55 protein-coding genes, 1 pseudogene and 1 riboswitch (1 of these 57 running past the window's edge) are annotated in these 55,679 nt (G+C 60.7%); of the genes and pseudogenes, 40 read left to right on the top strand and 16 right to left on the bottom strand.

Translation table 11 applies throughout. From position 1 onward, the window contains the following. From QWZ03_RS11285 to QWZ03_RS11295, 3 genes are all read left to right on the top strand, one after another. A partial coding sequence (locus QWZ03_RS11285) for an RHS repeat domain-containing protein (RefSeq protein WP_290332809.1) occupies positions 1 to 1,180 on the top strand: 1,180 nt, incomplete at its 5' end. 21 nt (positions 1,181 to 1,201) lie between these two features. Next, complete coding sequence (locus QWZ03_RS11290) at positions 1,202 to 2,140, top strand: hypothetical protein (RefSeq protein ID WP_290332810.1); 939 nt, start codon at positions 1,202 to 1,204, stop codon at positions 2,138 to 2,140. Between the two features lie 983 nt (positions 2,141 to 3,123). Continuing rightward, the gene (locus QWZ03_RS11295; RefSeq protein WP_290332812.1) at positions 3,124 to 4,377 is read left to right on the top strand and encodes a DEAD/DEAH box helicase; all 1,254 of its coding nucleotides are present in this window, start codon (positions 3,124 to 3,126) and stop codon (positions 4,375 to 4,377) included. Here the strand turns inward: QWZ03_RS11295 and QWZ03_RS11300 are convergent. After that, the gene (locus tag QWZ03_RS11300; protein WP_290332813.1) at positions 4,347 to 4,883 is read right to left on the bottom strand and encodes a DUF1993 domain-containing protein; all 537 of its coding nucleotides are present in this window, start codon (positions 4,881 to 4,883) and stop codon (positions 4,347 to 4,349) included. The genes QWZ03_RS11295 and QWZ03_RS11300 overlap by 31 nt on opposite strands. A 219-nt stretch (positions 4,884 to 5,102) precedes the next feature. Here QWZ03_RS11300 and QWZ03_RS11305 point away from each other — a divergent pair, with 219 nt between their 5' ends. Beyond that, a complete protein-coding gene (locus QWZ03_RS11305; protein WP_284196344.1) occupies positions 5,103 to 5,807 on the top strand; it encodes a glutathione S-transferase N-terminal domain-containing protein in 705 nt (234 codons plus the stop codon). 144 nt (positions 5,808 to 5,951) lie between these two features. Here QWZ03_RS11305 and QWZ03_RS21005 read toward each other — a convergent pair. Beyond that, positions 5,952 to 7,091: pseudogene (locus QWZ03_RS21005) on the bottom strand (PA0069 family radical SAM protein); the annotation flags it as partial. Here QWZ03_RS21005 and QWZ03_RS11315 point away from each other — a divergent pair. The 6 genes from QWZ03_RS11315 (at position 6,985) to QWZ03_RS11340 (ending at position 13,543) form a co-directional block, all read left to right on the top strand. Next, positions 6,985 to 8,133, top strand: a complete 1,149-nt coding sequence (locus tag QWZ03_RS11315) for a glycerate kinase (protein WP_290332814.1) — start codon at positions 6,985 to 6,987, stop codon at positions 8,131 to 8,133. The pseudogene QWZ03_RS21005 and the gene QWZ03_RS11315 sit on opposite strands and share 107 nt — an antisense overlap. Before the next feature lie 203 nt (positions 8,134 to 8,336). Further along, positions 8,337 to 8,819: a (2Fe-2S)-binding protein gene (locus QWZ03_RS11320; protein ID WP_290332815.1), complete on the top strand. Its 483-nt coding sequence runs from the start codon at positions 8,337 to 8,339 to the stop codon at positions 8,817 to 8,819. A 1-nt stretch (position 8,820) separates the two neighbouring features. Beyond that, positions 8,821 to 10,986 (top strand): xanthine dehydrogenase family protein molybdopterin-binding subunit, encoded by a 2,166-nt coding sequence (locus tag QWZ03_RS11325; RefSeq protein WP_290332817.1) that lies wholly within the window; start codon positions 8,821 to 8,823, stop codon positions 10,984 to 10,986. Between the two features lie 235 nt (positions 10,987 to 11,221). Next, a complete protein-coding gene (locus QWZ03_RS11330; RefSeq protein WP_290332818.1) occupies positions 11,222 to 11,902 on the top strand; it encodes a substrate-binding periplasmic protein in 681 nt (226 codons plus the stop codon). Between the two features lie 53 nt (positions 11,903 to 11,955). Continuing rightward, positions 11,956 to 12,957 (top strand): XdhC family protein, encoded by a 1,002-nt coding sequence (locus QWZ03_RS11335; protein WP_290332820.1) that lies wholly within the window; start codon positions 11,956 to 11,958, stop codon positions 12,955 to 12,957. Then, positions 12,947 to 13,543, top strand: a complete 597-nt coding sequence (locus QWZ03_RS11340) for a nucleotidyltransferase family protein (protein ID WP_290332821.1) — start codon at positions 12,947 to 12,949, stop codon at positions 13,541 to 13,543. The genes QWZ03_RS11335 and QWZ03_RS11340 overlap by 11 nt, the downstream gene beginning before the upstream one ends. 79 nt (positions 13,544 to 13,622) lie before the next feature. On the opposite strand, the gene QWZ03_RS11345 is transcribed toward QWZ03_RS11340, so the two are convergent. Together QWZ03_RS11345 and QWZ03_RS11350 are read right to left on the bottom strand one after the other, a co-directional pair. Next, positions 13,623 to 14,222 (bottom strand): 3'-5' exonuclease, encoded by a 600-nt coding sequence (locus QWZ03_RS11345; RefSeq protein WP_290332822.1) that lies wholly within the window; start codon positions 14,220 to 14,222, stop codon positions 13,623 to 13,625. Positions 14,223 to 14,290: 68 nt separating this feature from the next. After that, positions 14,291 to 16,102: a DUF885 domain-containing protein gene (locus QWZ03_RS11350; protein WP_290332823.1), complete on the bottom strand. Its 1,812-nt coding sequence runs from the start codon at positions 16,100 to 16,102 to the stop codon at positions 14,291 to 14,293. Positions 16,103 to 16,406: 304 nt separating this feature from the next. Between QWZ03_RS11350 and QWZ03_RS11355 the strand changes: the two genes are divergently transcribed. Then, a complete protein-coding gene (locus QWZ03_RS11355; protein ID WP_290332824.1) occupies positions 16,407 to 17,090 on the top strand; it encodes a substrate-binding periplasmic protein in 684 nt (227 codons plus the stop codon). Positions 17,091 to 17,148: 58 nt separating this feature from the next. Beyond that, a complete protein-coding gene (locus QWZ03_RS11360; RefSeq protein WP_290332825.1) occupies positions 17,149 to 18,252 on the top strand; it encodes a PLP-dependent cysteine synthase family protein in 1,104 nt (367 codons plus the stop codon). An 83-nt stretch (positions 18,253 to 18,335) separates the two neighbouring features. On the opposite strand, the gene QWZ03_RS11365 is transcribed toward QWZ03_RS11360, so the two are convergent. From QWZ03_RS11365 to QWZ03_RS11375, 3 genes are read right to left on the bottom strand one after another with little or no spacing between them, the layout of a single operon-like run. Continuing rightward, positions 18,336 to 21,488, bottom strand: coding sequence for a glycosyltransferase (locus QWZ03_RS11365; RefSeq protein ID WP_290332826.1), 3,153 nt, complete (start codon positions 21,486 to 21,488; stop codon positions 18,336 to 18,338). Then, positions 21,481 to 22,104, bottom strand: a complete 624-nt coding sequence (locus tag QWZ03_RS11370) for a GNAT family N-acetyltransferase (protein WP_290332827.1) — start codon at positions 22,102 to 22,104, stop codon at positions 21,481 to 21,483. The genes QWZ03_RS11365 and QWZ03_RS11370 overlap by 8 nt, the downstream gene beginning before the upstream one ends. Next, complete coding sequence (locus tag QWZ03_RS11375) at positions 22,105 to 22,710, bottom strand: hypothetical protein (RefSeq protein ID WP_284196330.1); 606 nt, start codon at positions 22,708 to 22,710, stop codon at positions 22,105 to 22,107. A 178-nt stretch (positions 22,711 to 22,888) separates the two neighbouring features. Here QWZ03_RS11375 and QWZ03_RS11380 point away from each other — a divergent pair, with 178 nt between their 5' ends. Together QWZ03_RS11380 and cysM are read left to right on the top strand one after the other, a co-directional pair. Continuing rightward, on the top strand, positions 22,889 to 24,358 hold the full coding sequence (locus QWZ03_RS11380) for an esterase-like activity of phytase family protein (protein ID WP_290332828.1): 1,470 nt from the start codon (positions 22,889 to 22,891) through the stop codon (positions 24,356 to 24,358). 145 nt (positions 24,359 to 24,503) lie between these two features. Further along, positions 24,504 to 25,391 (top strand): cysteine synthase CysM, encoded by an 888-nt coding sequence (gene cysM, locus QWZ03_RS11385; RefSeq protein WP_290332829.1) that lies wholly within the window; start codon positions 24,504 to 24,506, stop codon positions 25,389 to 25,391. 40 nt (positions 25,392 to 25,431) lie between these two features. Here cysM and QWZ03_RS11390 read toward each other — a convergent pair whose 3' ends face one another. The 4 genes from QWZ03_RS11390 to upp form a co-directional block, all read right to left on the bottom strand. Then, the gene (locus QWZ03_RS11390; RefSeq protein ID WP_290332830.1) at positions 25,432 to 25,998 is read right to left on the bottom strand and encodes a TMEM165/GDT1 family protein; all 567 of its coding nucleotides are present in this window, start codon (positions 25,996 to 25,998) and stop codon (positions 25,432 to 25,434) included. A 23-nt stretch (positions 25,999 to 26,021) separates the two neighbouring features. After that, positions 26,022 to 26,193, bottom strand: a riboswitch (yybP-ykoY riboswitch). 50 nt (positions 26,194 to 26,243) lie between these two features. Next, positions 26,244 to 26,663, bottom strand: coding sequence for a hypothetical protein (locus QWZ03_RS11395; RefSeq protein WP_290332831.1), 420 nt, complete (start codon positions 26,661 to 26,663; stop codon positions 26,244 to 26,246). Then, complete coding sequence (locus tag QWZ03_RS11400; RefSeq protein WP_290332832.1) at positions 26,650 to 27,903, bottom strand: uracil-xanthine permease family protein; 1,254 nt, start codon at positions 27,901 to 27,903, stop codon at positions 26,650 to 26,652. The genes QWZ03_RS11395 and QWZ03_RS11400 overlap by 14 nt, the downstream gene beginning before the upstream one ends. A gap of 14 nt (positions 27,904 to 27,917) precedes the next feature. Then, positions 27,918 to 28,550 carry a uracil phosphoribosyltransferase gene (gene upp, locus QWZ03_RS11405; RefSeq protein WP_284196325.1) on the bottom strand — a complete coding sequence of 211 codons (633 nt, stop codon included), beginning with the start codon at positions 28,548 to 28,550 and terminating at the stop codon, positions 27,918 to 27,920. A gap of 167 nt (positions 28,551 to 28,717) precedes the next feature. On the opposite strand from upp, the gene QWZ03_RS11410 reads away from it, so the two are divergent. Continuing rightward, positions 28,718 to 29,272: a hypoxanthine-guanine phosphoribosyltransferase gene (locus QWZ03_RS11410; protein WP_284196324.1), complete on the top strand. Its 555-nt coding sequence runs from the start codon at positions 28,718 to 28,720 to the stop codon at positions 29,270 to 29,272. A 104-nt stretch (positions 29,273 to 29,376) separates the two neighbouring features. On the opposite strand, the gene QWZ03_RS11415 is transcribed toward QWZ03_RS11410, so the two are convergent. Further along, entirely contained in the window at positions 29,377 to 30,165 is a 789-nt protein-coding gene (locus QWZ03_RS11415; RefSeq protein ID WP_290332833.1) for a TFIIB-type zinc ribbon-containing protein, read from the bottom strand. A gap of 123 nt (positions 30,166 to 30,288) precedes the next feature. Between QWZ03_RS11415 and glyA the strand changes: the two genes are divergently transcribed. From glyA to QWZ03_RS11445, 6 genes are all read left to right on the top strand, one after another. Continuing rightward, a complete protein-coding gene (gene glyA, locus QWZ03_RS11420) occupies positions 30,289 to 31,533 on the top strand; it encodes a serine hydroxymethyltransferase (protein WP_284196322.1) in 1,245 nt (414 codons plus the stop codon). 106 nt (positions 31,534 to 31,639) lie between these two features. Continuing rightward, complete coding sequence (locus QWZ03_RS11425; protein ID WP_290332835.1) at positions 31,640 to 33,751, top strand: acetyl-CoA hydrolase/transferase C-terminal domain-containing protein; 2,112 nt, start codon at positions 31,640 to 31,642, stop codon at positions 33,749 to 33,751. A gap of 161 nt (positions 33,752 to 33,912) precedes the next feature. Continuing rightward, on the top strand, positions 33,913 to 35,235 hold the full coding sequence (locus QWZ03_RS11430) for a M16 family metallopeptidase (RefSeq protein ID WP_290332836.1): 1,323 nt from the start codon (positions 33,913 to 33,915) through the stop codon (positions 35,233 to 35,235). Continuing rightward, positions 35,235 to 36,632, top strand: a complete 1,398-nt coding sequence (locus QWZ03_RS11435) for a M16 family metallopeptidase (RefSeq protein WP_290332837.1) — start codon at positions 35,235 to 35,237, stop codon at positions 36,630 to 36,632. Before QWZ03_RS11430 ends, QWZ03_RS11435 begins: the two co-directional genes overlap by 1 nt. 179 nt (positions 36,633 to 36,811) lie before the next feature. Next, entirely contained in the window at positions 36,812 to 37,987 is a 1,176-nt protein-coding gene (locus tag QWZ03_RS11440; protein WP_290332838.1) for a benzoate/H(+) symporter BenE family transporter, read from the top strand. Further along, positions 37,987 to 39,093 carry an aminopeptidase gene (locus QWZ03_RS11445; protein ID WP_290332839.1) on the top strand — a complete coding sequence of 369 codons (1,107 nt, stop codon included), beginning with the start codon at positions 37,987 to 37,989 and terminating at the stop codon, positions 39,091 to 39,093. The genes QWZ03_RS11440 and QWZ03_RS11445 overlap by 1 nt, the downstream gene beginning before the upstream one ends. Before the next feature lie 245 nt (positions 39,094 to 39,338). Here QWZ03_RS11445 and QWZ03_RS11450 read toward each other — a convergent pair whose 3' ends face one another. Further along, on the bottom strand, positions 39,339 to 39,470 hold the full coding sequence (locus QWZ03_RS11450; RefSeq protein WP_290332840.1) for a hypothetical protein: 132 nt from the start codon (positions 39,468 to 39,470) through the stop codon (positions 39,339 to 39,341). After that, positions 39,460 to 39,633 (bottom strand): hypothetical protein, encoded by a 174-nt coding sequence (locus tag QWZ03_RS11455; protein ID WP_290332841.1) that lies wholly within the window; start codon positions 39,631 to 39,633, stop codon positions 39,460 to 39,462. Before QWZ03_RS11455 ends, QWZ03_RS11450 begins: the two co-directional genes overlap by 11 nt. A 182-nt stretch (positions 39,634 to 39,815) precedes the next feature. Here QWZ03_RS11455 and nrdR point away from each other — a divergent pair, with 182 nt between their 5' ends. The 19 genes from nrdR (at position 39,816) to QWZ03_RS11550 (ending at position 52,588) form a co-directional block, all read left to right on the top strand. After that, positions 39,816 to 40,268, top strand: coding sequence for a transcriptional regulator NrdR (gene nrdR, locus QWZ03_RS11460; RefSeq protein ID WP_284196314.1), 453 nt, complete (start codon positions 39,816 to 39,818; stop codon positions 40,266 to 40,268). After that, on the top strand, positions 40,265 to 41,338 hold the full coding sequence (locus tag QWZ03_RS11465) for a DUF2157 domain-containing protein (RefSeq protein WP_290332842.1): 1,074 nt from the start codon (positions 40,265 to 40,267) through the stop codon (positions 41,336 to 41,338). Before nrdR ends, QWZ03_RS11465 begins: the two co-directional genes overlap by 4 nt. Next, on the top strand, positions 41,335 to 42,444 hold the full coding sequence (ribD, locus tag QWZ03_RS11470) for a bifunctional diaminohydroxyphosphoribosylaminopyrimidine deaminase/5-amino-6-(5-phosphoribosylamino)uracil reductase RibD (RefSeq protein ID WP_290332843.1): 1,110 nt from the start codon (positions 41,335 to 41,337) through the stop codon (positions 42,442 to 42,444). The genes QWZ03_RS11465 and ribD overlap by 4 nt, the downstream gene beginning before the upstream one ends. Before the next feature lie 12 nt (positions 42,445 to 42,456). Beyond that, positions 42,457 to 43,077 carry a DJ-1/PfpI family protein gene (locus tag QWZ03_RS11475; protein ID WP_290332844.1) on the top strand — a complete coding sequence of 207 codons (621 nt, stop codon included), beginning with the start codon at positions 42,457 to 42,459 and terminating at the stop codon, positions 43,075 to 43,077. Between the two features lie 56 nt (positions 43,078 to 43,133). After that, complete coding sequence (locus tag QWZ03_RS11480) at positions 43,134 to 44,129, top strand: S66 family peptidase (protein ID WP_290332845.1); 996 nt, start codon at positions 43,134 to 43,136, stop codon at positions 44,127 to 44,129. Continuing rightward, a complete protein-coding gene (locus QWZ03_RS11485; RefSeq protein WP_290332846.1) occupies positions 44,126 to 44,869 on the top strand; it encodes a class I SAM-dependent methyltransferase in 744 nt (247 codons plus the stop codon). The genes QWZ03_RS11480 and QWZ03_RS11485 overlap by 4 nt, the downstream gene beginning before the upstream one ends. A gap of 38 nt (positions 44,870 to 44,907) precedes the next feature. Beyond that, positions 44,908 to 45,546 (top strand): riboflavin synthase, encoded by a 639-nt coding sequence (locus QWZ03_RS11490; protein ID WP_284196308.1) that lies wholly within the window; start codon positions 44,908 to 44,910, stop codon positions 45,544 to 45,546. A 46-nt stretch (positions 45,547 to 45,592) separates the two neighbouring features. After that, positions 45,593 to 46,687: a bifunctional 3,4-dihydroxy-2-butanone-4-phosphate synthase/GTP cyclohydrolase II gene (ribBA, locus tag QWZ03_RS11495; RefSeq protein ID WP_308447555.1), complete on the top strand. Its 1,095-nt coding sequence runs from the start codon at positions 45,593 to 45,595 to the stop codon at positions 46,685 to 46,687. Positions 46,688 to 46,763: 76 nt separating this feature from the next. Continuing rightward, a complete protein-coding gene (locus QWZ03_RS11500; protein WP_284196307.1) occupies positions 46,764 to 46,991 on the top strand; it encodes an AbrB/MazE/SpoVT family DNA-binding domain-containing protein in 228 nt (75 codons plus the stop codon). Further along, a complete protein-coding gene (locus QWZ03_RS11505; RefSeq protein WP_290332847.1) occupies positions 46,991 to 47,374 on the top strand; it encodes a type II toxin-antitoxin system death-on-curing family toxin in 384 nt (127 codons plus the stop codon). The genes QWZ03_RS11500 and QWZ03_RS11505 overlap by 1 nt, the downstream gene beginning before the upstream one ends. A 1-nt stretch (position 47,375) precedes the next feature. Further along, positions 47,376 to 47,861 carry a 6,7-dimethyl-8-ribityllumazine synthase gene (gene ribH / locus QWZ03_RS11510; protein WP_284196305.1) on the top strand — a complete coding sequence of 162 codons (486 nt, stop codon included), beginning with the start codon at positions 47,376 to 47,378 and terminating at the stop codon, positions 47,859 to 47,861. A 140-nt stretch (positions 47,862 to 48,001) separates the two neighbouring features. Continuing rightward, the gene (gene nusB / locus QWZ03_RS11515) at positions 48,002 to 48,487 is read left to right on the top strand and encodes a transcription antitermination factor NusB (RefSeq protein WP_284196304.1); all 486 of its coding nucleotides are present in this window, start codon (positions 48,002 to 48,004) and stop codon (positions 48,485 to 48,487) included. An 18-nt stretch (positions 48,488 to 48,505) separates the two neighbouring features. Then, positions 48,506 to 48,715 carry a DUF7661 family protein gene (locus QWZ03_RS11520; RefSeq protein WP_290332848.1) on the top strand — a complete coding sequence of 70 codons (210 nt, stop codon included), beginning with the start codon at positions 48,506 to 48,508 and terminating at the stop codon, positions 48,713 to 48,715. Positions 48,716 to 48,724: 9 nt separating this feature from the next. Further along, on the top strand, positions 48,725 to 49,684 hold the full coding sequence (gene thiL / locus QWZ03_RS11525) for a thiamine-phosphate kinase (RefSeq protein WP_290332849.1): 960 nt from the start codon (positions 48,725 to 48,727) through the stop codon (positions 49,682 to 49,684). A gap of 3 nt (positions 49,685 to 49,687) precedes the next feature. Next, a complete protein-coding gene (locus tag QWZ03_RS11530) occupies positions 49,688 to 50,179 on the top strand; it encodes a phosphatidylglycerophosphatase A family protein (protein WP_290332850.1) in 492 nt (163 codons plus the stop codon). A 194-nt stretch (positions 50,180 to 50,373) separates the two neighbouring features. Then, positions 50,374 to 51,075, top strand: a complete 702-nt coding sequence (locus tag QWZ03_RS11535; protein ID WP_290332851.1) for a pirin family protein — start codon at positions 50,374 to 50,376, stop codon at positions 51,073 to 51,075. 110 nt (positions 51,076 to 51,185) lie between these two features. Further along, entirely contained in the window at positions 51,186 to 51,569 is a 384-nt protein-coding gene (locus QWZ03_RS11540; protein ID WP_290332852.1) for an OsmC family protein, read from the top strand. 20 nt (positions 51,570 to 51,589) lie between these two features. Then, on the top strand, positions 51,590 to 52,153 hold the full coding sequence (locus QWZ03_RS11545) for an NADPH-dependent FMN reductase (protein ID WP_290332853.1): 564 nt from the start codon (positions 51,590 to 51,592) through the stop codon (positions 52,151 to 52,153). Positions 52,154 to 52,258: 105 nt separating this feature from the next. Continuing rightward, a complete protein-coding gene (locus QWZ03_RS11550) occupies positions 52,259 to 52,588 on the top strand; it encodes a hypothetical protein (RefSeq protein WP_290332854.1) in 330 nt (109 codons plus the stop codon). A 105-nt stretch (positions 52,589 to 52,693) separates the two neighbouring features. Here QWZ03_RS11550 and QWZ03_RS11555 read toward each other — a convergent pair whose 3' ends face one another. Both QWZ03_RS11555 and QWZ03_RS11560 read right to left on the bottom strand, forming a co-directional pair. Further along, a complete protein-coding gene (locus QWZ03_RS11555) occupies positions 52,694 to 54,739 on the bottom strand; it encodes a methyl-accepting chemotaxis protein (protein WP_290332855.1) in 2,046 nt (681 codons plus the stop codon). A gap of 106 nt (positions 54,740 to 54,845) precedes the next feature. After that, positions 54,846 to 55,679: the 3' portion of an MBL fold metallo-hydrolase gene (locus QWZ03_RS11560; protein WP_290332856.1), read on the bottom strand. The gene runs 36 nt beyond the window's last position; the window shows 834 of its 870 coding nt (coding positions 37–870); its start codon lies off the right edge, out of view — the gene reads right to left on this strand; its stop codon occupies positions 54,846 to 54,848.

Genomic DNA, 55,679 nt, shown 5'->3' on the forward strand with positions numbered 1-55,679 from the left:
CCGGCTGGGCAGCCTGGTGGCCATCACGGGCGCCGACGGCAGCCTGAAGGACAAGCTCGCCTACGACGCCTGGGGCAAGCGCCGCAACCTGAACGGCAGCGGCATGCCGGACGAGCTGGGCGACGGCAAGGTCATCGACCGGGGCTTTACCGGCCACGAGATGCTGGACGAGCTGGACTTGGTGCACATGAACGGGCGTATCTACGACCCGCTGGTGGCGCGATTCCTGTCGGCGGACCCGTTGATTCAGGACCCGGAGCATAGCCAGAGCTACAACCGCTATACGTATGTGTGGAACAATCCGACGAATATGACGGATCCGACGGGGTTTGCGGCGGATGATGTAAGACGTGAAAAAGAAGGTGATGATGACGATGATTGGATCAAGGAGGTTCAGAAGAAGGTACGCGCCTACTGTAGGGGCAGTGCAGACTTATTGTGCAATTACCGCACTTCGGTAACGGGATATTTTTACCACGCGGCAGGTGAAACCCATATGATCTCCGCTGCAACTTATGGACATTTGGTTTGGGCTGGCAATGCTCTATTTAATCAAGGAGGGCAGTCCTCTTCCGTTAGCAATGGGATAACTAGTCACATGTTGGCGGAGCAAGAATACATGCATACCACTGGCAGTGGATTGCCATTTTATGCTGTGGTGCCTGTATTTAATTTGCATGCAATTAGTATTGGGATTGCTGCTCACGCTGAATTTTCTAATTTGGTTCGCGGCAGAGGAGGTTTGGGTAATGTTTTTGTTAGATATCCAGATGGAATAAAGTGGGGGTTCATTGATGGTGTAATTGGTCATTATGCGGCAGAGCTGAAGTCAAATGCTTGCTTGGCTGGTGCAGCTTGTCTACTTGCAGCTCAGATGCAGTTGGATAAGTATACGACCGGTACAGGTTTTGCAAAGATGAATGTAATGAGTGAATTTTTTTCTGGAGAGCCATTTTTAATGGCGACTGGTACGACGTTTCTTGGGCAGAGATATGAATTTACGTATAATCCCGGTCCGTCGCTGGGATTGGTGGGGTACTCCGCAAGATTGCTTGATACTGCTGCTCAGCGTGAGGCGAGAAGCATTGCTGGTGAGAAGAGCAGAGAGGCTATCTTACGTGAAGGTGGTGGGGAAAATTATGGGGCTCCACCACCTTCATGGGTTTATGTTTTGCCGTGAAATTGAAAGGGGGCTGTTTGGATGAGTAAATATAAGTTAGGGCAGGAGAAGCACTCATACCTAGCGCAGAAGTTTGCTAGTGAAGGAGGGGGTGCTTTTGAGCTTATTGAATTTTTAAAGGAGCGAGGGATTGCTGCATTTATGCCGCAGCTGGAGAGTTTGTTTGATAGGTGTATATCCGATCAAGAGAAACGTGATCTTGATTTGTACTTGTGTGAGGTTGTAAAAGAACGAATTGGTAGCATGCATTACAATAGACCAACCGGTTGGGGTGGGGGGCCTTGGCCTGGTTATAAGTCAGAAATTTTAGAACGTTTTCGGCGTGGTGAAATATACAAGCCGTTGGACTATGATTTTTATCCTGAGAGATGGGGTGAGGTTGAAGGAGAACACCCCGTATTCTATAGGCGAAGAATAGAGATGATGGAGGATAATGGAAGATTTAAAGAGCGGGAGCGAATGTGGGAGGGGGGGAGAGATAAGAGACTGAAGGAAGAGGCATTTGCTCTTGGTGGAGAAGGGAGGGCATATGACCTTAGTGGTAAATGCGATAGGTTGGAGTTTTACCAGATGATTCTGGCGGCGGAAACTAAGGTGCTGGGTTTTTCATTTGATGAAAAATCGTCGGGGCCAGAATACCCGGTATTTTCTAAGCAGTTGACTGAGAAGTGGAAGATTTCTTGGGTGCTGAATGACTCTAGTTATTTAGCACCATTCCATGAGCAAGGATCTTTGGATGCTTTGCTACAATTAAGGCCGGTGAAATCTCCAAGGCAACGGAGTAGGTTGAAGGATGAGTATACGTCTTTATATTTGAATTATGCAATTCCAACTTTTCACTGCTATTTACCTTTTAGGTCGCTAGAGAACTTTGAGGTTTGTATTAAGGCACACGTGAGGGTGTTTGAGTTTTTTTGGGTGAGGCTGGAAAATATAATATGTGAGTGCCTTGGCGATTGACTGTACCCCGTCGGTTCGTTGCCCTGTCCGCTCGTCCGCAACAGCTAGGGTACGCATATTGCAGTTCGCGCCGACCTCGGCCGTATCGAATACAAAACCGACCCCCTGGGCCAGGTGCCCTGTCCGCTCGTCCGCAACAGCTAGGGTACCCATAGCGAGCGGGCTTTTCACTAATATCCCGTCACTTTTCAGGCCACCAGACCGACAGCTTGTCTGCGCCAGCCGCGCGATAGCTGCCGGATTGCTTAAGTTTTGTGCAATTCGGCAGTGCTGGACGCGTTTGTTCCCGGACAGCCTTCCGTTGCCTGTGCTGCTTCCAACGGCTGCGGTGCACTACCTGCGCAAATAGACGCCTGCCAGCAAGCCATCCCAAGCCTGAAACAGATATGCCCCCTTGGGTATCTGCTGGTAGGGATCCATCCCTTGCCAGGCTTCGAGTGGCGTACGCCCGTTCACGTGACGCGGGGTCAAGTCTTGTATTTTGCGTGACAGTCCATTTGTGCGTAGCCCATTGGGCCGCATGTCGTAGTGCACAAAGCCGGTACCGGTTCACGCCGTATCGGCTTTCTGCTGCCTTCACTGCTTTATGCCCGTTCTATATCTGTTCGTGGCCTGTTTCGGGCTGTTCTGGACGCCAAGCACGGCCTCACTCTGTTCGCCCCCGGCGCAGTGGCAATGGCCTGCCCTCGAGTGTCAATGAACGCAATGGGTGGATAGGCTTTCGTATCGCCCGCACGCGTTGATTTGACGTTCTCGCACGCCAGGCCTGGTAAACCTGCCTGGTGTCGCTGTTGCGTATAGACAGCGCCGCCGGTGCCGTCCTCTTTTTTCAGGTGCCATGGCTGCCGCCTGCACAATCGATCCGAATCGGCCAGATGGGGGCATCAGCTTGCCGGGACTTCTCCCGCTTAGGCCTGCCAAGATTAGGCCTGATTGCTGGCTTGGGCACGTATAATCATTCCCTTTTATAAGTGCGGGATACCATGTCTTTTGCCGATCTGGGCCTGACTGAACCGCTGCTGCGTAAGCTGGCGGCCTGTCAGTATGCTGAGCCCACGCCCATACAGCAGCAGGCGATTCCGGCCATTCTGCAAGGGCGTGATGTGTTGGGGCTGGCGCCGACGGGATCGGGCAAGACGGCGGCTTACTGCTTGCCCTTGCTGCAGCAGCTTTCTGCCTTGCCCGAGAGCAAGGTAAGGCGTTTGCAGGTGTTGGTGCTGGTGCCGACGCGCGAATTGGCCATACAGGTGGATGAAACGCTGGGGCAACTGAGCCAGGGCACTCGGCTGAAGCGGGTGCTTGCCTACGGTGGCGTATCAATCAACCCGCAGATGATGGATTTGCGGGGAGGTGCCGATGTGGTGATCGCCACCCCAGGGCGCCTGCTGGATTTGCTGGGGCAGAATGCGCTGAGCCTGGGTAGCTTGAGCACCCTGGTGCTGGATGAGGCAGACCGTCTGCTGGATATGGATTTTGCCGATGAGCTGGGCCGGTTGCTGGCCTTGATGCCCACGCAGCGGCAGAACCTGTTTTTCTCGGCGACTTTTCCCGCTGCTGTGATGGCGCTGGCCGACCGCTTGCTGCGGAACCCGGTACGCATTGTGCTGACGACGGAACCCGCTGATGCGCCAGCCATCAGCCAACGCGCCATACAGGTGGACGACAACCGCCGCACGGCTTTGCTGCGCCATTTGCTGCAGCAGGCGCAATGGACTCAGGTGCTGGTTTTTGCCGCATCCCAGCATGCTGCCGAGCGGTTGGCCGACAAACTGGGCAGTGCCGGCATTGCCGCTGCTGCGCTGCACGGGCAGCTTAGCCAGGGCAGGCGAGGGCAGGTGCTGCAGGATTTCAAGGCAGGCCTGCTGCAGGTGCTGGTAGCGACCGATATTGCTGCGCGCGGCATTGATATCGTCCAGTTGCCGGTGGTGGTGAACTACGATCTGCCGCGTTCGGCGGTGGATTACGCCCACCGCATAGGCCGTACGGGGCGCGCGGGGGCGGATGGCCTGGCGGTGAGCTTTATCAGCGCTGATACCGAGGCACATTTCCGCCTGATAGAAAAACGCCAAGGGCTGCGGGTTGGGCGCGAAGTGGTGGCGGGGTACGAGCCAATACAACAGGCCTGGGCGGTGGTGGATGCCAGCGGCAATGGTGGTATCAAGGGCAAGCGCAAGAGCAAAAAAGACAAGCTGCGCGAGGCTGCAGCCTATGCCACAAAAGAAAAACCGGGGGCATAGGCATGGTGACCGTCGAAATCCTGCTTGCTGAGCGGCACACCCTGGTGGCGCAGGATGGCGTAAACCATGCTGAGGTGGAAGAAGAAATTGGGCAGGGTGTAGTGCAGCAGATAGTCGTGCCGGTTGAACTGGCGCTCGGCCTGGCCTGCCTGGGTGGTGATGGGCAGTTCGGGGGCAAGCGCTATCTGTTCGCGGGTCAGGCAGTGCAGTAAGCCCTGCGTCTGGCTCAGGCAAGCCTGCAGCCCTGCAAAGCTGCTGCCGGTATCTTGCAGGTTGGGAATGGCCAGGCCCGCCAAGGGGTAACAGGCGCGCAGGCTGAAGCCAGCGGTGATGCCAACCTGCTGCGCCAGATTGAACATATCGGGAGCCAGATGCGCGTTCAGCAGCTTCTCGGCTGCATACCCATCATTTTGGGCATGCATGGCGGCTTTCGCCAGCATGTGTGCCAGTTGTTGCAGATAGTGGCTGAACACGGGCACCGAAGCGTCGTAGAGGTTGGTTTGCATGATGACCGAGTCGCTTGTGGGGCGGCAAATCTAGCTGATTCCGGCGGATTTGGGGCGCTGGCATCACGAACAAGCTCCCGTGTAGCGGTTGGACAAGCGAGCGGTGCTGCGGGGTGATGCTTGAAAGCGGAGGCGGTCGCCCTGATGTAGAGCACTGCTGCTGCATCTACTTCCACTCATCAACCGGTGTGCAGGCTGGGCCTGCCCCGAAGGATAGACATGATTGACCTCTCGGCTTTCCCCATCACCCAGAAGTGGCCCGCAACCCATCCCGACCGGCTGCAGCTGTATTCCTTGCCCACACCTAATGGTGTGAAAGTCTCGATCATGCTGGAAGAGACGGGCTTGCCTTACGAGGCTCACCTGGTCAGCTTCGAGACCAACGATCAGATGTCGCCGGCGTTTTTGTCCTTGAACCCGAATAACAAGATACCGGCGATATTGGATCCCCAAGGCCCTGGCGAACGGCCCCTGGCCCTGTTTGAGTCGGGCGCCATCCTGCTGTACCTGGCGGAGAAGACGGGGAAGTTCCTGTCGGCTGATCCTGCCGAGCGTTACGAGACGATACAGTGGCTGATGTTCCAGATGGGGGGAATAGGCCCGATGTTTGGCCAACTGGGCTTCTTCCACAAATTTGCTGGCAAGGATTATGAAGACAAGCGTCCGCGTGATCGCTATGTGGCGGAATCCAAGCGTCTGTTGGCGGTGTTGAACCAGCGCCTGGCGGACAGGGAATGGATCATGGGTGAGCGCTACACCATCGCCGATATCGCGGTGTTTCCCTGGGTGCGCAACCTGATAGGCTTTTATGGCGCGGGCGAGCTGGTAGGGGTTAGCGAATTCCCCCATGTGTTGCGGGCACTGGATGCTTTTGTGGCACGGCCAGCCGTTGCCACTGGCCTGGGGATACCGGCCAGGAGCTGATGCAGCCGCTCGGTCAGCTGAATAGATCGAGCTGGCCATCGGGCCGGGGTGGGCGGAACAGACTAGTATCCAGCCCACGGTGGGCTGGTCCAGCCCCAGGCGTTGGCGTGCCAGCTTGAAGCGCTGCGACAGCATATCCGCAAACACCCCTACGCCGCGCATACGCTTGCCAAAGCGGGCATCGTTGTAGCGGCCGCCGCGACTTTGCCGCAGCACACTCAATACATGATCTCGCTTCAAGGGGTAGTGCTGGGCCAGCCAGTCATCAAACAGCTGGGCCAATTCCAGCGGCAGGCGCAGCAGGACATAGCCAGCGCGGCTGGCACCTGCTGCCTGGCAGGTCTGTAATATCTGTTCCATCTCATGATCATTCAGTGCCGGAATCATCGGCGCGGCCAGCACTCCTACCGGTATGCCGGCCTGCGCCAGCCTGGCAATGGTCTCAATCCGGCGCAGCGGCTGGCTGGCACGGGGCTCCAGCTTGCGTGCCAGTTCCCTATCCAGGGTGGTAACGCTGATCATGACTTGCACCAGGCCGTCTCCGGCCAGGTCGGCCAGCAGGTCGATATCCCGCTCTATTAGGGCATTCTTGGTCAGCAGCATGGTGGGGTGGCGTGTTTCGGCCAGGACTTCGAGTACCGCCCGGGTCAGTCCCAGCTCCCGTTCTGCAGGTTGATAGCAATCGGTGTTGCTGCCTATGCAGATGCTGCTGGGCTGGTAGCCGGGCTTGGCCAGCTCTGCCCTGAGCAGCGCGGCTGCATTGGGCTTGGCGATAATTCTGGTTTCGAAATCCAACCCCGGCGAATAGCCCCAATAAGCATGGCTGGGGCGGGCATAGCAGTAGATACAACCATGCTCACAACCCTGATAGGGATTGATCGATTGCTGAAAGCGCACATCCGGCGAGCTGTTGCGGCTGATGATGGACTTGGCTTCGTGCAGCGTAATCACCGTACGTGGCTTGCCATCCGCCTCCCGTAGCCAGCCATCGTCCACCGCCTCGCGGGCATGGGCCGCGTAGCGGTTGTCGGGATTGCGGGCTGTGCCACGGCCGTGTAGAGACTGGTCCATGGTCGCCATGATAGCACCGCGGAGAACGTTCGTTCTCCATTGGCCATGCAAAACGATAAACGGCCGGGCACTTTCCTGCCGCTCGTCAGGTCGGCACACTATGTCCATGCAGACCTCATTCATACCGCGCATCGTGATTGCGCCTGATTCCTTCAAGGGAACCTTGTCCGCTGCACAGGCCGCCCATGCCATGGCAACGGGCCTGAGCCGCATATGGCCGGAGGCCGACCTGCATCTGCACCCCATGGCCGATGGCGGCGAGGGCACGCTGGAGGCGGTAGCCGCAGCCATGCCGGCGCAATGGCAGCACGCGGTAATGCCTGATCTGGAGGGCAGGCTCAAACCTGCGCGGTGGTTGCGCCTGCCTGATGGTTCGGCGGTGATCGAATCGGCTGAGCTGGTGGGGATAACGCTGGTGGGCAGCAGCCAGGTTGCAGACCGTAGCACCCTGGGGCTGGGCCAGTTGCTGCTGGCAGTGCTCGACGCGGGCTGTGCACGTGTGTTGCTGGGCCTAGGGGGGACAGGCACCAATGACGGCGGCGTAGGGCTGCTGGCAGCCTTGGGGGCACGTTTTCTGGATGGCCGTGGTTTGCTTCTGCCACCCACATTGGCGAGCCTTGCCGATCTGGCGGTGGTGGATTTGTCGGGCCTGGACAGCAGGCTGGCGCAGACCCGGCTGGTAGCCCTGGCTGATGTTGCCAGCCCCCTATGCGGCGCAACTGGGGCCACTGCGGTGTTTGGCCCGCAGAAAGGTGTGCGCAGCGAAGAGGTGGATCGCTTCGACCGGCGCTTGCAACGCTTGGGCGAGTTGGGCGATGCCGTGCGCGGCCAGGATTTACGCGATCAGCCAGGGAGTGGTGCGGCAGGTGGGCTGGGCTGGGCGCTGCGCCTTTTAGGGGCGACGCTGGAGCCTGGCGCCGAGGCAATAGCCGATCTGCAGAAGCTGGATGCCAGCCTGGCTGGCGCTGATTGGCTGCTGACGGGAGAGGGGCGGTCGGATGCGCAGACGCCCTTGGGCAAGGTGCCGTGGCGGGTGGCGGGTCGCGCGGCTCGCCTTGCGGTGCCGGCCAGCCTGCTGTCGGGCGATATCGACAGCGCTGCGCTACCTGCTTTGCAGCAGCGTTTTGATCACTGCCTGGCTTTGGTGGGCGGTGCGGTAGACCGGGAAACCGCGCAACGCGATGCGGCTAGTTTGCTGACCGATGCTGCTGAAGCCATGGCCAGGCAGCATTGCGAGCGGTTAGCCAAGCGTTGATGCAGGAGCTTCCTGGAACCGCGCGGTCGTTGCATGGCGCCGTTGCAGTTGTTACGCAGGCCTTGTCTTGCTTGGAAATCGAAACGCCTGGAAATGCCACCCGGTGAGATGGATGCCATTGAGTGTTGCACCGTGCTGTTTTCTGGCTGCGTGCTTTCTATACTGCTGAAGTTCTTCCCATCGCCTGCCCGGAGGCTCTACCCATGTTGAAACTCAGTATCAACGGCAAGACCCATGAGGTCGATGCCGATGCAGACACGCCCCTGTTATGGGTGTTGCGAGACGAGCTTGGCTACACCGGTACCAAGTATGGTTGCGGCATGGCCTTGTGCGGTGCCTGCGCGGTACTGCTGAACGGGCAGCCTACCCGATCCTGCAGCTTGCCGGTATCGGCGGTCGGCAAGGGCAAGGTCACCACCATAGAGGGTATCAGCGGTGCGCCAGCGCGTGCAGTACAGGCCGCTTGGCAAAAACTGGATGTGGTGCAGTGCGGCTACTGCCAGTCTGGCCAGATCGTGGCGGCGACTGCTTTGCTGGCGCAAAAGCCCAAGCCGACGAATGCCGATATCGATGCCGCCATGTCGGGCAATGTCTGCCGTTGCGCCACTTATCACCGCATCCGGGCTGCCATCCATGAGGCTTCGGCCATCATGGCTGGCAAGGCTTCAGACAAGCTGGAGGCCTGATATGGACAAGACTGTGGAGATATCGCGCCGTGGCTTGCTCAAGGCGGGTGCACTGGGTGGCATGCTGGTGGTCGGTTTTCAGTGGTCGGGAAAGGCCCGAGCCGCTGCCATGCCGGCCAGCTTGGCGCCGAATGCCTTTGTCCGTATCGCCAGCGACAACAGTGTCACCATCATCGCCAAGCATCTGGAGATGGGGCAGGGCAGCTATACCGGCTTGGCGACCATACTGGCTGAAGAACTGGATGCAGACTGGCGCCAGGTTATGGTGGAAGCAGCGCCGGCCGATGCCAAGCGTTACAACAATCTGATGTGGGGGCCAACCCAAGGCACCGGTGGCAGCAGTGCCATGGCCAATTCCTGGAAGCAATTGCGCCAGGCAGGGGCAACGGCCCGAGCCATGCTGGTAGCCGCAGCGGCCCAACAGTGGCAGGTGCCTGCGGCGGAGATTGCCGTGGCACAAGGCAAGCTAAGCCATGCCAGCGGCAAGCAAGCCAGTTTTGGCGATCTGGCGGCGCTGGCCGCCACCATGGAGGTGCCCAAGGAACCCAAGCTGAAAGACCCCAAGGATTTCAAGCTGATCGGCAAGCAGAAGTTGCCGCGCAAGGACAGCAAGGACAAGATTACTGGGCGCGCCCAGTTTACCCAGGATGTAAACCTGCCAGGCATGCTGACGGCTGTGGTGGCGCACCCGCCGCGCTTCGGCGCCAAGCTGAAGTCCTTTGATGCCACGACGGCCAAGCAGGTCAAGGGCGTGGTGGAGGTGGTCGCCATACCCAGCGGTGTGGCCGTGTTGGCACACGGTTTTTGGGCGGCCAAGAAGGGGCGCGATGCGCTCAAGCTGGAGTGGGATGAGACAGCGGCTGTGCCCCAAGGCACGCCAGAACTGGTGGCCCAGTACCGGGCACTGCTGGATCAGCCAGGTGCCGTGGCCAGCAAGACGGGCGATGTGGTAGGGGCCTTCAAGGGGGCCGCCAAAGTGCTCAAGGCCGACTACTACTTTCCTTATCTCGCCCATGCCGCCATGGAACCGCTCAATTGCGTGATGCGGCAAGACAAAGATGGGGTAGAAGTCTGGAACGGCGAGCAGATGCAGACGGTGGACCAGGCCATGATCGCCAGCGTGTTTGGCATCAAGCCAGAGCAGGTCAGCATCAACATGCTGTACGCGGGGGGCAGTTTTGGTCGCCGGGCCAATCCGGCTTCCGACTATCCTATGGAATGCGCCCATATCGTCAAGGCCACCGCTGGCCGCCACCCGGTCAAGCTGGTATGGACGCGCGAGGACGACATGCGAGGCGGTTACTACCGGCCGCTTTATCTGCACCGGGTGGAAGTGGCACTGGATGCTGGCGGCCAATTGCTGGGCTGGCGCCAGCGGGTGGTAGGCCAGAGCATCATGACGGGCACGCCGTTCGAGGCATTTGGTGTGAAGGACGGAGTGGATGCGACCTCGGTCGAGGGCGCATCGGACCTGCCTTATGCTGTCGCCAATCTGCAGGTAGACCTGCATTCACCGCGACTGGGCGTGCCGGTGCTGTGGTGGCGTTCGGTAGGGCACACCCACACGGGCTATGCCGTCGAAACGATGATAGATGAAGCGGCCAAGGCCGCTGGACGTGACCCGGTGGCGTATCGTTTGGCCTTGCTGGATAAGCATCCCCGCCACGCTGGTGTATTGAAGCTGGTGGCCGAGAAGGCTGGCTGGAATCAGCCGCTCAAAGCGGGCAAGAAGGGCGAAAAACGGGGCAGGGGGGTGGCCGTGGTGGAGTCTTTCGGCACCTTCGTGGCTGAAGTGGCAGAAGTCACTGTACGGCCGGATGGTAGCTACAAGGTAGTCCGGGTAGTTTGCGCCGTCGATTGTGGTATTGCCATCAACCCGGATGTGATTCGGGCGCAGATGGAGGGTGGCATAGGCTTTGGCCTGTCTGCCGCCATGCACAGCGCAATTACGCTCAAGGCCGGTGCGGTAGAGCAATCGAACTTCCATGATTACCCCGTGCTGCGCATAGGCGAAATGCCCAGGATAGAGGTGCATATCCTGCCCAGCGATGCGGCTCCGCGTGGGGTGGGTGAACCCGGCGTGCCGCCGATTGCACCCGCCGTGGCCAATGCCATTGCCGCCGCCACCGGCAAGCGCCTGTACGACCTGCCATTCAAGCTGAGCTGAATGTGAAGGGCAAGCTCCCGGTCGAGGAGCGGGAACACGCTGCCAGACGCATTATCCCTGGGTACTGTGTTTGGCAGCCATCTGGAGTTGGAGGTGTAGTGATGGTTGCCTGTCTGGATGCGCTTGGCGGCGCGTGCGGCTTGCTGTGGCTGGCGAGCGGTGTTGCGGTTGTAGCGCCATGAGGGCGCGCCAGCCTGCCTTTTTAGGGTGGTTGCTGGGCTTGTTGCTATGTCTTGTGCCGCCAGTGCTTGCCCAGGCCGAGGTGCTGACGGTGGTGGGTGAACATGCGCCACCGTATCGCATCATGCAGGATAAGGCGTGCCGCGGCCTGTATTGCGACACCATGCAGGCGATAGCCCGGCGTGCCGGATTCGAGGTGCGTTATGTGCAAGTACCCATGGCACGCGCCTTGATGATGATGGAGCACGGCCAGGCGGATTTGATGCTCGGCCCCAATCGAACGCCGGAGCGTGAGCGCTATATGGTGTTTCTGGAGGCGGCGTTCCCGCCGGCACGCAAGGTGTTCTATCAACGGTTGGACAAGCCTCTGCTACGCGCCTATGCCGACCTGGCTGGCAAGGTTGTCTCGGTCGAGCGCGGCAAGCGGTTTTTCGAACCTTTCGACAGTGATACCGCGCTGGTGAAGGATCTGGTGAGCGATCCGCGTATTGCGCTGCGCAAGGTTGCCATGGGGCGGAGTGACGCGGCCTTGATACCGGAAGAACTGGGCGACTGGCTGCTGCGGGAGGATGCCATAGAATTGGTCAAGGCACCTTGGGCGATAGAAGGACGCCCTTCGCATATCGCTTTCTCGATCGCATCGCCCCGGATCAAGTGGCTACCCGCGATAGAGCAGGCCTTTGCCGAGATGGCGAGAGAAGGGGAATTGCAGGCGATTTATGCCCAGTATCGTTAGGGCGGTGACTGGCCACTCTGGTGGCGAATAAGAACGGATAGCAGGAGTCAGGCTTGGACGCATTGGATCTGGCGGTATTGCAGCGTGCCCGTTGTTGGCATGAGGATGGTCATGCCTTATGGCTGGTCAGCGTGGTGGAAACCTGGGGGTCGGCTCCCCGACCGGTAGGTTCATTGCTGGCGGTGCGCGATGACGGTGCCGTGGCGGGCTCGGTATCAGGTGGCTGTGTCGAGGATGATCTGGTCAGGCGCGTCAGTCAGGGCGAGCGGCCGTCGGCCGCTGGCTTGGTCTGTTATGGCGTGAGCAAGGAGGAGGCCAGCCGCTTTGGCCTGCCCTGTGGCGGCACCTTGCGCCTGCTGGTGGAGCCCCTGTTGGCAAGCACCTGGCTGGAGGATCTGCTGCAACGTGCCAGCCGGCACGAGTTGGTGGCACGCACGGTAGAGCTTGGAACCGGTACCGTTACCTTGGCCGCGACCCAGCGTGGTGCAAGGCCGACATTTGACGGTGAGCGATTTACCAGTATTTTTGGACCGCAATGGCGTCTGCTGCTGATCGGCGCTGGCCAGTTGTCGCGCATCGTGGCCCAGATGGCCCAGCCATTGGGTTTTAGCGTACACGTCTGCGATCCGCGCAGTGAGTACCACGTGGACTGGGATGTGGCCCATGTCCATTTTGAAGTGGGTATGCCTGATGACGTGGTGCTGGCCATGGAGCCTGATGCCCATACCGCCATCGTGGCACTGACGCACGATCCCAAGCTAGATGATATGGCCTTGCTGGAGGCGCTCAAGTCTCCAGCCTTCTATGTGGGGGCGCTGGGCTCACGCCGCAACACACACAAGCGGCGCGAACGCTTGGCACTGTTCGACCTGGCGGATGAGGAGATACAGCGGCTGCACGGCCCGGTGGGGCTCTACCTGGGTAGCCGTACCCCGGCGGAAATCGCCATCTCCATCCTGGCGGAGATTGTGGCAGTCAAGAATGGCATACCTGTAGTGCAGGTACCGCCCGCATGGTCGGAGGAAACGCCGGAGGCGGCCAGGCATGCTCCCTGAAAGGGGCCAGCTTGCCGGTTTGCTACTGGCTGCTGGGCGCAGTAGCCGTTTCGACCCGACGGGCAGGCAGAGCAAGCTGTTGCAGCGCTTGCCTGATGGCAGGCTGGTGGCGGTGGCTGCTGCACAGACCTTGCTGGCAGCGGTACCGCGTGTCGTCGCCCTGGTGCCGGACAATGCGCTCCCGACTACCGTGCAACTGATACAGGCCTTGCAACAAGCGGGATGTCACATCGTGCCCTGTCCAACGGCGCAGTCTGGTATGGGCCACACGCTAGCGGCCGGGGTGGCTGCAACCCAGAACGCCGCCGGCTGGCTGGTGATGTTGGCGGATATGCCGGCAGTGGCGGCCAGTACGGCGCAGGCGGTAGCAGGTGCGCTACAGCAGGGTGCCGCAGTGGCAGCGCCTGTTTATGCAGGCAGGAGGGGGCACCCTGTGGGTTTTGCTGCTGTGTGCCGGGATGATTTGCTATTACTGAGTGGCGATCAAGGCGCAAAAGTCGTTGTTGAACGATTTACCGTCAAGCAAATACCGATAGATGATCCTGGGGTACTTATTGATATTGATCGCCCGAGTGATATTGCGTAGGCGCACTCGCCATGCACGGATTGATTGGCGTTAGGAAATATTTCTTTTCATGACGTCCATCATTACCTTGGGGTGCGGCTTATTTACTTCGGTTGGTTGTGCGTGGACGGTAATTATCTTTGATTTTGAAAGTTTCAGTGCCGTATATATAGGGTAGCAAGCGTGCAATATTGCGCGCATCGTCGATGCCACGGTGATGTTTACCCTCAAACGTAAGGCCGGATAGTCTGATGGCCTCACCAAGTCCCGGCTTTCTCATTAGGTTTTGCTTCTCAGTAATCAATTTTTTCAGGTCGACATGCTGCGCCGAAACAGGGTTGGGGACTTTATTGAATAGACAATCTTGCTCAAGCTGCTTGTAGTCATAATCACCCCAGGAGCAAAAGATGAAATTGGGGTACTGGTACAGCCACTTCTTGAACGCGAGGACGGCGTCGTGAAACAGTGGAGCACTGTCTACCTCGGCTTGCTGTATGGAGGTAAGTGACTTGCAAAAGGGAGTGAGGTTTGGATGCCTGACAGGCCGGATGAAGCTTTGAAATTCGCTGATGATTTCAAGATTATGGGCGCTTGCCATAACGGCACCAATCTCGATGATTTCCATGTGTTCTCGGGAAACTGATCCCTGGTCGCAGCATGTTGCTTCAAAGTCGATGATGAGATAATTGTCTGGTTTCATATCCTTGTTTTTATTGTTAAGTGGCTGTTGTGATTAATATCCCGCCTTGGCTGGCGGGATATTATCACTTATCGTGTCGCTGCGCTTTCCTTGATCCAGTCATTGACCCGACGCTCCAGCAGATCCAGCGGCAAGGGGCCGGCAGCCAGTATCAGGTCGTGGAAGGCTCGCAGGTCGAACTTGGCGCCCAGCCGGGTTTTGGCGGTTTCGCGAAGTTGCAGTATCTTGAGCATGCCCACCTTGTAGGCGCAGGCCTGGCCTGGGTCCACCATATAGCGCTCTATTTCCACCACGGTGTCGCTTTGGGGCATGCCGGTGTGTTGGCTCATGTAATCAATTGCCTGCTCCCGGCTCCAGCGTTTGCCATGGAGGCCGGTATCCACCACCAGCCGCACGGCCCGGAACAGCTCGTCGCGCAGGCGACCCAGCTGATCGTATGGGTCGGTTTGCAGGCCCATCTCCCAGGCCAGTTGCTCGGCATAGAGCGCCCAGCCTTCGCCGTAGGCTGTGTACCAGTTGTAGCGGCGAAAGCTCGGCAGGTCGGATTGCTCGCGTGCCAGGGCACTCTGGAAGTGATGGCCAGGTACGCCCTCATGGTAGGCCAGCGTCCGCATGCTCCAGCGTGTGGTGGCCTTGATGTCATGCAGATTGGCAAAGAACACGCCGGGCCGGCTGCCATCGGTGGCGGGTGGCTCGTAGTAGGCACCGGGTGCAGTTTGCTCGCTGAAGGCCGGTATGCGCTGCACATCGAGCTTGGCAACAGGCAGGTGGCCAAACGCCTGGGGCAGTGCGTCCTGTGCTTCGGCCAGGATGGCTTTGTAGTCGGCCAGTATCTGGGCGCGGCCCGCGTCGGTGTCCGGGTAGAGGAAGCGTGGATCGTCGCCCAGCTTTTTCATGGCAGCGCCGACATCGTCGGCTTTTTCGCCCTGGGCCTGCAGTATGCGTTGCATCTCTCCCTGGATGCGGGCGACTTCGCTCAGCCCTATGCTGTGTACCTGCTCGGGGCTCAGCTCGGTCGTGGTGTGGCCGCGCAGCTTCCAGGCATAGAATGCTGCGCCGTCCGGCAGGGACCAGGCACCCAGGTTCTGGGTGTGCTGCCGGGCCAAGGCCTGGGTGGCGGTAATCAGTTGTCGATACGCGGGATAGACCTGTTTCTGCAGCGCTGTTTTGGCCTGGGCCAGCAGCAGTTGGCGTTCTTCGGCGGAGATGGATTCTATGCCGCTGGTTTTGCGTGCCAGGTTTTCGTAAAGCGGGTTGCGCTCCTCAGGTGTGGCAATAAAGCGTTGCATATTGGCGACGGATTTCACCAGGGCGAAGTGCGGCGCCACAATGCCACGGCGTGCGCGCTCTGTCTGTTTGATACCCAATTGCCCCAGCGTGGTCGGCATTGCCTGCAGCCGGGCAATGTAATGCTCGGCGTCAACGCGGTCGTTGATCTGGTGCGTGCTCAGCAAAAAATTGGGTAGGCTCTGCTGCTCGCCCCATAGCTGGTTGACCGGGAAGTCGTGATAGCGAAAGCGTTCTCCTGCCAGCTCGTACTCCAGCACAGTCTGCATGGTGTCGTAGGAGAGTTGGTCGGCGGGGCTCAGGCTGTTGCGATCATACGCCTGCAAGGTGGCAAGGTTCTGCTTGCTGCGGGCCAGTTGGCGCGCTTCCTGGGCGTCGGAGTTATCGTCCAGCCTGGCGTTGTGCCCACGCAGGCCCCAGGGTTCCAGCAGGCGCAGGTCGGATAGCGCCTGCGGCGAATCCAGTGCCTGCTGCAGCGATACCCGCTCAAAGAAGACCCGTATCGACCACGGCCGGAACCAGATGGCATTGATGACCACTGCGCTGACGAGCAGTGCGGCCAGTATCAGGCTTAGCCAGATTTTGCGTTTCACGACACGATCTCCGAATGGGCATGGGGCAGGTGCGGCGAGCGCCATTGTGCCAGCCTATTATTGTGTCAGGCTATTGCAGCGCTTGCGGTGTTACGTCGGGGCTATGACATCGGCTACCGGTCATCCACCAATCCTGTTTGCTGGAGTATCGATCAGCTAATACGTACAAGGGGGCGCCGCAATGGTGCCTCAATATATGGGTGAGGGTGGCACGACGCAGGCCGGGCACAAGCCCATTCGGCGCATTGATCGCCACCCCGGAGGGCCTTGGTCAGCCAAGGGGGAGGTACGATGGGAGTTCGCCGTGCATCGCATCTTGGCAACGGGCCTGCTGGTGCTGTTCGCAATGTCCTCGTCGGCATCTAACCTGCTGCGCCTGGGCCGTAGCGAGCAGCCTTCGGAATTGACTGACCGTGCCGAGGCCGTGCTGCGAGTGGCTTACCTGCGCCTGGGTATCACCCCCCGGTTTGAACCCTATCCCTTGCGGCGCTCATTGGCACTGGCCGCTAAGGGCGAGCTGGATGGCGATACCATGCGCGTGGCCGAGCTGGCTGATGAGATACCCAGCCTGGTAAGAGTCGCCGTACCCGTGGTCAGCCTCAGCGTGGTGGCTTACGGCCATGGGGGCTGCCCCAACCAGATCAGTTGGGCGCAACTGCTGGCAAAGCGGCTGGTGCATGAGCGCGGTGTGCTGGTGCTGGAGCGCAGGACCCGGCAGGTCGACGTGCTGAACTCTGCAGGCAATGACGATGCTTTGCGCATGGTCAGCGAGGGCTTGGCCGACTACGCAGTAGGCGTGGGTGTGGAACTGGATGCGGCCAGGGAGCGGCATCCGCGTTACCGGCTCTGCCGGGTGTCCATGCCGGTTGAGCAAGTGCCGCTATATCACTACCTGCATGAGCGGCACCGTGGCCTGGCAGCCCGGTTGACGGGTGTACTGGAGGACATGCAGCGCAAGGGCGAGTTGGCGATTTCCCCAGCACCCTGATGGTAAGGCGATACGGCGTGTAAGATAAAGCCATCCTTGCAACCAAGCCTTTTCCGCCATGAGCAATCGCGTTTGGGTGGCCAGCGCCATCCACAAGATCGAGGCCGATTTCAATCGTTCGGCTGATACCCATCTGATCCCGCTGGATTTGCCGGGCTACCCTGGCATACAGGTGTACTTCAAGGACGAATCCAGCCACCCGACCGGCAGCCTCAAGCACAGGTTGGCACGCTCGCTGTTCCTCTACGCCTTGACCAATGGCTGGTTGCACGCCGCTAGCACGGTGATCGAGGCGTCCAGTGGCTCCACGGCGGTATCGGAAGCCTATTTTGCGCGGCTGCTGGGCTTGCCTTTTGTGGCCGTCATGCCGGCCAGTACCTCGCCGGAGAAGATTGCCGCCATCGAATTCTATGGCGGCCGCTGTCATCTGGTGGATGATCCGGGTGCCATCAACGCCGAGTCGGAACGGTTGGCGCGCGAGACCGGTGGTCACTTCATGGATCAGTTCACCTACGCAGAACGGGCAACCGACTGGCGAGCCAATAACAATATCGCCGAATCCATCTTCAAGCAGATGGCCGAGGAGCCGCATCCCATTCCGGACTGGATAGTGTGCAGCCCGGGTACGGGAGGGACCAGCGCCACGCTGGGCCGGTTTGTCCGCTACCGGCGCTATGCGACCCGGATACTTTGTGTCGATCCTGAGACTTCGGTGTTCTTTGACTACTACCAAAGCGCCCTGGCGGGCAAACCCGATAACCAGCTGACCTTGCCGTGTGGCTCCCGCATTGAGGGCATAGGCCGGCCCAGGGTAGAGCCCAGCTTTATCCCGCATTGTGTCGAGGCCATGCTCAAGGTGCCGGATGTACTCAGCCTGGCGGCCATGCGCTATGTCAGCGAACGTTTGGGGCGCAGGGTAGGGGGCTCGACCGGCACCAACTTCGTCGGTGTGCTGTCGCTGGCGCAGCAGATGCAGGCTGAGGGCCGCAGCGGCTCCATCGTGACCATACTGTGCGATAGCGGTGAGCGCTATGCCCACAGCTATTACAACTCGGCCTGGTACACAGAGCGGGGCATGGATATTGATTCAGCTGACACATTGGTGGCCGCTGCCGTGCATGGTGCGGCCTTGCCTGCTTTGGCTGCCGCGGGTATGCGCTGAGCGGCTGCCATGGCTAGTGCCTGGGTTGCCCTGGGTGCAACTGCAAGTACATACACTGGAATGCCTGCAGTGGGTAACAGGCGCTAAACGCTGACATGCAATACCCTGCTGCCTTGCAGATACACCTGGTAGCGGGACCGATAGCGTTCACGCAATTGGGTTCCCCATTTTTCGCGCATCAGGGCCGCTTCGGCTTGCCATACCGGGTCGTCGTTTGCCGTGCTGCCACGGGTGGTGGAGGCGTCGTGGGTGAGGCGGGCGTCCACGGCCTGGACGATGCGCCAGCCGGCCTGCCGTACGGCCAGGCAGAAATCCACATCGTTGTAATTGACGGCAAAGCGGCAATCGAAGCCGCCGGCAGCGAGCAGGGCGTCGCGCCTGACCAGCAGGCAGGCGCCGGTGGCGGCCGATACATTGCGGTTGAGCAGGCACTCGTAGCGCTCGCCCCAGCTGCGTAGCTCGGCGGCAATCCATTGTGGGTCGGTTTCTATCCCGTTGTGCTGCAAGCTGCCATCGGGGAAGAACAGTGTCGCCCCCACCACGCCTACACCGGGCAGGCGCATGAAGCGCGCCATGCGTTGCAGCCATTCGGGGTGCCGTACGGTGACATCGTCGTTCAGGAACAGCAGCAGGGGCGCCTGGCTGCGCTCGGCAACCCGCTGATTGATGGCGGCCCAGTTGAACGGGCTGTCGTCACGCTCCCAACTGATACGGGCATCGCTTGCGGCCAGCGCCGCGACGGCGGTCAGCATGGTCTCGGAACAGCGGTTGGCAACGATGGTGATGTGCAGCTGCGGGTAGTCTGTCGCCTGGAGCAAGCCGGCCATGCAGGCCTGCAAGCCCTCCATATTGCTATGTGTGGGGATGATCACGTGCACCAGCTCGCCGCTGGCTGGCCAATCGGCCAGTATGCCAGGGTAGCTTTCGTCCCAACCGACCTGGGCATCGTCTATGCCCAGCCGTGCCAGGTTTTCCTGCACGGCGGCCAGCGCGGCATCGTGTGCCCAGGGCTTGGCCGCGCGGCTATGGGCAAGCGAGCCTGCTACCGCGCGCCAGTCGTACAAGACCTTGGGCAGGTGGGCTATTTGGTCAGCCGCCAGTGCCGAACTGGCGCGCAGCAACAGGTCGTAATCCTGCGCCCCGTGGCTGGCCTGCCTGTAGCCACCCAGCGCCAGCACCCGCTCACGGCGGTATAGCGTCAGGTGATTAGGATAGTTGATCGAATGCAGCAACTCTGGCGACCAGTCCGGCTTGCGGAAGACCTGCAAGGCGCGGCCAGACTCGTCTATGGTCTGGCTGTCGCTATAGATCAGTTGCAGCTCGGGCTGTGCCTGCAGCAGCAGTGCGACCTCCAGCAGGGCTTCCGGGTATAGCAGGTCATCATGATCAAGCGGCACCAGCCACTCGCCCTGCGCCATCTGTATGCCTTCGTTGCTGGCAGCCACAATGCCGCCCTGCTCACTCCGCCTGCGGCAGCGTACCCTGGGGTTGCCTGCCTGATCGCGTGCAAAATCGTCCAGCACGGCTAGCGTCTCGGCCCGGCTGGAGCCGTCGTCGATCAAGCACAGCTCCCAATCGGCCAGATGCTGGTTCACCACACTGGCCAGCGTTTGGGTCAGGATGGCTGCTGTCGTGTTGTAGACCGGCAGGATGATGGAGAAGCGTGGCCGGCCTTGGGTCAGCACCAGACCGGCCAGACGGGCAGCGCTCTCCGTCGTGCCGGTCGGCAGACCCAGTGCAGTCTGGCTGCGGGTCTGCCAGGACTGTGCCTCGCGGTTTCTCTCAAGTGCGGTGGCGAGCTGCTGCTGCTCATGCCTGGCCTCGGCTAGGGCCGCATCCTTGGCATCGCGCTGCTGTTCCAGGCCATCGACCAGGCTGGCGATGGCTGCCAGTTGCGGCCCGCTCAACTGGCCAGCTATCCGGGCTTGCACCACGGCTTGCCAGGGTTGGTAGCCCTTGGCTTGGTGGTTGCTGCGCTGGTCGCTCTCCAGGCTATCGCCCAGCAGGCGGTATTCGCAGCTGATGCTATCCAGGTGGGTGAAGCGCCTCCCTGCCAGTACCAACCGGCTGAACAGATCCCAATCCTCGTAGGCCCCCAGTTCGCTGTCGAAGCGCTGGGACTTCAGCAGGGCAGAGCGCCAGACCAGGGCGTGGATGGGGATGTAGTTGCCGACGAGAAGCCGCGCGGCATTGAAGGGGCGGTTCAGGGTGGCCACCACATGGCCAGTCTGCAGCGTGTCGCCTTGCAGCACGCAGGGGCGCAACTGGCAGCCGGCATAGGCGGCATCGACATTGCTGTCCTGCTGCAACTCGGCGATCAACTGGGTGTAATGGTCTTGATAGACCACGTCATCTTCGTCGAGTATGGCCAGATAATCCCCTCTGGCCGAGGCGATGCCCAGGTTGAGGTTGTCACTGCGATTACTTACACCGGGAACGATGCGTAGCTCCAGCGTCTGGAAGGCTGCCAGTGCCGGTTCGTCGTCGCCAAACCAGACCAGTACGACCTCCAGCATGGGATAGCGTTGTCGCTGCAGACTGCTGAGCGCATGTTGCAATAGCGCATTGCGGCTGGCGCGGATAATGACCGACAGCAGGGGTGGGTGTTCGAAGAAGCGTTGGGGCGTGCCATCCCAGTCGAATTGCAGGAAAGCTTCGGCATGGGCTGCGCCTGCTGCCAGGCCACGCAGGCTGGCCAGGCTCTCCACATGCCGCAGGTAGTCGTACTGGCACAACTGTGAGGCATGGCAGCGCAGCGCGGCCAGCTTGCTGTCCATGTCTTCAAGCACCAGCAGGCGGTTGATGCTGGGGTTGGCCTGTATGGTTTCGTAAAACCACAGCTCACCTTGCCAGTGGCCTGTCAGCGCGGCCAACAGGCCACGGCTGCAGCGGCGGTGATCCTCGTGCTGCTCCGATGGTGCCGGCAACAGTAGCCGGTGGGGCCGGAAAACCTGTACTGCATCGCGATAGGCTGCTTGTATGGGGCCGGACATCGGTACGGCGCCATCCGGGTAGTGCCAGAAAACAATGTCGTCCACCCCCAGCAAGGCGAGACCGGCACGGCATTCGGCCAGCCTGTCATGGTGCTTGCCTGTGGGGGGCAAACCCGCTTCGCCATCGCTCATTACGACGACCCGTATCTTGCTGCCCTTGCGTACGGCTTCGGCCAGCAAGCCACCGCAGCCCAGTACTTCGTCGTCGGGGTGGGGTGCAAAGACTAGGATGCGATCAGCCATGGCTGGGTGTCTCGTTCAGTGGTGCCAGCCGCAGCAGATGCATATGCAGCCTGCTGGCCGGCCATTCGCTGGCATCGATGGCATAGCGATGCAGATCCAGCCGCTTGCCTTCCGGCGTCGTGATTTCTGCCTGCAGCACGCCCTCTTGCCGTAGCGCCAGTCTATCCAGCAGGGCCAATACCCGGGTGTTCTCGGCTGAGACCAGGAAGATCAGCTTGTACAGGCCCAGGTGATGGAAAGCGGTGTGCATGGCGTAATGCCAGGCCTCCCAGAAGGCCCGGCCGGCGCGATGCATATAGATGGCGAACTCCGCCTTGCCATTGAGCAGGTCGATGGCGGACAGACTCATCAGGCCTACCGGTTCGGCGGTGAGGGCCGACTCTATGAGGATGTCCATCTCTATCGGCGGGTCGATCCGGCTCAGCCACTCGAAGCGGGCCAGGCGGCTGGCAAAGTCGGGGTAGAGCGTCTGGCACTGCGGTTGATAGTGGCAGAAGCCAGGCAGGGACATGGCTTGCTGCAGCAGCGCGAGGTCAGCCGCGCCGACACGGCGCAGACGCGCATGCCTGCCCTGGTAAAGGGGCAGGCCGTCTGGTAGCAGTGCGGAGGTAGGCAATTAGGGGGCTGTGCAGCTGTCCACCGTGATTTCATCCAGCTCTGAATAGCGGAACTGGCTCCAGTCCGAGCCGTCTGCCGATTTGGGCCAGACCATGGCCTGTAGATAGAACTTCGTGCCCTTGATCCCTACCAAGCCTCGACTGGCCAATTCCGTCAGGTTGATGGAGAAGGTGATGCTAGCTGTGGAAGTGGAGGTAGTGGCACCTACCGGTGCTGCCAGATCGGTACCATCGTGGCGGAACTGTGCCAACAGGGTGAAGTTCTGCTGGCCCACGCGGAGCTGACTGTTCAGTGCCAGGAAGGCCGGGTCGTCCTTGTCGCTGGAGGCCGCAATAAATACCTGGTCCCCGCGCTGCACACCTGTCACCACCGTGGACATGGCGGTGGCGCCCGCATTCACGCAAATAGTGGGTACGACACCATATGCGGTCGATTCCAGCTGGAACTTGCCTGCCTGGGGTAGTTCCACCAGGGTGAGTACACCGGTCGTGATATCGGTATAGCTGGGGGTGACAGGGCCGTTGTTGGCCATGGCTTCTTGCAGCAGCATGGGCAAGGTGGCGGCCTTGCCCGAGATCAGGAACGTCGCAAAGCGCTTCTTCATGATGTACTCCGGTTGGCTGAGTGGCCGCCAGCGCATTCGCGGGCGTGTTATTTGGGATAGATGATGCGGGCCAGCCGGTCAAAGCCTTCCGTCGCCATAATGCCTTGTCGTACTGCTGTCATCTTTTGGGGGTAGCGTAGCGCCTGACACTATTCACCATGCAAACAGGGAATTCACCATGCAAGCCCGTCTAGCCGCCGCCGTGGCATCGCTCTTTACTGTTGCCGCCCAGGCTCAAACTGTCGAGATCAATCCGGTTGAACACGAGGTGGTGAGCACGGTGGAGCGCTATGCCCTGCAGGTGCCGGCAGCCGACTACATCCCCTATGGTGGCAAGTTCAAGGCCGAGTTTCCGCAGGGGCTGCACTTGGCTGTGGGTTCGGGTCTGCGGTTCAAGGGTTACGAGAAGGATGCCTCCCTGAGCTTCTGGGCGCTGACCGACCGCGGCCCCAATGGTGATTCGCCAAAGGTCAAGGCAGGCGAGAAGGCTGCGCCGTCCAAGGTATTCCTGGCGCCCGATTTCTCACCGCGCATCGCCACCATCAATGTGCAACTGGCTGAGGGTGCCCGGGTGGTCAGCACCATGCCGCTGAAGCAGGATGGCAAGGCCATCAGTGGTCGCCCCATTGCGCCGGAGAACAGTGGCTCGTCCAAAGAGGTGCCGCTATCCGATGAGCTGAAGCCGCTCAAGTACGACGATTTTGGCATGGACCCTGAAGGCATCGACTTCGACAAGCAGGGCAATCTGTGGATAGTCGATGAATATGGCCCTTTCCTGGCACAGGTTGACGCCAAGACCGGCGAATTCATGCAGCAGTACATGCCCGGTGCAGGCCTGCCCGAGATATTGGGCGAGCGCCAGCCCAACCGTGGCTTTGAGGGTGTGGCCGTGACCCCGTCCGGCAAGGTGGCTGCTATTGTGCAAAGCACGCTGGATATCAAGAAAGAGACACGGGGCAGTGCGCAGTTCCTGCGCCTGGTCGTGCTGGACCCCAAGACCAACAGCACGCAGATGTTTGCCTACCCCCACGATGTAAGCGAGTACAAGAAGAGTGGCGATGCCAAGATAGGCGACCTGGTGGCCATAGACGATACCCGCTTCCTCTTGATTGAGCAGGGTAGGGACAAGAACAAGACCATGCGCAATGTGGTCTACCTGATAGACACCAAGGGTGCGCAGGACCTGACCGGCCTGAGCTTGCCTGACGGCAAGGCGCTTGAATATGCCGACGCCAAGGCACTCAGCCAGTTCCAGGCTGGCGGCGAGGTGACAGGTAGCGGCAATATCGTGTCGGCCAGCGCCAGCAGCAGCTTGAAGATGATCAGCAAGACCCGCCTGTTCGACCTGCGCGAACTGGGCTGGAACGCCGAGAAGGCCGAAGGCCTGGCGGTGGTGGGAGAGCTGGGCAAGTTTGCCGATGCCAGCGAGCTGGCGGTGATCAATGACAACGATTTTGGCCTGAAGGGCGATGTTGCTGCCTCCGAGCGTGACCCGGAGGCCTACCTGGTGGACACCGATGGCAAGCTGGCAGATGCCAAGGGCAATGCGGTGGAGGCCAGCTACCGCGTTGCGCAGAGTGATGAGCGCGATACCCAGTTTTGGGTCCTGCATCTGAAGAAGCCCTTGAAGGACTACTTCCCCAAATAACCATTGCCTCTCCGCCGTAGATTAGCCCCGTGCAAACGGGGCTTTTTTATGTGGCATCCGTGGCGTCGCATATAGAAATAGCCAATGCGGCTTTATGGCCGGGCTGGCCCCCTGGGTACAATGTGCGATCCCCTGGAGTGTAAGCATGTACCCAACACTGGAAGACTTTGTCGGCAATACCCCCCTGGTCAGGCTCAAGCGCTTGCCGGGCAAGAGTAGCAACGTGGTGCTGGCCAAGCTGGAAGGCAATAATCCTGCCGGCTCGGTCAAGGACAGGCCGGCGCTGTCGATGATACGGCGGGCACAGGCGCGAGGTGATATCGCGCCTGGCGACACCCTGATCGAGGCCACCAGCGGTAACACCGGCATTGCCCTGGCCATGGCGGCGGCCATGATGGGCTACCGGATGCGGCTGATCATGCCGGAACACCTCAGCATAGAGCGGCGCCAGACCATGAAGGCCTTTGGTGCCGAGATCGTGCTGGTGACCCAGAAGCAAGGCATGGAGGGGGCACGCGATCTGGCGGAACAGATGCGGGATGCGGGCGAGGGCATCATACTCGACCAGTTCGGTAACCCCGACAACCCGCTGGCCCACTATGAGGGCACCGGTCCCGAGATATGGCGCGACACACAGGGCCGCATTACCCATTTTGTCTCCAGCATGGGGACAACGGGCACCATCATGGGCACCGGGCGTTACTTGCGCGAGCAGAATTCCGCCGTGCAGATCATCGGTGTGCAGCCGGTGGATGGCGCCCAGATACCTGGCATACGTAAATGGCCTGCCGAGTATGTGCCGGGTATCTGCGATTTTTCCAAGATAGATCGCATCATGGAAGTCACCCAGCAGGAAGCCGAGGCCATGACCCTAAGGCTGGCGGCAGAGGAGGGCATCTTCGCCGGTATCAGTTCTGGCGGTGCCATGGCGGCGGCGCTCAAGCTGTCGGCAGAGCTGGAGCATGCCACCATCGTCAGCATAGTCTGTGACCGGGGTGATCGTTACCTGTCCACCGGGGTGTTTCCAGCTTGAGTTCCTGGCGGGGCAGTAGGGGCGACTGCCCCGCCCGCCGTCAGGACAGGCCGACGCCAGCCAGGGCCAGCAGGCCCAATATGGCGAATATCCCTGCGGCAACCTTGTGCACCAGGGCAACCGGCAGTGCTTTTGCCGCTTTGTCACCCAGCCACACCACGGGCGCATTGGCCAGCATCATGCCTACGGTGGTGCCGGCAATCACCCACCAATAGTCGCTAAAGCGTGCAGCCAGCGCCACAGTGGCCACCTGGGTCTTGTCGCCCATCTCGGCCAGAAAGAACGCTACCAGGGTGGTGCCGAACACCCCAAGGCGCTCGTTGAGGCGGGTGTCGTCTTCGAGCTTGTCAGGTATCAGCATCCAGCCGGCCATGGCAATGAACGAGATGCCCAGTATCCAGCGCATGGTAGTGGGGCCGATCAGCGCCATCAACCAGCTGCCCACAGCACCGGCCAGCGCGTGGTTCACCAGGGTGGCGGCCAGGATGCCAAGCACAATGGGAATGGGTTTGCGAAATCTGGCCGCCAGCAACAAGGCCAGCAGCTGGGTTTTGTCGCCAATTTCGGCCAGCGCAACAATGCCGGTCGATACCAGGAAAGCTTCCATGATTGATTTTCTCCGGGGCCGGCAACAAGAACCATAGACGCATGCCGCCGCGGCCCCTTGCCGGTCGGATGCGTCTGTGGTCTTGCCAGGCAGGATCAGGCGATCCTGTTGCCTACGCCATGGCCATGCGGGCCAAGTATGTTGACGTGGGCTTCCGCCGGGGCGGCGGAACGGCTACTCCCCAAAGACGGGGCGGATTATAGGAGGCATCCCGTACATTGTCACCTGCTCAGGTTTTTATCTGGCTAGGATGAGTGTTCTACTAAGCGATAGGTCGATAGATCGTTGGCCGAGTTCATGACTAACTCCTTACTGTTCGCGAACTCTATGCTTGTTTCTGCACCATACTGCACTGGATCGTAGCGCACTTTGACCAAGGTGACGCCGAGCAGATCAAACTGTGCAGCGAGATCCACGGGTTTCAACAGGAAGCCTTCTTCCGGTGGCTGCGTAAGGGGTAAATCAGGCGCATCCGATATTCGCCAGTGAATGATGTGCCACTGAAAATACAGCTTATGCCATTGGCTGTTGATGCAGATGAACAGAGTGTGCAGCGGTTCGACCAAGCGGCCATCTTCCCAGGATTCCAGGACGACCAACCCTTGGCAGATTCTGCCTGCTAAGGGTGGCTCATCGCCTATGAATTCCAGCTCAAGGTCTTTCACGGGCCTCTACGCTATCGGATACGGGTTGTGGCACAGCCCTGGGCAGCAACAGGTTCAGCAATATCGCCAAGATGCCACACAGGCTGACGCCCGAGAGGCCAAAGCTGTCGCTGAAATTGACTGCCAGCCCACCTATGCCGGTGACCAGCACGACAGAGATGATGCAGAGATTGCGCGGGTCGCCCAGGTCGACCTTGCCTTCCATCACGGTCTTGAGGCCGATGCTGGCAATGGAGCCAAACAGCAGCAGCATGATGCCACCCATGACAGGCAGGGGTATGGTGTTGAGGAAGGCGCCGAACTTGGCCACGAAAGCCAGCAGGATGGCAAAGCAGGCTGCCCAGGTCATGACGACCGGGTTGAAGTTGCGGGTGAGCATGACGGCGCCGGTGACTTCGCCGTACGTGGTTACCGGCGGGCCGCCGAACAGGCCCACCACATTGACGGCCAGGCCGTCGCCCAGCAAGGTGCGATGCAGGCCTGGACGCTCGGTGAAGTCTTTGCCGGTAACCGAACCGATGGCCAGGATGCCGCCCACATGCTCGACGATGGGGGCGATGGCCACCGGTATCATGAACAGGATGGCGGCCAGGTTGAACTCCGGCTTGCCAAACTGGGGCAGGGCGAACCAGGGGGCGTCGATGACGGGCTGGAAGTTGACCGCGCCCATGAATAGCGCTGCGATATAGCCTGCTGCTACGCCAGCCAGAATGGGGACCAGCTTCATGATGCCACGCGCCTTGATGGCCACCAGCATGGTGGTGAACAGGGCAATGGCTGCCAGGCTGATGGCGGTGGCGTAGGGCACCACCTGGTTGGTGCCGGCCTTGCCGCTGGCCATGCCTACGGCGACCGGGGCGAGACCCAGGCCGATGACCATGACGACCGGGCCGATTACCACGGGCGGCAGGATGCGGTGGATGAATTCCACCCCCCGCCATTTCACCAGCCCGGCGGCGACGTAGTAGAAGAAGCTGGCGGCCGCCAGCGCACCCAACGTGGCGGGCATGCCCCAGGTTTGTACCGAATAGATGATGGGGGCGATGAAGGCAAAGCTGGAGCCCAGATAGATGGGTACTTCGCGATGGGTGACAAACTGGAATATCAATGTACCGATGCCGGCACCCAACAGGGCCAGGCTGGGGTTGAGCCCGGTCAGCAGCGGCACCAGTACGGTGGCGCCAAATGCCACAAAGAGTATCTGTGCGCCGCCTATGGCGGTCTTGAGCGTATCGTTCATCGTCTCCCCTTGTGTTAGCCGTGTTTGGTGCCGAATATCTTGTCGCCAGCATCGCCCAGACCAGGAATGATGTAGCCGTGTTCATTCAGGTGGCTGTCTATGGCGGCGGTGTAGATGTCCACATCCGGGTGTTTTTCCGTCATCAGCTTGATGCCTTCCGGCGCGGCTACCAGGACCAAGGCCTTGATGTGGCTGCAGCCGTTGCGCTTGAGCATCTCTACCGTGGCAACCATGGAGCCGCCGGTCGCCAGCATGGGGTCGATGATCAGTGCGGTACGCTCGGCCAGATCGCCTACGAACTTCTCGAAATAGGGCACGGGCTGCAGGGTTTCCTCATTGCGCGCCAAGCCGACTACGCTGATCTTGGCGTTGGGCACCATGTCCAGTACGCCATCCAGCATGCCTATGCCGGCCCGCAGTATCGGCACCACCGTTACTTTCTTGCCCTTGATGCGCTCCACTTCCACCGGGCCGCACCAGCCGTCCAGCATGACTTTTTCCAGAGGAAAGTCCTGGCAGGCCTCGTAAGCCAGCAGGCGGCCTATCTCGGCTGTCAGCTCGCGGAACTTCTTGGTGCTCATATCGGCTTCGCGCGCCAAGCCTATCTTGTGGCGAACCAGCGGATGGCGAATCTCATGTACGGCCATGGTGTAACCCCCCTTGTGCAAGGCAAATAACGGCGCGGAGCTTAGACGATAGGCTGGGTGATTGCACGGTGGTTTCGTCTATGCTGTCTGCAAGCCCTTGAAGTAAAGCAGTTTCATCGCTACCCTTCGCGCCTTTTCAAGCTTTGGGTAGGGTGCAGGAGATGGACATGAACATGAAGGACGAAATCGTCAAGGTGATGGCCGAGGCCGATTGCCTGCACAGCGATGCCGAGGTAAGCGCGGCGCTGGATCGCATGGCTGCAGACGTGACCGAGGTGCTCAAGCACGCCAACCCGTTGGTCTACGTAGTGCTAAACGGCGGCATCATTGCCGCTGGCCAGTTGCTGCCGCGCCTGCGTTTTCCGCTGGAGGTAAGCTATCTGCACGCTACCCGCTACGGCGACAAGACCCAGGGCGGACGGCTGAACTGGAAGGTCAAGCCGACCGAGGACATGCATGGCCGGACCGTGTTGATCGTCGACGACATCCTGGACGAAGGCAATACCCTGGCAGCCATCATCGAGTACTGCCGCGAGCAGGGAGCGACCGAGGTGCTGACGGCCGTTGTCGTCAACAAGTCGCATGACCGCAAGGCCTTCCCTGGCATGCATGCCGATTTCGTGGGCCTGGAGGTGGAGGACCGCTTCTTGTTTGGCTGCGGCATGGATTACAAGGGTTTCTGGCGCAACACCCTTGGCATCTATGCGGTGAAAGGGCTGTAGAGACCTCAGCCGGCCTGGCTGGTGATGTCAAGACAGGGTGGTGCAGTGCGCCAGGGTTTCCATGGCGCCTGCCACCCGCTCACCGCTGAGTTTATGAGAGGCGCTCAGCGCGACTCCCTCAGCAACTGCAGGCATTGCCACAACCACCAGCCCATCCAGGCCCAGGCAACGAGCATCAGCAGGGCTCCGCTCCAGTGCGCCAGCGCAGCCAGGCCATGGTCCCATTCCAGCAGGCCCAAGGGTTCCAGCAGGTTGTGCCAGTCGTGGCGTTCGCTGCGGAACTCGACCATTTCCTCGTTCCATTCGCCTATCAGGGGCAGGTCCATGGCGCGGGCGTCGCCGACATAGGGTGCGAGGTCGATAAAGTTCTGGCCCAGCCACCACAGGCAGGCTGCGGCAGCATAGGGCTTGCCTTCGCGCAGCAGGAATGCCCCGCCCAGTATCACGGGCACCAGGCATTGGAACAGACTACCGCCCAGGAACATCATCCACTCTCCCAGCGGCCGGAACAGCAGATGCCCGAATTCGTGAAAAGCCAGGTTGGCGCCATGCAGCAAGGAGTTGCCCGCATCGCCGTTACGCCAGTCGCCAGCAATAAACCACATGCCCCAGACCACCAGGACCAAGGTAAGCAAGGCTTCACTCATAAGCACGGAAGGCTGCGCCTGTGCCGGCCGGTGAAACAAGCGCGCCAGCAACAGGTGGCGCCAGCCTTCGGTTTCTGCCTCGGTGCTACTGGCTTGTTGCTGAGTGGGCAACTGGCCTGACTGCCGTTCGATCAGGTACTGGGCATACTTGGCGAAGACCACACCGCAGCGCGGACAGGCGTTGCCAGTAGTCGCATCGGTGGCTTGGCGGGCATAGCCGCACTTGGGGCAGACGGGGCGTTCCATGGGCCTAGTTTATAAGATGAATGGGGCGCACGATGAATATGCAATCCATTCAACTGGTTCATGTCGCGCGACATGGTAAAATACCGGTCTTTACTCCCCCCACCTTCCTACGGAAGCCCCGCCATGTTCAAGCCGCTGTCCATCGCCCAATACGATTCCGAACTGTCTGCCGCCATTGAAAGCGAAGTCGTTCGCCAGCACGAGCACATCGAGCTGATCGCCTCGGAAAATTACACCAGCCCGGCCGTGATGGAAGCGCAGGGATCGCAACTGACCAACAAGTATGCCGAGGGTTACCCAGGCAAGCGCTTCTATGGTGGTTGCGAGTATGTGGACGTGGTGGAGCAATTGGCCATAGACCGTGTCAAGAAGCTGTTTGGCGCCGAGTACGCCAACGTGCAGCCCCATTCGGGCTCCCAGGCCAACCAGGCGGTGTATTTCAGCATACTCAAGCCGGGCGACACCATCATGGGCATGAACCTGGGTCACGGCGGTCACCTGACGCACGGTTCGCCGGCCAACCTGTCGGGCAAGCTGTTCAAGATCGTGCCCTACGGCCTCAATGACAAGGAAGAGATCGACTACGACGAGATGGAGCGGATTGCGGTTGAAACCCAGCCCAAGCTGATCATCGGCGGCGCCTCGGCCTATGCACTGCGCTTCGATTTTGAGCGCATGGCGGCCATCGCCAAGAAGGTAGGCGCCTACTTCATGGTGGACATGGCCCACTATGCAGGCCTGATTGCCGCTGGCGTGTACCCCAACCCGGTGCCGCATGCCGACTTTGTCACCTCGACCACCCACAAAACCCTGCGTGGTCCCCGTGGCGGCATCATCCTGGCCAAGGCCGAACACGAGAAAATGCTGAACAGTAATGTGTTCCCCAGCCTGCAGGGCGGCCCGCTGATGCATGTGATTGCGGGCAAGGCCGTGGCTTTCAAGGAAGCCCTGCAGCCTGAGTTCAAGAGCTATCAGGAGCAAGTGCTGAAGAACGCTGCCATCATGGCCAAGACCTTGGCCGAGCGTGGCCTGCGCATCATCTCCGGCCGTACCGAGAGCCATGTGTTCCTGGTGGATCTGCGGCCCAAGGGCTTGACTGGCAAGGCGGCTGATGCCTTGCTGGGCCAGGCGCACATTACCGTCAACAAGAACGCCATCCCCAACGACCCGGAAAGCCCCTTTGTCACCTCGGGCATCCGTATCGGCTCGCCCGCCATCACTACCCGTGGCTTCAAGGAAGAAGAGGCCATCATGGTGGCCAACCTGGTGGCCGATGTGCTCGACAAGCCAAACGATGAAGCCAATATCGCTGCAGTCAAGGCCAAGGTACATGCGCTGACCAGCCGCTTCCCGGTTTACGGCAAGTAAAGCCCGCTGGTGGTACAAAGAGAGGAGCGCTTCGGCGCTCCTTTTTCGTTTGGAACACCTGCCCATCGCACGCTACGCGCAGGCAGGCACACAATCAGGATGCACCATGCCCTTGTTTCTGGACAGGATGGACGCGGCGGTAGATGAAGTATTGGCGCGCTTGCCAGGGGATATCGTCTTGGGGACACCCCTAGGCATAGGCAAACCCAATCCCTTCATCAATCGGCTTTATCAGCGTATCAAGGCCACGCCCGCACGACGGCTCAAGATCATCACGGCCTTGTCGTTGCAAAAACCGGTGGGCGGCAGCGAGATAGAGCGGCATTTTCTGGCGCCGTTTGTTGAGCGGGTTTTTGGAGACTATCCCGATCTGGACTATGTGCTGGATTTGCGGGCGGGCAAGCTGCCAGCCAATGTCGAGGTGCTGGAGTTCTTCCTCAAGACGGGCGACTACCTGGGCAATGCCGAGGCTCAGCAGAGCTATATCTGTACAAACTACACCTTTGTGGCGAGAGACATGGCGCTGCATGGGGTCAATCTGCTGGCCCAGGCGGTTTCGGTGCACGGCGATGGCGATCGCATGCGCCTATCGCTGTCGAGCAACCCGGATCTCACCTTCGAGGTTTTGGAGCGCCTGCGGGCGGCAGGCGAAAACAAGGTTCTGACCGTGGCGGTCTTGAATCAGCATTTGCCTTTCATGCCGCGTCAGGCCGAAGTGGCGCCGGACTTTTTTGACTTGGTGGTGACGGACGCGGTGGGCACCCACGCGCTCTTTGCGCCACCCAATATGAAGGTCAGCGTGCAGGACTACGCCATCGGCCTGCATGCAAGCAGCCTGATCAGCGATGGCGGTACCTTGCAGATCGGCATAGGCGCCCTGGGGGATGCCATTGCCCAGGCTTTGATACTGCGCGAGCAGCATAACGATGCCTACCGACGTTTGCTGGCGACACTGAGCCGTGGCCAGTTGGGCGAGCGCCATCTGGGTGAGTTCGAGCAGGGTCTCTATGGTTGTTCGGAAATGTTCGTCAATGGATTGTTGCGCTTGATTGAGGCAGGCGTGGTCAAGCGTGAAGTCTATGACGACGCGGTACTACAGCGTTTGCTCAATCACGGCCATATCAGCCAGGTAGTCAGCGGCCACACGCTACGCCGCCTGCATGAGGCAGGTCGTATCGGCAATAGCCTGTCGGCCGATGACGTGGCGTTTCTCGTCCACTTCGGCATCTTTAAACCCGGTGTGCAATGGCGTGATGAGCAACTGCACCACGAGGGCCAGGTATGCTCGGCAAGGCTCGATGATGCCGACGCCTTCCTGCATATAGAGCGAGCGCTGCTGGGCGAGCGCTTGCGGGGTGGTGTCTGCCTGCACGGTGGTTTCTTCCTGGGCCCCAACGACTTCTATCAGCGGCTACGGCAGATGTCTGAGCAGGAGCTGGACCGTATCGAGATGCACCGCATCGACTTCATCAATCAGCTGGATGTACAGCATGCGCTCGCCAGTGTGCAGCGGCAGCGTGCCTGCTTCATGAACACCACCATGATGGTCACCCTGCTGGGAGCGGCGGTATCGGATGGATTGGAGAACGGTCAGCTGGTTTCCGGTGTTGGTGGTCAGTACAACTTTGTCGCCATGGCACATGCCTTGCCTTGTGCTCGGTCCATCCTGATGTTGCGGGCGACGCGCGAAAGCCGGGGCAAGGTGAGTTCCAATATTGTCTGGAACTACGGTCACACTACCATCCCTCGGCATTTACGTGACATGGTGGTGACTGAATACGGCGTGGCCGATCTGCGTGGCCAATCCGACGCTGAAGTGATCAAGCGTTTGCTGGCAGTAGCAGACAGCCGCTTCCAGGATGAGCTGATGGAAACCGCCAAGGCCAATGGCAAGCTGGAGCAATCCTATCAACTGCCAGATGGGGTACGTCGAAACCTGCCTGAGGTACTGGTGGCGGGGATGGTGCCCTGGCAGCAGGCCTACCTGCCGGACTTTCCTTTCGGCACAGATTTCACTGCCGAGGAGCTGGCGATCATCGAGGCGCTGCAGAGAATGCGGCAAGCCAGTGAAAATCCGCTCGAACTGGTGGCAGCGGCGCTCAAAGGCCTGTTCACCGACAAAGAGGCACCGCCAGCTTGGCTGGCTCGCCTGGGCCTGGATGAGGCCAGCGACCTGAAGAACCTGCTGCTGCGCAAATTGTTTGTCGGCAATCTGTAGGACTGAGCGTGTCGGCGCGTACCGCCACTCATCCACCCTAAGGCCACTTCGTCGCAGCATATTCTGTCGGTTTGGCGGCTATGGCATGATGCTGCGCCAGTCGGGTCGGGGAGAGCTATGCCACCCGCTTGGCAAGATAGCCATACAAAGGAGTAATAACAATGAAGTGGAAAACCCTGCTCGCAGCCGGAGGCTTGGTGTTCGGCCTGGCGGCTGCGCCGGCCCACGCCCTCACGGCCGATGAGGTGAAGACCTTTACGCTGGGCAATGGCATGAAGTTCTTGGTGCTGGAGAACCGTGCCATACCCAATGCGAACTTCTACACCTTCTGGAAGGTGGGATCGCGCAACGAGGCCCCCGGCATTACTGGGCTGTCGCACTTCTTCGAACACATGATGTTCAATGGTGCCAAGGTCTATGGCCCCAAGCAGTTCGACCGCGTGATGGAATCCAAGGGCGGCTCCAACAACGCTTATACCTCCAATGACCTGACGGTTTACCAGGATTGGTTCCCCGCTTCGTCGTTGGAAACCATATTTGCGCTGGAAGGCGACCGTATCGGCAATCTGGCCATCGACCCCAAGATGGTCGAGAGCGAGCGCGGTGTGGTGGCGTCCGAGCGCATCACGGGGCTGGAGAATTCCAACTGGCGCATGCTGAGCGAGGTGGTAGAAGCCGCCGCATTCCGCGCCCATCCTTATTCCTGGCCGGTCATCGGGCATGAGTCCGATATCAAGGCCTGGACCCAGGAAGACCTGCGCCGCTACTTTGATACCTACTACGCCCCCAACAATGCGGTGGCCGTGATCGTGGGTGATGTGAAGTTCGACGAGGTGAAGCGTCTGGCTGAGCAATACATCGGCCCGGTACCCGCTCGCGCAGCGCCCCCTGCGGTCCGCACCGTGGAGCCCGAGCAGGTGGGTGAGCGCCGTGTGTTCGTGCGCAAGGAGTCGGTGACCACGCCCAACCTGATGGTGGCGTACAAGGTGCCGCAAACCAACCATCCCGATCACTACGCACTGGATGTTTTGCAAAGCCTGCTGGTCAGCGGCAAGACCTCGCGCCTCTATAAGGCGCTGGTGGACAAGCGCCTGGCCAGCGACGTGGATGCCGGGCAAGGCGATACGTTTGACCCCGGCCTGATGCAATTCTATGCAGTGGCTGCCGATGGCGTTGCTGCGGGCAAGCTGGAACAGGCCTTTACTGCCGAGCTTGATCGCGTGGTAAAGCAGGGTGTGACCGAGCAGGAGTTGCAGAAGGTCAAGAACCAGAAGGTGGTGGAGTTCTATCGCAGCCTGGAAACCATCAACGGCCAGGCGGCCAGCATAGGGCACTATGAGGTGTTCGGTGGCGACTACCGCAAGCTGTTTGATGTGCCTGCTGCCTACAAGCGGCTCACGGTTGCCGATATCAAGACGGTTGCTGCCAAATACCTGAAGAAGTCGCAACGCACGGTTGGCGTGCTCGCGGCCAAGGAGGATTGATGATGCTGAAGAAAACCTTCCTGGCTGGCTTGATTGCGCTGGCCGGTTCTGCCCTGGCAAGCGAATTCCGCTTGCCGGCCTATGCCACGGCCAAGCTGCCGAACGGTCTCAATGTTTACCTGATGGAGCGCCATGACGTACCGCTGGTGGCGGTGCGTGTGATCAGCCGTGCTGGCGGCGCGCTGGATGGCACGCAGGCTGGCCTGGCCAATCTGACGGCAGATGGCGTGCTGCTAGGCAGCAAGAAGTACAGCAAGCAGGCGCTGGATGACGCCTTTGATTTCCGCGGCGCCGATATTGGCGGTGGCAGCGGTGTGGAGTTCAGCATGGTAGCCGCCAGTTTTGCTCGCGATGATGTGGCGACCCTGCTGCCCATGCTGGCCGATATCGTCCAGCAACCGAGTTTTCCAGAGCATGAGTTCGGCAAGCTGCGGGCACGCACCATGGATGAGCTGAAGCAGGCCAAGGAAAGCCCGCGCAACGTCATACGCAGCTATTACGCCAAGCTGCTATATGGCGAAGGTGTCTACGGCAATCCGATAGAGGGGACAGGCAGCAGCCTGGCCAAGCTCAAGCGCAGCGATCTGGCGGCTTTCCATCGTCGCTACTATCGGCCTGATACCTCGGCCGTGGTGGTGGTAGGCGATTTCAAGACCGCTGAAATGCGAGGCCAGATCGAGAAGCTGTTCGGCGGTTGGCGCGCCGAGGGTGCGGCACCGGCGGTATTGCCGGCGAGCCCCATCCAGGCCAGCAAGGCGCGGGTATTGCTGGTGAACAAGGAGGATGCGCGCGAGACCACCTTCCTGTTTGGCGGTGCGGGTATCTCGCGCGGCGACCCGGACTATGTACCCTTGCAGGTGATCAATACGGTGCTGGGAGGACGCTTCACCTCCTGGCTCAATGATGAGCTGCGGGTGAACTCCGGCCTGACCTATGGGGCTGGCAGCGGCTTTACCACCTATGGCCAGAACGGCACATTTGCGGTGTCCAGCTTTACCGCACTGCCCAAGACCGAAGCGGCGCTGGCGCTGGCCACCGAAACCTATCAGCGGCTGTGGACGCGCGGCATTGATGCCGAGACGCTGGAATCGGCCAAGGCCTATGTGAAGGGACAGTTCCCACCCCGGTATGAGACGGGTGCGCAGCTTGCCGGCTTGCTGGGCGAGATGTTCATCTACGGTTTTGGCGATGAGCAGGTCAATCAGTTCAGCCAGAAGGTGGATAGCCTGACGCCGGAGCAGGCGCGTGTCCTGATAGACAAGCATTTCCCCAAGGACAAGCTGCAAATGGTGCTGGTCGGCAAGGCCGAGGCCATACGGCCCATCGCTGCCAAGTATGGCGAGGTGCTGGAAGTGGATATCAAGGCGGATGGTTTTGCCGCCAAGGCAGCCAGATAAGCCGTTGCTGCAAGCTTGCGGTCACGCAAGAAGAAGTACCCAGAACGCCACGGTCAGCCGTGGCGTTTTGCTGGGCGGACGGGGCGACTGTGTCGGCCACTGGCCATCAGGTGTACCGGGCTTGCGGTACATGGGCTAGTCTATTGTCTGGCTGTCCCTAATTGCTGGCGCCCCCTGACATGTACAAGCTGATCCCCCTGCCGTCACTTGCTGCCGGTTTCATCACCGTATTGGTGGGCTATACCAGCTCGGCGGCCATTATCTTCCAGGCGGCCCGGGCGGCTGGCGCCACGCCGGCTGAACTGGCTTCCTGGCTGATGGTGCTGGGTTTTGCCATGGGGCTGACCTGCATAGGTCTGTCGTTACGCTACCGTATTCCTGTCTCTACCGCCTGGTCCACCCCTGGCGCAGCCTTGCTGACCACCAGCCTGGCGGGCTACAGCATGGGTGAGGCCATCGGTGCGTTTGTCTTCTCGGCGGCCTTGATTACGCTGTGCGGCATAACGGGCTGGTTTGAACGGGCGATGAAATACATTCCGCTGTCCATTGCGGCGGCCATGTTGGCAGGGGTGTTGCTGAAATTCGGCATCAATGCCTTTACTGCCATGCAGGGGCAGTTCTGGGTAGTGCTGCCCATGTTCCTGGCTTATCTGTTGTTCAAGCGCTTTTTGCCCCGCTATGCCGTGGTGGCCGTGCTGCTGGTGGGTGGCCTGCTCGCTGCCTGGTTCGGCCTGATCAAGCTGGATGGAGTGAGCTTTGCCATTGCCGCGCCAGTCTGGACCACACCGCAGTTCAGCTGGACTGCCATGATGGGCATAGGCCTGCCGCTGTTTATTGTCACCATGGCCTCGCAGAACATCCCCGGTGTTGCGGTGCTGCGCTCCTCTGGCTATGAGCCGCCGGTTTCGGCCCTGGTGGGCTGGACGGGCTTCACCAATCTGCTGCTGGCGCCGTTCGGCTGTTTTGCGCTTAATCTGGCGGCCATCACGGCCGCCATCTGCGCCGGCAAGGAGGCGCACGAAGACCCTGCGCAGCGGTATCGCGCCAGCGTGGCTGCTGGTGGCTTCTACCTGTTGTTGGGCTTGCTGGGCGGTTCGGTCGGGGCCTTGTTTGCGGCCTTCCCCACTGAGTTGGTCTTGGCCATTGCCGGCATTGCCTTGTTCGGTGCGTTATCCAGCGGCCTTGCCTTGGCCATGCGCGAGGACAACCAGCGTGAGCCGGCCTTGATCACCTTTCTGGTGACGGCATCGGGCGTCAGCCTGGGTGGCATAGGCTCTGCTTTCTGGGGGTTGGTGGCTGGCGTGCTGGCATTGGTGGTACTGAATCTGCGGGCTGCCAAGCCCAAGGCGGCCTGATGGCTGCGTGGCTGGGGCGGCTGCTGGGGTTGTTGTTCTGCCTGGGGTTGTCGGGCTGCGCCAGCGTGGCGTTCGTTGGCCAGGCGGCAACCGGGCAGGCAGAGGTCATGAATAAAGCCAGGGCTATAGACGAGGTACTGGCCGACCCGGCGACCACGCCCGAGACGGCGAACAAGTTGAGGCTGGCGCAACGGCTGCGTGAGTTCGCCATACGCGAGCTGAAGCTGCCCGACAACGCCAGCTACACCCGCTATGCTGATTTGGGCCGCCCCTATGCGCTGTGGAACATCGTCAGCACACCGCCGTTGTCGCTTAAACCGCAGGAAAGCTGCTTCCCTATCGCCGGTTGCCTGAGCTATAGGGGCTATTACAGCGAAGCCGAAGCCCAGCAATATGCCGAATCACGCAAGGCACTGGGCGAGGATGTATTCCTCTACGGTGTTCCCGCTTATTCCACCTTGGGCTGGTTTTCGGATCCCTTGCTCAATACAACTCTGCGCTACGACAAGGCTGTGCTTGCCAGGCTGATCTTTCACGAACTGGCCCATCAGCAGCTCTATATCAAGGACGACAGTGGTTTCAACGAAGCTTTTGCCACGGCCGTGGAGTTGGAGGGCTACGAGCGCTGGCTGGCACAGGAGGGCGATGTGGCGGCGCGCGAGGCTTATCCCAGGGCGGAGCAGCGGCGGCAGGCCTTCAGGCGGCTGATGGAGCAGGGCAGGGCATTGCTGGAGGCGGTCTATGCCAGCGAGCAGGCCGATGACGCAAAGCGTGCTGCCAAAGTCGAGATACAGACTGAACTGGAGCGTGGTTATCAGGCGCTGAAGGCAGAGTGGGGAGGCTATCTGGGCTATGACGCCTGGTTCCAGCCCCATCCCAACAATGCCCATATGGCGTCTCTGGCGACCTACCACGAGAAGGTACCGGCATTTCGGGCCTTGTTCAGGCAGCTGGGGGGCGATTTTTCGGCGTTTTATCTGGCGGTGCGCCAGTTGGCAGAAAAAAATCGGGCCGCCCGCGATGAAGCGCTGGCGGCCCTGAGAAGCGCTGCTGTCATAGGGGAGACGCAGCACGGAGCAACAACACCGTCCACAGCAGCACCCTGAGCGTATGGTCAACATCAGGACGCTGCCCACCCCCCATGCCCTCGGGGAGAGGAGGAAGGGGGAGGGCACAAGAAGGCTTTCTGTCCCGGAACAGCCATCCTGTTGCGAACCCATTCATCATGCTGCGCTGCGACAAGCCTAGCCATTGGCGGTTTCGGCATTCGGGAAAGCCGCAGTGCGGGGCTTTACCCGGCGCCCGCGCAGCCCTTTATACCCATCAATGACTTGCGTCCACCAACGGGCGCTCAATCGTCCACGGTGGCGCAACGCCAGGCCATGGCCAGCAGGGCAAGCAACAGAAGGCCTAGCACGTCTATCAGTCGAATGCGCAGGCCTGGCTGGCGCGGTGGCGCAGCAATCAGCGGCTCAGCCAGCATGGCGAGTGCCTGCTTGGGCCAGCACCGGCGAATCTGGCTGGGTAGGGGCGGCGGGCCGAGGGTCGGACACCAGTGCGTAGGTAAACAGCACGGTGACTGCGATGGTCAGCAGCGGTTCGGCAAATAAGGCAAACGGTTTCTGATGGAGCGGTGAGTAAGGCATGGTTAGCTTTGCGAGGTGATTTGTGCGTTGCAGCATAGGTGGCGTTTGTTACGTCTGATCGAAATCGGCATGACAGACGTATTTCTGCGCTGACCGCGCCCAGCTACCTGTTGACCGGTTTTAGCCCGCTGCAGGCCGCGCCACGGTTAGAATGCGTGCTATTCAAGTAGCGGAGCAGCGAGATGAAATGCCCGTTCTGTGGCTCGGCCGATACCCAGGTGGTCGATACCCGCCTTTCGGAAGAAGGCGATAGCATCAGGCGACGGCGCAAATGTGCCGGGTGCGACAAGCGCTTTACCACTTTCGAGACGGCCGAGGTCAGGCCGCCACAAGTGGTGAAGGCCAATGGCAGCCGTGCCGACTACGACAGCGACAAGGTAAGGGTAAGCTTTCACCGTGCCTTGCATAAGCGGCCGGTGCCTACCCAGCTGGTGGATGAAGCTATTGCCCGGATAGACCAGAAAGTGTTGTCGCTGGGCGAGCGCGAAGTTGAGTCGCGGCGTATAGGCGAGATGGTGATGGCCGAACTGGCCAAGCTGGACAAGGTGGCATATATCCGCTTCGCCTCGGTGTACCGCAGCTTTCAGGATGTGGATGATTTCCGCGACTTGATACGAGAGGTGAGCAAGAAATGAAGTTGAGCCGCCAAGATCTGACGCATGCCGAGACACAGGGAGTACTGCAGGCGGGCCAGGCAGATGCCTTGTGGCAGTTCCTCACTCAAGCCAATCCGGATGATCACGCGCAATTCCGGTTTGCCCATGTGCTCTATTACCTGGGCGGGGCAATCGCCATAGCGGCCATGAGCCTGTTCATGACCGTGGGCTACGCTACCTGGGGACCGGTTTCTCTGACGGTTTTCGCAGTTGCCTATGGTTTTCTGGCCTGGCGCCTGGGTGTCTGGTTTCTGGAGTCCAAGCAGCTGCGCATCCCCGCTGGCATTCTGCTGACGCTGGCCATTGTGCTGGTGCCCCTGGCGGTTTATGGCGTAGAGGCTGCCATGGGCCACTGGGACGATGGGGGGCAATACAGCGATTTCCATGTCTGGATAGATTGGCGCTGGCTGATCATGGAGCTGGCCACGCTTGTGGCCGCTGCCGTCATGCTGTGGCGCTACAGGCTGCCGTTCATGACCATGCCCGTGGCCGTCACACTCTGGTATATGAGCATGGACGTGGCGGCCTGGATCGCTATGGGCTTGGCCAATTCAGACGACTACAGTAGCTATTTCGCTTCGGTGTGGGATCTGCGCAAGTTTGTCTCACTGGGATTTGGCTTGCTGATGCTGGTCTTGGCACTGGTGATAGACCTGCGTACCCGGATGTTGAAGCAGGACTATGCGTTCTGGCTCTATTTGTTCGGGCTGCTGGCCTTTTGGGGGGCGCTGTCAGCCATGGATTCGGGTAGCCAGTTCGGCAAGCTCATCTATTGCGGCATCAATCTGGGCTTGATCTTTGTCGGTGCAGTCCTGTCACGCCGTGCCTTTGCCGTTTTCGGCGGGCTGGGGGTGGCGGGTTATCTGGGCTATCTGGCGTACGATGTCTTCGAGGATAGCCTGCTGTTTGCCTTTACCTTGAGCCTGATCGGCCTGGCTATCGTGTTTGCTGGGGTATGGTGGAACAAGCATGGCGCTGCGCTGGGTAGCCGCTGGCGGCGCCGCATCTCTCCCCAGTTGGCGGAGTTGATCGAGGCCAGGCAGGCATGAGTTTCAGTGCAGCTGACCATGGTTTTATGGCGCAGGCCTTGCGCATGGCGGAGGGTGGGCGGTGCATCACCACGCCCAACCCCAGCGTGGGTTGCGTGCTGGTGCGTGATGGCAGGCTTATCGGCCAGGGCCATACCCAGATTGCTGGTGGCCCGCACGCCGAGGTCATGGCCTTGCGTGATGCGGTCGCCAGGGGCGAGACCCCGGCGGGCGCCACGGCCTATGTCACCCTGGAGCCCTGTGCCCATTACGGCCGTACGCCACCCTGCGCCAAGGGTTTGATCGAGGCGGGCGTTGTCAGGGTGGTGGCTGCCCTGGTCGATCCGCATACCTTGGTGGCGGGCAAGGGCTTGGCCATGTTGCGAGAAGCGGGCGTTGCGGCCGAGGTCGGCCTGATGGCGACGGAAGCACGTGAGTCGCTGAAGGGTTTTCTGTCCCGTATCGAGCGGCAGCGGCCTTGGTTGCGGCTAAAACTGGCAGCCAGCCTGGATGGCAAGACAGCGCTGGTCAACGGCGAATCGCAATGGATTACCGGGCCGGCGGCCAGGGCCGATGTGCAGAGACTGCGTGCCCGCTCCTGCGCCATGTTGACGGGTAGCGGCACGGTGCTGAAGGACGACCCCCTGCTGACGGTGCGTGAGCTGGATGGGCTTGCCTGGGGCGGCCGGCAGCCGCTACGCGTCGTGCTCGACAGCCGTGCCCAGCTGCCGGTCAGTGCACGCATGCTGACGGCGCCGGGCAAGACGCTGGTGATTACTGCAGATGCGCCGTCCAAGCACGCTGATGCCTTGCGGGAGGCCGGGGCCGAGGTGGTGGCCCTGCCGGATGGTGCAGGGCGGGTTGATCTGGCCGCTACGCTGGCCTTGCTGGGGCAGCGCGGTATGAATGAGGTGACGGTGGAATCGGGTGGGCGCTTGAATGGCGCCTGGCTGCAAAGCGGCTTGGTGGATGAGCTGGTGCTGTACCAGGCGCCTGTCCTGCTGGGGAGTGCCGCTGCCCATATGGCGGATTTCAGTCTGGCACGGCTGGCCGACAAACTGGCGCCAAGGCTGGTGGATAGCCGCCAGGTGGGGGCAGATATGCGCTACACCCTGCGCTTTGATTGAGGAGAGTGCTGCATGCGGATAGCCATCGTTACGTTTGACGGTTTCAACGAGCTGGACTCATTTATTGCGCTGGGCATGCTGAATCGCCTGCGCGGGCTGGGTTGGCAGGCGGAGATCGCCGGATTGGCGCCGCAACTGACCTCCATGAATGGCGTTGGCATCAGCAGCCAGCAGCCGCTGGAGTTTGCCAACGAAGCCGAGGTGGTGCTGTTCGGTAGTGGCATCAAGACCCGCGAGGTCGCTGCCGATGCGGCCACCTTGGCACGATTGAAGCTGGACCCCGCGCGGCAACTGATCGGTGCCCAGTGCTCCGGCACCTTGTTGATGGCTCGCCTGGGCCTCTTGGGCAGCTTGCCGGCCTGTACGGATTTGATTACCAAGCCCTGGGTGCAGGAGGCGGGTGTCCACGTGGTGGACGCGCCTTTCCATGCCGAAGGCAATCTGGCGACTGCCGGGGGCTGCCTGGCCTCGCAGTACCTGGCCAGTTGGGTGATGCTGCGGCTGGCTGGCGAGGCTGCAGCAAAGGAGGCGCTGCACTATGTGGCGCCGGTAGGCGAGAAGGATAGCTATGTGGCCCGACTGCTGAGCGTGGTGCTGCCCTTCGTGACGCAGCCGCAAGGAACAACGGTTTGAGCAATAGCCCGATAATACGCCCACGCAAATTACGTCGTGGCGATCGCATTGCGGTCGTGACATCGTCCTGGGGCGGGCCGGCAGCCTGCCCCGAGCGTTACCGGCAGGGGAAGCAGCAACTGGCTGCGGCATTTGGCCTGGAAGTGGTGGAGATGCCGCATACGCTGAAGCCGGCCGACTGGCTGGCGCGCAACCCCCAGGCACGGGCCGAGGATCTGATGCAGGCTTTTGCCGATCCTTCTGTCGCCGGCATCATCTCTGCCATCGGTGGTGAAGATTCGATACGGCTGTTGCGGCATCTGGATTTCGAGGTGATACGCAAGCACCCCAAGGTGTATATGGGCTACTCCGACAGTACGGTCAGCCATCTGGCCTGCTACAAGGCGGGTCTAGGCAGCTTTTACGGGCCCAGCATCATGTCCGGTTTTGCGGAGAACGGGGGGTTGCATGAATACCTGCGTCTGTCGGTGCAACGCCTGTTGTTTGAAGACGGCCCGGCGGGGGAGATACGCCCCAACCCGGACGGCTGGGTGGTAGAACAGTATGACTGGACTGATGTGGCCAGCCTGACCCGGCAGCGCCCGCTCAACGTCCCCTTACCGTGGCGCTACCTGCGTGGGCAAGGGGTGGTGCGGGGACATCTGCTGGGCGGTTGCCTGGATGTGCTGGACATGCTGCGCGGCAGTCGCTGCTGGCCCTCGCTGGCGCAGTGGCAGGGGGCCATCCTGTTCCTGGAAACTTCTGAAGATGCGCCAGCCGCCAGCATGCTGCGTTACTTCCTGCGCAATCTGGCTGAGCAGGGCGCGTTGCAGGGGCTGCAGGGCATACTGCTGGGGCGACCGGGTGGCAAGCTGGCGCCCAGCCGCTTTGTCGAATACGACGATGCCCTGTTGCAGGTGCTGGATGAAGAAGGATTGACCGAGCTGGCTGTGGTGACCCATATGGACTTTGGCCATACCGACCCCATGTGCGTGCTGCCCTATGGCGCGATGGTCGAGATAGACTGTGATGCCCGTCGCATCAGCCTGCTGGAGTCGGCAACCCTGCCATGAGCTTCCAGGATCACTTCTCGACCCAGTCTGCCGCCTACGCGCAGTTCCGGCCCTGTTATCCGGCCAGCCTGTTTGCCTGGCTGACCCAGGTGGCGCCCGCTGCCGGGCTGGCCTGGGACGTCGCCACCGGCAACGGACAGGCGGCGCTGGCCCTGGCGGAACACTTCCAGCAGGTTGTTGCGACCGAACCCTCGGCCGGGCAGCTTGCAAATGCACCATCCCACCCCCATATCGTCTACCGGCAGGAGGCGGCCGAACGCAGTTCGCTGACTGCCGGCACTGCGGACTTGATCACGGTGGCGCAGGCGCTGCACTGGTTTGATCTGGACGCCTTCATGGCCGAGGCTGATCGCGTGCTCAAGCCCGGTGGCGTGCTGGCTATATGGTGTTACGAGGTGTTCGCCACCGAGCCTGCCATCGATGCCATCGTGGCCGACTACTATCACCATGTGGTCGGGGCATATTGGCCACCCGAACGGCGTTGGCTTGAGCAGGGCTATGCCAGCTTGGCCATGCCTTACCCCCGGCTGCCTGTACCTGAACTGGATATGGCGTTGATGTGGACCTTGGATGCACTGATCGGATATCTGGGCACCTGGTCGGCTACCCAGCGCTATAAAGAAGATAAACAGCATGACCCCCTGCTGGCGTTGCGCAAGCAGCTTGCGCCGCTCTGGGGGGATGCGCCCAGGCGTGTGAGCTGGCCACTGCGGCTGCATGCCTGCCAAAAACCGGCATGACGCATGCGTCGGCGCCCCCCAATCGAGAAAGGATAGCCATGTTCACTGGCATCATTGAAGCCACCGGCAAGATCGCCACCGTACAACCACTGGAAGGCGAAGGCCTGCGTGTGATGGTGGTCAGCGAACACCTGGACCTGCGTGACGTGGCTATAGGCGACAGCATCGCGGTCAACGGCGGCTGCATGACGGTGATTGCCAAGACGGAGCACAGCTTCAAGTACGATATCTCGGCCGAATCGCTACGCTGCACGGTAGGATTGGAAGACCCGGGCCGCGAGGTAAATCTGGAGAAAGCGCTGCGGCTGGGCGATCGCCTGGGCGGGCACCTGGTGTCCGGCCATGTGGATGGCCTGGGGGAGGTACTGAAGTTCGTCGAGGTGGGCGAGAGCTGGCAACTGGTGGTGCAGGCGGACAAGTCCCTGGCCAAATTCATTGCCATCAAGGGCTCGGTGGTCATCAATGGCGTGTCGTTGACCACCAATCAGGTCAAGGACGTCAATGACCGCTGCATCTTCTCGGTCAACCTGATACCCCATACAGTGGCAGTCACCTCGCTCAAGCACCTGAAGGCCGGTGACAAGGTCAATCTGGAGATAGACCTGATCGCACGCTACCTTGAGCGCATGCTGCCCGAAGCCGATCCGTTTGAAGCGCTGAAGAAGCGCAAGGGCTGAGCCGCCTGCTCACCCGCTCCCTTTGAATTCTGAAAGTACCCGTTACATGTCCATTGCTATTTCTCCCATACCCGACCTGATTGCCGAGCTGGCTGCCGGCCGCATGATCATCCTGATGGATGACGAGGACCGCGAGAATGAGGGCGATCTCGTCATGGCAGCCGAGCATGTCACCCCGGAGGCCATCAATTTCATGGCCAAGCACGCGCGTGGCTTGATCTGCCTGACCCTGACCGAGCAGCGCTGTCGGCAGCTGGAGCTGCCCTTGATGGTGACCAAGAATGGCGCCTCGCATGGCACCAATTTCACGCTCAGCATTGAGGCCGCCGAAGGGGTGAGTACCGGCATCTCTGCCGCAGACCGTGCACGGACGGTGCGGGCTGCCGTGGCACGCGATGCCAGGCCGTCCGATATCGTCCAGCCTGGCCATATTTTTCCGCTGATGGCGCGCGAGGGCGGGGTGCTGGCGCGTGCGGGCCATACCGAGGCAGGTTGCGATCTGGCGCGCATGGCAGGCTGCCTGCCGGCATCGGTGATCTGCGAAGTCATGAATGACGACGGCACCATGGCACGCCTGCCCGAGCTGCTGCCCTTTGCTGCCCAGCATGGGCTCAAGATCGGCACCATTGCTGATCTGATCCAGTATCGTAGCCGTACCGAATCGCTGGTGGAGCGCGCTGGTGAGCGCATGGTGCAGACACCGGCAGGTGAGTTCAAGCTGGTGGCATTTCGGGAGCAGGGTTGCACCAGCACCCATCTGGCATTGGTCAAGGGCGATTTCACGGCCAGCGATGAAGTGCTGGTACGGGTGCACGAGCCACTGAGCGTGATGGACTGGATGGACGCGGGCCAGACCCGCCACAGCTGGGGCATCTATCAAAGCCTGGCCGCGATCAGCGAGGCGGGCCGTGGGGTGGCGGTACTGCTGCATCGCGAGGAAAGCGGCGAGGATCTCCTGGCCCGTGCCTTGCCGGAATTGAAGCTCAACAACCCTACCAAATGGGATCTGCGCACGTATGGCGTAGGTGCCCAGATGCTCAAGTCCCTGGGGGTGGGCAAGATGCGCCTGCTGTCGCCCGCCCGCAAGATGCCCAGCATGGCTGGCTTTGGTTTGGAAGTGACGGGCTTTGTCGAGCCTTGATTTCTAAGGCTTTTTGACCGCCATGGCGGCTTGGTGCTAAGATATACGGCTGTATATACGAAATACGGAGCACGCCATGAGCCAGGTCTCGCTACGCAAGGTTGGTTCCAGCTTTGTCACTACCATACCGGCCGAGCTGGTCAGCAGCCTGCATCTGGCGGAGGGGCAAAAGTTCGAGATCACCAGCGAGAATGGACGCTTGCTGCTGACGCCGGTAGATGAGGCCTTTTCCGAAGGCTGGCGTGCCTATCAGGAGGTGCTGGAGCAGTATCGCCCGGCGTTCCAGAAACTGGCCGACCTTTGATGGCGGTGCGTTTTCTGCCTGAGTCGCTGGTGCTATTGATGCACGAGGATCAGATACGCGCCTTTGGCGGCATGCAGGGCATCAGGGGTATTGATTTGATGCGCTCGGCGTTGAGCCAGGCACAGCAGACACTTGATGACACCGGCGACCTGTTCGAGGCCGCGGCAGCCTACGCGCATTCGCTGGCGAAGAACCATCCCTTTCTGGATGGCAACAAGCGCACCGCTGCAGCCACCGTGACCACCTTTCTGGTGCAGAACGGTTGGCGGCTCTGCTTCAGCCAGGTGGATCTGGTGGACTGGATAGTACGTATTGCTGTCAGCGAGCTGGATAGACCGGCACTGGCAGCCTTGTTGCGACAACATACTGAATTGAAAGCATGATATGGCCCGTTTTGAATCCATACCGGAAATCGAATCCAACTTTGACGGCAAGGGCTTGCGCATCGGCATCGTCACCGCCCGTTTCAACAACGATGTGTGTGGCGGCCTGTTGTTGGCCTGTCGCGACGAGCTCAAGCGCCTGGGCGTGCAGGATGCCGACGTGCTGCTGACCACTGTGCCGGGTGCGCTGGAAGTGCCACTGGTACTGCAGACCATGGCCAAGTCTGGCCGTTTCGATGCCCTGATCGCCCTGGGTGCCATCATTCGTGGCGAGACCTATCATTTTGAGCTGGTCTCCAACGAATCGGGCTCGGGTGTGACCCAGGTAGGCCTGGACTTTGGCATCCCCATCGCCAATGCCATCCTGACCACCGAGAACGACGACCAGGCACTGGTGCGTATGCAGGAAAAGGGTAGCGATGCGGCCAAGGTAGCCGTGGAGATGGCCCGCTTGCAGGCAGCGTTGCGCGAGCGTTTCAAGATGTAAAGGCCTTGCTGCCACCCGCTGCCTGATGTGTAGCGGGTAGGCAGTAAGTACCAAGCCGGCTGCGGGCAAGCCCCCAGCCGTCAAGAACCCCCCAAGAGCGCGGCTTGCAAGCCGCGCCTGCTCTTTGAACAGGACACACCATGAGCCAAGCTGAACAACCCCAAGAAGCCAAGAAGACCCCGCAGAAATCCTCCCGCCGCCGCTCGCGTGAGTTTGCCGTACAGGGGCTGTACCAGTGGCAGCTTACTGGCGACGGCGTGGCCAATATCGAGCGTTTCCTGCGCGACAGCAGCACCAGTTTTGTCCGGGCTGACGAGACCCTGTTCCGCGAGCTGTTCTACAACGCCCTGCGCGATGCCGAGGCACTGAAGACAGCCCTGGCGCCACATCTGGACCGTGATGAAATCGATGTCAGCCCGGTGGAGCGGGCGGTGCTGCTGGTGGCCGCATTCGAGTTGATCCACAAGCCGGAAACCCCCTACGCGGTGGTGATCAATGAGGCGATCGAGATAGCCAAGACCTTTGGCGGTACCGATGGTCATCGCTTTGTCAACGGCGTCCTGGACAAGCTGGCCGCCGAAGTGCGCACTGCTGAGGTTGAAGCTGGCCGTAACCGCCGTCGCTGATACGGGTAGTGCTTGGCCATGCGCTTCGACGTCTTTGGTAGATACCAGCTGGAAATACGCCGTGTCGGTACTGAGTGGGTGGCCTATCGCCCAGGTACCGGCACCTTGCTGGCCTTGCCTGATCTTGTGATTCCGCCTGAGCTGACGGAAGCGCAGCTTGCGGGTTATCTCTTCGACCTGCTGCACGAGTTGAGCGAGCCCGGCCGCAGCCTGCGCCGGGTGGACTAACGCCCCGCCATGCCGCTCGATGAATTTGATCTGATACAGCGTTACTTTACCCGGCCTGTCGGCAATACCGTACTGGGCGTGGGGGACGATGCCGCACTGATCGCGCCGACACCGGGCATGCAACTGGCAGTCTCCGCCGATACGCTGGTGGAGGGACGCCATTTCTTTGCCGGCTGCGATGCTGAGGCGCTGGGCTGGAAGTGCCTGGCCGTCAATCTGTCGGATATGGCGGCCATGGGCGCCAGGCCGCGTTGGTTTACGCTGTGCCTGAGCCTGCCACAAGCCAACCCGGACTGGCTGGCGGCGTTTTCGCGCGGCATGTTTGCCCTGGCCGACGAGCACAATGTGGCCTTGATCGGGGGTGATACCACGGCCGGCCCCTTGACCATCTCCATCCAGATCATGGGCGAAGTCGCGCCCGGCTTTGCGCTGCGGCGCGATGCGGGCCAGGCAGGTGACGATATCTGGCTATCAGGTTGTACCGGTGCGGCCGCCATGGCGGTGGCGCAGCGCTATGGCCAGCTCCAGCTGGACGCGAGCGACCTTGCCTACTGTGCGGAGCGGCTGGACAAGCCGCAGCCCAGGGTGGCTCTGGGCTTGGCCCTGGCGGGGCTCGCCCGTGCTGCCATTGATGTGTCCGATGGCCTATTGGCCGATCTTGGGCATATTGCAGCCCGCTCGCAGTTGGCGGCAGAACTGCGGCTGATGTCTTTGCCGCTGCCGCCGCTGAGCGACGAGGCCATGGCCCTGCCTGCGTTGGATCGCTGCTTGCTGGCTGGTGGCGACGATTACGAGCTGTGCTTTACGGCCGCGCCCACGGTGCGGGCACAGATTGAGCAACTGGCAACGGCGCTGGCGCTGCGCTTGAGCCATATCGGCCAACTGAAGGCAGGGCAGGGCGTGACGGTGCTGGACGCCAACGATCAGCCTGTTAGGCTGCCTTATACCGGCTTCAACCATTTCGCCTGACTTATGCCTGCACTGCGCCAACCAGATATCAAGCTGCTGCTGTCTCACCCTGCGCACTTTCTCGCCTTGGGCTTCGGCAGCGGTCTTGCTCCCAAAGCGCCGGGGACATTTGGGTCGCTGGCTGCGATCCCTCTGTATCTGCTGCTGGCCCAGCTGCTGTTACCATGGCATATCGCCCTGCTGGCTATCCCATTGTTTGTGCTGGGTATCTGGGCTTGCGGCAAGACTGGGCAGGCGCTAGGCGTGTCGGATCACGGCGGCATCGTCTGGGATGAAATCGTGGCGATGCTACCCTTGCTGGCCATGGTGCCGCAGACTGTCCTGGGCTGGAGCGCCGCGTTCCTGTTGTTCCGCCTGTTTGATATCAGCAAGCCCTGGCCTATCAGCTGGTTTGATGCACGCATCAAAGGCGGCTTCGGCGTCATGCTCGACGACGCACTCGCGGCGCTGCCGGCAGCCGGCCTGCTCTATCTGCTGTATCCCTGGCTATCCTAGCCTGCGCATCGATTTTGCTGTGAGCCTGGCGGATTCGCGTCATGGCAGCGTGGCCTGAATCCGCGGGTTCTTTCGCATGCCACGCAAGCTCATTCTGTTTTTTTGATCAAACTACTCAGATCATTCCGCTATCAGCAAGCTAGTTCAAGGCATAGCATGGCAATTGTTCATTCAGACTTTTGCAAGGAGTTGTCATGCTTACGCTACGTCGCAGTGCAGACCGGGGTTATGCCGACCACGGCTGGCTGAAGTCCTTCCATAGTTTTTCCTTCGCCGAGTACTACGACCCCAAACACATGGGCTTTGGCCCCTTGCGCGTCATCAACGAGGATAGGGTGGCGCCTGGAGCGGGATTCGGTACCCATGGCCATCGTGATATGGAAATCATCAGCTATGTGCTGGAGGGGGGGCTGGAGCACCGGGACAGCATGGGCAACGGCTCGGTCATTCGGCCGGGTGATGTACAGCGCATGAGTGCCGGCAAGGGGGTCATGCACTCCGAGTACAACGGCTCGGTGGATCACAGTGTGCATTTTCTGCAGATATGGATCATGCCCAGTGCGACCGGTATTGCACCAGGCTACGAGGAGAAGCATTTTGATGCAGCCCAGAAGCGAGGTCGGCTGTGCCTGATCGCCAGCCCGGATGCGGCTGAAGGTTCGGTGTCCGTGCATCAGGATGCGCGGCTGTACGCGGGCTTGTTCGATGCCGAGGAGCAGGGGGCGTTGACCATCGACCCTGGCCGCCTGGCCTATGTGCATCTGGCGCGGGGTAGCCTGCAGGTGAACGGGCAAGCGCTTGAGGCTGGCGATGCCCTGCTGCTGCACGGGGAGCCCCTTGTCACCTTGGCGCAAGGGCGGGATGCCGAAGTGCTGGTGTTTGACATGGTGGCTTGAGCTGACGCCCAGGAACCGCCATGCTCGCGCCTGGGACGGTATGGAAGCTGCTGGTATTGCCGGCCCGGGTGTACGCTGGATAGTAGAAACAAATATCAGGAGAGAAAAAGATGACCGTCGTAGCAAGCAAGGCCGAACAAGGCCATTATCTGACACAGCTGATAGCAGACCAAGCCCACTGGCTGGCCGATGCGGACGGCGCACAGGGTGAGGGGACCGCCCCCGATCCGCATCAACTGCTGGATGCGGCACTAGCCGCATGTACTGCCATTACCGTGCGTATGTACGCTGAGCGTAAGGGTATGGCACTGCAGGACGTGGTGGTGACCATCCGCCACAAGGAAGAGGGCGGTGTTTACCAGATGGAGCGACAGTTGCAGTTCATTGGTGACCTGACCGAGCAGGAGCGTGCCCGGCTGACCGAGATAGCCGGCAAGTGTCCGGTACACAAGACGCTGTCTGGCCGCTTCGAGATCACGACCCAGGCGCAATGACAGCGGCAAAGGAGAAGGCGATGAGTGCACGCATACTGGTTTTTGCCGGCAGTGCCCGGCGGGCCTCACTAAACAAGCGCCTGGCTGCTGTTCTGTCGGCATCGATCGTTGCAGCTGGTGGTGAGGCTACTTTGATTGATCTGGCCGACTATGAAATGCCGCTGTATCACGGCGACTGGGAGGCGGATAACGGTCCCCCCGAAGCCGCCAGGCGATTGAACGCGCTGCTGGCGCAACACGATGGCTTGGCACTGGCTTCGCCGGAGAACAATGCGTCGATTTCGGCCCTGATGAAGAACACACTGGACTGGCTATCGCGCATCGATGGCGGTGCCACGCTGCAAGGCAAGGCTGCCTTGCTGACGGCGGCTTCGCCAGGGGCGCTGGGTGGCCTGCGTGGGCTGAACCACCTGCGCGACATCCTGCACACCCTGGGTGTAACCACGCTGCCGCAAACGCTGGCTGTCAGCCGCGCGCATGAGGCGTTTGCAGAGGATGGCAGCCTGGTCAACGAGCGGCAGCGCGGGCAGGTCGATCAACTGGCTACCCGCTTGATCCACCTGGCGTTGGCCCTCAAGGGCTGATGGCACTTTCCGGCTTGGGCATGGTCTATAACGCAGACGTTAGGACGAAGATCGGCCGTGGGCGGCCTGTTCGTCTGGATAGTGTTCTGTACTGGGAGATACATCATGCGTCGTCTGACTTGTGTTTGGCTGGCGGGTGCCTTGTTGCTCTCGGCCTGCGCCACGCTACCGCCGCAGGTTTCGGTGGATGAGGCACTCAAGCTGAGCCGTGAGGGCGTTAGTGCCGATGCCATCATCGCCATGATGCGGGAGAGCCGCTCCAGCTATCAGCTGACAGCCAGCGATATCGTTCGCCTGAGCAAGCAGGGACTGCCTGATCCGGTGCTGGACTATATGCAGCAGACCCAACTGGATGAGGTACGCAAGCAGGAGCGCATGAACGACTGGGCCAGCCGCCCGCCGGTCTTTTGGCATGCGTGGATACGCTGGCGCTAGGGTAGGTAGCGAATAGACCCTATGCGCTGACCACGGCTGTAGTTATTTGCTGCAGGTTCAGCTAAAGGCACGGACAGGCCGCCCGGGAGGGCGGCCTTGCTGTTTTCAGGTACGGAAGCGCTGTACCAGTGATTCCAGCTCTGCTGCCAGGCTGGCAATCTGCTGGCTGGTGTTGGAGGCTTGCTGGAGGGCGACATCATTCTGGGCGATGGCCGAGGTGATCTGCTCCACATTGTTGGCCATCAGGTTGGAGGCTTCGGATTGCTCGCGGGTGGCGACGGCGATGTCGCGCATACCCATGGCGGTGATGCGTGTCGTATCTGCGATACCGGCTATTTGCTCGGCTGCGCTGCGCGAGCGTGCCACGCCTGCTTCGACCTGGCCGAGTGTCGTGCCTATGCCGCTGACTGCCGTGTCCGTCTCCTGCTGGATGCTGCTGATCGTCTGGCTGATCTCCAGCGTGGCGGCGGCGGTGCGCTCTGCCAGCTTGCGTACCTCGTCGGCCACCACGGCAAAACCGCGCCCCTGTTCTCCAGCGCGGGCGGCCTCGATGGCGGCATTGAGCGCCAGCAGATTGGTCTGCTCGGCTACCTCGCGTATGGTGGCGACCACACTGCTTACGGCCTGGGCGCGTTGTGCCAGCTGGGCCATGGTCGAGGCCTGCTGCCTGACCGCCTGATCCACCTTGCCTATCTCGGCGGCAGTCTGCTTTACCTCTTCCACCGCACTCAAGGCGTCCCGCTCAGCCTGTTCGCTGGTCTTGCCGGCATCGCCGGCATTCTGCGCAATCAGGCTGATGCTGGTGGACATTTCTTCCAGTGAAGCGGCCGACGAAGCCGCTGCCGACGATTGCTGCGCCGAACTGTCCGATATATGCCGGGTATGCCCCGCCAGCTCATTGATACGGCCATTGAGATCGACAGCGTTGTCTTTTACTGCCCGTACGATGTCTGCAAGGCTGTCGATAAAGCGGTTGAAGGCCTGCGAGGTCTGGCCGATCTCGTCCTGGCTGGCTACCTGCAGGCGCCGGGTCAGATCGGCCTCGCCGCCTGCCAGTTCACGCATGGCATCGCGCAGGCGTGCCAGCGGTTGTGCTACCTTACCGATGGCGATACCCAGCACGATGGCCAGCAACACCAATGCCACGACACCGATGGCGATATTGACCATCAGCATATGGTTGGTCGGGGCCATGATACGGGCAATCGGGATATTGACCGCCAGCACCCACTGGGTGGCGCTGCTGCCGATGGCGACAGGTACCAGGAAGCGGGCGTATTCGTCCTGTTCAACCACGATGGCCTTGCCGCTGCGGGCGGCCTCAAAGGCATCCTTGGGAATTTCCTGTGGGTCGAAGGGCTTGTTGATGCGGCCGGCATCGGGGTGGCTGGCATACACGCCGGCATGGCTGATGAGGCTAAGAAAGCCGGTTTCGTAGGGCTTCTGGGCATTCAGGGTGGCTTGCAAGTCACGCATGGGTACGTCGGAGCCGATGACGCCGATAAACTGGCCATCAGCCACCACAGGTGCCACATAGGACATCATCAGCACATTGGTGTCAGTATCCAGGTAGGGCTCTACCGCTGTATCACGCTTGGTGTTCTTGGGCTCGATGTAATAGGGCTGGCCATAGTAGTCCTCGTTCCACTTTTGCTGTTCCTCCGGCGTCATCTCCTTGTCGGCATGGTCGTACTCGAAGAACTTAGTGGCCGCAGCTTGCTTGGCGTCCGGCCGCAGCAGCCAGGGGGCATAGGCACCGCTGGCGTAATAGAGCTTGTTCTTGGTGAACTCGGCATCGCGCCCATCGAGGGCATTGGGCTCGAAAATCACCCAGAGGTCGTAGAGCTTCTCCTGCCGCTGGAAGGTGGCCTCCAGCATGCCGTCCATCACCTTGCGGTCAGGTGGGCCATGCTTCTTGAAACCGGCGAACACCCCGGCCATATCGCGCGCCGTATTGGCTGGCGCACCAAACGCGGCGCTGGCATAGCCGGCATAGTAATCCGCCAGGGAGCGGGCGCTGTCGTAGGCTTGCTGACGCGACAGCGCGCGGGTTTGCAGTGATACCGCCGTTACAACGGCTGCCAGTGCAAGCGTGGCGCAGAGCAGGGCCACGATCAATATCTTGGTGCGGAAGCTGAGTGCTGCGGGCATAACCATCCTTTAAGCAAGCGTTAAGTCGGTATAGCACTTGTACTGGTCTGTTACGCTACAAGGAGGGCTTGGGACCAAGATATATTGTCGCCTGTGTTGACCTAGGTCAAAGCCGGTTCAAGGGAATGCGCAAATAACGGTGGCCGTCAGCTTCTACGGGGGGCATCTCGCCCGCCCGGATATTGATCTGTACCGACGGCAGCAGCAGGTTGGGCATGTCCAGCGTGCGGTCACGGGCTTCGCGCAAGGCGACGAATTCGTCCTGGCTGATGCCTTGGCGGATATGGATATTGGCGGCGCGCTGCTCGGCCACGGTGGTTTCCCACTGCACCTTGCGCGATGCAGGCGGATAGTCGTGGCACATGAACAGGCGGGTGCTGTCGGGCAGGGATAGCAATCGCTGTGCAGATTGATACAGCGTGGCGGCATTGCCACCGGGAAAGTCGCACCGCGCGGTACCCAGGTCCGGCATGAACAGGGTGTCGCCCACGAAAACGGCATCACCGACCAGATAGGCCATATCTGCCGGCGTATGGCCCGGTACGAAGAGGGCCTGGGCGGACAGCGTCCCAATCTGGAAGGTTTCGCCATCACGGAACAGGCGGTCGAATTGACTGCCATCGGCCTCGAAGCTGGACTCGAAATGGAAGATGCCGGAAAAAATGGCCTGCACCTGCCGTATATGCTCACCGATGGCCACGGTGCCGCCACATTGCTGTTTCAGATAGGCCGCCGCTGACAGATGGTCGGCGTGGGCATGGGTTTCCAGTATCCATTGCAGCTTCAGTTGCTGCGCCTGCAGAAATCCTATCAGTTGATCGGCATTGCGCGTGCTGGTACGGCCTGCCTTGGGGTCGTAGTCCAGTACGGGGTCGATGATGGCAGCGTGGCCGCCGCGATGGTCATACACCACATAGCTGATAGTGCCGGTAACAGGCTC

Source organism: Chitinimonas viridis (assembly GCF_030409555.1).
In the GTDB taxonomy this organism is placed as follows: Bacteria; Pseudomonadota; Gammaproteobacteria; order Burkholderiales; family Chitinimonadaceae; genus Chitinimonas; species Chitinimonas viridis.

Bases quoted from the DNA above. Each gene is read 5' to 3' on its own strand.
- QWZ03_RS11290 (WP_290332810.1), top strand. From the start codon at position 1,202: ATGAGTAAATATAAGTTAGGGCAGGAGAAGCACTCATACCTAGCGCAG.
- QWZ03_RS11295 (WP_290332812.1), top strand. From the start codon at position 3,124: ATGTCTTTTGCCGATCTGGGCCTGACTGAACCGCTGCTGCGTAAGCTG.
- QWZ03_RS11300 (WP_290332813.1), bottom strand. From the start codon at position 4,883: ATGCAAACCAACCTCTACGACGCTTCGGTGCCCGTGTTCAGCCACTAT.
- QWZ03_RS11305 (WP_284196344.1), top strand. From the start codon at position 5,103: ATGATTGACCTCTCGGCTTTCCCCATCACCCAGAAGTGGCCCGCAACC.
- QWZ03_RS11315 (WP_290332814.1), top strand. From the start codon at position 6,985: ATGCAGACCTCATTCATACCGCGCATCGTGATTGCGCCTGATTCCTTC.
- QWZ03_RS11320 (WP_290332815.1), top strand. From the start codon at position 8,337: ATGTTGAAACTCAGTATCAACGGCAAGACCCATGAGGTCGATGCCGAT.
- QWZ03_RS11325 (WP_290332817.1), top strand. From the start codon at position 8,821: ATGGACAAGACTGTGGAGATATCGCGCCGTGGCTTGCTCAAGGCGGGT.
- QWZ03_RS11340 (WP_290332821.1), top strand. From the start codon at position 12,947: ATGCTCCCTGAAAGGGGCCAGCTTGCCGGTTTGCTACTGGCTGCTGGG.
- QWZ03_RS11345 (WP_290332822.1), bottom strand. From the start codon at position 14,222: ATGAAACCAGACAATTATCTCATCATCGACTTTGAAGCAACATGCTGC.
- QWZ03_RS11360 (WP_290332825.1), top strand. From the start codon at position 17,149: ATGAGCAATCGCGTTTGGGTGGCCAGCGCCATCCACAAGATCGAGGCC.
- QWZ03_RS11365 (WP_290332826.1), bottom strand. From the start codon at position 21,488: ATGGCTGATCGCATCCTAGTCTTTGCACCCCACCCCGACGACGAAGTA.
- QWZ03_RS11375 (WP_284196330.1), bottom strand. From the start codon at position 22,710: ATGAAGAAGCGCTTTGCGACGTTCCTGATCTCGGGCAAGGCCGCCACC.
- QWZ03_RS11380 (WP_290332828.1), top strand. From the start codon at position 22,889: ATGCAAGCCCGTCTAGCCGCCGCCGTGGCATCGCTCTTTACTGTTGCC.
- cysM (WP_290332829.1), top strand. From the start codon at position 24,504: ATGTACCCAACACTGGAAGACTTTGTCGGCAATACCCCCCTGGTCAGG.
- QWZ03_RS11390 (WP_290332830.1), bottom strand. From the start codon at position 25,998: ATGGAAGCTTTCCTGGTATCGACCGGCATTGTTGCGCTGGCCGAAATT.
- QWZ03_RS11400 (WP_290332832.1), bottom strand. From the start codon at position 27,903: ATGAACGATACGCTCAAGACCGCCATAGGCGGCGCACAGATACTCTTT.
- upp (WP_284196325.1), bottom strand. From the start codon at position 28,550: ATGGCCGTACATGAGATTCGCCATCCGCTGGTTCGCCACAAGATAGGC.
- QWZ03_RS11410 (WP_284196324.1), top strand. From the start codon at position 28,718: ATGAACATGAAGGACGAAATCGTCAAGGTGATGGCCGAGGCCGATTGC.
- QWZ03_RS11415 (WP_290332833.1), bottom strand. From the start codon at position 30,165: ATGGAACGCCCCGTCTGCCCCAAGTGCGGCTATGCCCGCCAAGCCACC.
- glyA (WP_284196322.1), top strand. From the start codon at position 30,289: ATGTTCAAGCCGCTGTCCATCGCCCAATACGATTCCGAACTGTCTGCC.
- QWZ03_RS11425 (WP_290332835.1), top strand. From the start codon at position 31,640: ATGCCCTTGTTTCTGGACAGGATGGACGCGGCGGTAGATGAAGTATTG.
- QWZ03_RS11430 (WP_290332836.1), top strand. From the start codon at position 33,913: ATGAAGTGGAAAACCCTGCTCGCAGCCGGAGGCTTGGTGTTCGGCCTG.
- QWZ03_RS11435 (WP_290332837.1), top strand. From the start codon at position 35,235: ATGATGCTGAAGAAAACCTTCCTGGCTGGCTTGATTGCGCTGGCCGGT.
- QWZ03_RS11440 (WP_290332838.1), top strand. From the start codon at position 36,812: ATGTACAAGCTGATCCCCCTGCCGTCACTTGCTGCCGGTTTCATCACC.
- QWZ03_RS11445 (WP_290332839.1), top strand. From the start codon at position 37,987: ATGGCTGCGTGGCTGGGGCGGCTGCTGGGGTTGTTGTTCTGCCTGGGG.
- QWZ03_RS11450 (WP_290332840.1), bottom strand. From the start codon at position 39,470: ATGCTGGCTGAGCCGCTGATTGCTGCGCCACCGCGCCAGCCAGGCCTG.
- QWZ03_RS11455 (WP_290332841.1), bottom strand. From the start codon at position 39,633: ATGCCTTACTCACCGCTCCATCAGAAACCGTTTGCCTTATTTGCCGAA.
- nrdR (WP_284196314.1), top strand. From the start codon at position 39,816: ATGAAATGCCCGTTCTGTGGCTCGGCCGATACCCAGGTGGTCGATACC.
- QWZ03_RS11465 (WP_290332842.1), top strand. From the start codon at position 40,265: ATGAAGTTGAGCCGCCAAGATCTGACGCATGCCGAGACACAGGGAGTA.
- ribD (WP_290332843.1), top strand. From the start codon at position 41,335: ATGAGTTTCAGTGCAGCTGACCATGGTTTTATGGCGCAGGCCTTGCGC.
- QWZ03_RS11475 (WP_290332844.1), top strand. From the start codon at position 42,457: ATGCGGATAGCCATCGTTACGTTTGACGGTTTCAACGAGCTGGACTCA.
- QWZ03_RS11485 (WP_290332846.1), top strand. From the start codon at position 44,126: ATGAGCTTCCAGGATCACTTCTCGACCCAGTCTGCCGCCTACGCGCAG.
- QWZ03_RS11490 (WP_284196308.1), top strand. From the start codon at position 44,908: ATGTTCACTGGCATCATTGAAGCCACCGGCAAGATCGCCACCGTACAA.
- ribBA (WP_308447555.1), top strand. From the start codon at position 45,593: ATGTCCATTGCTATTTCTCCCATACCCGACCTGATTGCCGAGCTGGCT.
- QWZ03_RS11500 (WP_284196307.1), top strand. From the start codon at position 46,764: ATGAGCCAGGTCTCGCTACGCAAGGTTGGTTCCAGCTTTGTCACTACC.
- QWZ03_RS11505 (WP_290332847.1), top strand. From the start codon at position 46,991: ATGGCGGTGCGTTTTCTGCCTGAGTCGCTGGTGCTATTGATGCACGAG.
- ribH (WP_284196305.1), top strand. From the start codon at position 47,376: ATGGCCCGTTTTGAATCCATACCGGAAATCGAATCCAACTTTGACGGC.
- nusB (WP_284196304.1), top strand. From the start codon at position 48,002: ATGAGCCAAGCTGAACAACCCCAAGAAGCCAAGAAGACCCCGCAGAAA.
- QWZ03_RS11520 (WP_290332848.1), top strand. From the start codon at position 48,506: ATGCGCTTCGACGTCTTTGGTAGATACCAGCTGGAAATACGCCGTGTC.
- thiL (WP_290332849.1), top strand. From the start codon at position 48,725: ATGCCGCTCGATGAATTTGATCTGATACAGCGTTACTTTACCCGGCCT.
- QWZ03_RS11530 (WP_290332850.1), top strand. From the start codon at position 49,688: ATGCCTGCACTGCGCCAACCAGATATCAAGCTGCTGCTGTCTCACCCT.
- QWZ03_RS11535 (WP_290332851.1), top strand. From the start codon at position 50,374: ATGCTTACGCTACGTCGCAGTGCAGACCGGGGTTATGCCGACCACGGC.
- QWZ03_RS11540 (WP_290332852.1), top strand. From the start codon at position 51,186: ATGACCGTCGTAGCAAGCAAGGCCGAACAAGGCCATTATCTGACACAG.
- QWZ03_RS11545 (WP_290332853.1), top strand. From the start codon at position 51,590: ATGAGTGCACGCATACTGGTTTTTGCCGGCAGTGCCCGGCGGGCCTCA.
- QWZ03_RS11550 (WP_290332854.1), top strand. From the start codon at position 52,259: ATGCGTCGTCTGACTTGTGTTTGGCTGGCGGGTGCCTTGTTGCTCTCG.
- QWZ03_RS11555 (WP_290332855.1), bottom strand. From the start codon at position 54,739: ATGCCCGCAGCACTCAGCTTCCGCACCAAGATATTGATCGTGGCCCTG.